We start from the raw sequence: 53,103 nt of genomic DNA, 5'->3' as shown, positions 1-53,103 counted from the left end.
AAAAAAAAGCCCCCACATCTCACAATGCAGGGGCTATTTCATTCAGCAGCTACTCAAGCAAGCTCAAGCTCCGCCGTCGCCGCAGCTGGCACGACCGCCTGACCGCTCAACGCCAGATCGTTCAGCTCACGGTTGGCCACCGCGTACATGGCGTAGTCCGAACCGCTGGCGGCACGGATTTCCACCAGCATGGCGCGCCAGCGCTGGATCATCGCGTCGTTCTGCTTCATCCACAGTGCCAGACGGGTTTCCACGTCCGAATCACCGCCGCCCGCTTGCAGAACGGCGATGGTGATCGCGCGTTGCTGCCAGTCGACGTCGTCGCGGAACGCTTCACGGGCCAGGGCCTGCCAGTTGTTTTCAACCGGCAAGGCGCTGATCTTCCCGTTGTACCAGGTGATGTCCAGCGCACTGCCCACGGCGAAGTACGCCTTGGCCACTTCGGCTGGATCCTGACCGGTGACGTCGGCTGCTTCGATGATCGGCAGCAGCGTGTAGAGGTGAGTCGTACCCGCCACCATGCGCGCCAGCAGTTCCGGTACACCGGCAGCCACGTAGGCCTGATAACGCTCCTGCCAGTTCTCGCGGATTTCGCCGCTCAGCAGCTCGTCCAGCTTCAGGCCCAGCTCCTTCAGGTGCGGACCGAAATGCGCGACGTCACGGGCAGCGTTCTGCTCGTTGCGACGGGCACGCAGGAACCAGCGCGTGGCGCGACGGCCCAGACGCATCAGCTCGTCCATCAGCTCCAGTTGCACGTCAGCGGAAACCTGGTAGTCCAGCGCTTCGATCTGACGGAACCAGTGCGGGAGGTGGAAGATGTCACGCACGATCACATAAGCACCCGCTACGTTCGCCGGGGTCATGCCGGTGGACTCTTTGAGCCTTTGAACGAAGGTGATGCCCATGTGGTTAACCAGATCGTTGGCGATCTGGGTGCTGACGATCTCGCGCTTCAGACGGTGACGGCGCATGGCGTCGGCGAACTTGCTGACCAGGGTCGGCGGGAACGCGGTTTCCATGTCGCGGGTCAAGTAGTCGTCGTCCGGCACCAGCGAGTCCAGCAGCTGCTGCTTGAGGTCGATCTTGCTGTACGAGATCAGTACCGACAGCTCCGGACGGGTCAGGCCCTTGCCGGTCGCGGCGCGCTCGGTGAGCTGCTCTTCGGTCGGCAGGTACTCGATGGCGCGGTCCAGCTTGCCACGGCCTTCCAGGTCGCTCATCAGGCGCTTGTACTCGGCGGCACGCTCGTAGGCACGGCGGGCAGCCAGGGACAGGGCCTGAGTCTGCTTGTAGTTGTTGCCCAGCACCAGACCACCGACTTCGTCGGTCATGCTCGCCAGCAACTGATCGCGTTGCTTGCCGGTCATGTCGCCGGCCTGAACCACTTCGTTCAGCAGGATCTTGATGTTCACTTCGTGGTCGGAGCAGTCCACACCACCGGCGTTGTCGATGAAGTCGGTGTTGGAACCGCCGCCATTGAGGCCGAACTCCACACGACCCAGCTGGTCATGCCGAGGTTACCGCCCTCGCCCACCACTTTGCAGCGCAGCTCGTTGCCGTTCACGCGCAGTGCATCGTTGGCCTTGTCGCCAACATCGGCGTGGCTTTCGCTGCTGGCCTTCACGTAAGTACCGATACCGCCGTTCCACAGCAGATCCACCGGAGCCTTGAGCAAGGCGTTCAGCAGCTCGGTCGGGGTCAGCTTGTCGGCCTGGATGTCGAAGCGCTCTTTCATCTGCGGCGAGATGGCAATGCTCTTCGCGCTGCGCGAGAAGATACCGCCGCCTTCGGACATGATGCTGGTATCGTAGTCGGACCAGGCCGAACGCGGCAGGTCGAACATGCGCTTGCGCTCGACGAAGCTGGTGGCCGGGTCCGGGTTCGGGTCGATGAAGATGTGCATGTGGTTGAACGCGGCAACCAGTTGCAGCTTGTCGGACATCAACAGGCCGTTACCGAATACGTCGCCGGCCATGTCGCCGATGCCGACCACGGTCACGCTGTCTTCCTGAACGTTGATGCCGCGCTCACGGAAGTGGCGCTGCACGCCAACCCACGCGCCCTTGGCGGTGATGCCCATTTTCTTGTGGTCGTAACCGGCCGAACCACCGGACGCAAACGCGTCACCCAGCCAGAAGCCGTAGTCGATGGCGATGCCGTTGGCGATGTCGGAAAAGGTTGCAGTGCCCTTGTCCGCCGCGACCACCAGGTACGGGTCATCGTCGTCATGACGCACGACGTTGGCCGGCGGTACCAGTTTGCCGTCCTTCAGGTTGTCGGTGATGTCCAGCAGACCCGAAATGAAGATGCGGTAGCAGGCGATGCCCTCGGCCGCGATCTCGTCACGGCTGCCGCCCAGTGGCAGGCGACGCGGCAGGAAGCCGCCCTTCGCACCCACCGGCACGATGACCGAGTTCTTCACTTGCTGGGCTTTTACCAGGCCCAGGACTTCGGTACGGAAGTCTTCTTCACGGTCGGACCAGCGCAGACCACCACGCGCAACGTTGCCGAAACGCAGGTGCACGCCTTCGACGCGAGGCGAATAAACGAAGATTTCGAACTTCGGAACCGGCTTCGGCAGCTCAGGGATCAAGTGCGGGTTGAACTTGAAGCTGAAGTACGACTTGTTCTGGCCGTTGGCGTCGGTCTGGTAGAAGTTGGTACGCAGGGTCGCTTTGATCAGGTCCAGGTAACGACGCAGGATGCGGTCTTCGTTGAGGACCTGAACGTCGTCCAGCGCAGTCAGGATGGCCTGCTCCAGACGCTGCTGCTTGTCGTCCAGATCGTCGCTGCCCAGCTTGCGGGCCAGATAGAAACGGGTCTTGAACAACCGGGTCAGTTCTCGAGCGATGTCGGTGTGGTTGTTCAGGGTGCTGGCGATGTAGCCGAGGTCGAAGCCCAGGCGGATCTGTTTCAGGTAACGGGCGTAGGCACGCAGCAGCGCGACGTCGCGCCATGGCAGGCCGGCGGTCAGCACCAGACGGTTGAACGCATCATTCTCGGCGTCGCCGCGCACGATGTGAACGAACGCGTCCTGCAGGGTGTCATTGAGCTGCTGGATGTCCAGCTCCATGCCTTCGGCTGCGGTAAACGCGAAGTCGTGGATCCAGAACTCGCGACCGTTGTTGTGGCGCAGGCGATACGGGAACTCGCCCAGCACGCGCAGGCCGAGGTTTTCCAGGATCGGCAGCACGTCGGACAGTGCCAGCGGGGTATCGGCGTGGTACAGCTTGCAGTGCAGCTCGCGTGGGCCGGCGGCCAGCGGCTGGTAGAAGCTCATCGCCAGCGGCTTCTTCTCGCTCAAGTTGAGCAGGTGCTGCATATCGACCACGGCCGAGTGCGCAGCGAAGCGCTCGCGGTAACCGGCCGGGAAGCCTTTCGGGAAATCAGCCAGTACGTCGACGCCTTTGGCTTCGCCGAGGTTTTCGACGATCAGCGCGGCGTAATCATCCTGCCAGCTGCGGCAAGCCTGGATCACTTCGTTTTCCAGTTGCAGCGGGTCGATGTCGATGCGGTTTTTCGGGTCTACGCGCAGGATCAACTGCACGCGGGCCAGCACGGACTCGGAGAAGAAGGTCCAGAACTCGCAGTCGGTCGCCTTCAGGCGCTCCATCAGCACTTGCTGAATCTTCTGGCGCACTTCGGTGGAGTAGATGTCGCGCGGCACGTAGGCCAGGCAGTAGCAGAAACGACCGTACGGGTCTTTGCGCAGGAACACGCGAATCTTGTTGCGTTCCTGGATCTGCACGATCGACATCACGGTGCTGAACAGTTCATCGACCGGGGTCTGGAACAAGTCGTCACGCGGCAGCACTTCCAGAACCTGGGCCAGTTCCTTGCCCAGGTGGGCCTTGGCCTGGAAGCCGGAACGACGCTCGATCTCTTCGACCTTGCGGCGGATGAACGGGATGACACGTACGCTTTCGCCATACACCGAAGAGGTGTACAGGCCCATGAAGCGGTGTTCCTTGATGACTTTGCCGTCGGCGTCGATTTCGCGGATCGACACGTAGTCCGGGTAGGCCGGACGGTGTACGCGGCTCGGGTGCGCAGCCTTGGCGAACGACAGCAGGGTCGGTTCGCGCAGGTAGGCGACGGCGTAGTCTTCGATGTGGCGGTCTTCGTTGGTCAGACCGGTGCGCAGCATCCGGGTCAGGCCGAGGAAGGAGTTCTGGTCGTATTCGATGTGGCCGCCATCGGCCTGATCGACAACGGTGAATTCTTCGTAGCCGAGGAAGGTGAAATGGTTGTTCACCAGCCATTCAAGGAAGCTCTTGATTTCGTTCTTTTCGTCGGCTTCGACGGCGAATGCGCTGTTATCGAGCCTGGTGAGGATTTCCTGCACCTTGGCCTTCATCGGCTCGAAATCGGCGACCGCGACGCGGACTTCACCCAGAACCTGTTCCAGTTCCTTGCTCAGCACATTCAATTCGGCCGCGTTGGCGCAGCGGTCGATTTCCAGGTACATCAGCGACTCATGCAGGATGCCTTCGCCGGTGGTGCCCTTCGGCAGAATTTCCAGCAGTTCGCCCTTGCTGCCACGACGCACGCTCAGCACGGTGGTCTGCAGGGTGTGGATGCTGTAGCCGCGGCGGTTCAGCTCGGTGCGCACCGAGTCCACCAGGAATGGCAGGTCGTGGTGCAGCACTTCGACCGCGGTGTGGGTCGACTGCCAGCCGTGACGCTCGTAATCGGGGTTGTAGACGCGCACTTGCGGTTGCGCGTGATCGAAGCGCTCAAGCAGGCGCCACGCAGAAAGAGTACAGCCAGCGAGGTCGGAGAGGCGACGCTGGGTCAGCTCGTCCAGGGAAATGATGCCGAAGAATTGTTCAGCGAACAGCGCCACTTGTGGCAGTGCCTGTTCACTGATGTGCTGCGCCAGTGCCGCTTGCAGTTGGTGCTGGAAGTCGGCTTTGCTGGCTGCGGTGAAGAACGCCATCTGTGGTACTCCGCTTGGGCTTGTTATTGATGGAAAGCGTCGCGTACAAAACCCCTTTCGGGGCGTTCCGTCGCCCTGTTCCTGAATCTCGGGCAGAGGAAACAGGGTGACAGGTGGGTGAAGCTGGACGAGACACTCAGGTCACATTCACCTTCCATGAATGGGCATCTGCAAAAACGACTGCCGGGGGCCGCCACGGGGCCTGCCGCAATGCCTTTACGGGTGCTCATCCGTTGCGCAGCTTAATGGCTGCGACAATGTGTCTGCTTGCAGTGCTGCGACATATTCGGTCATTGGCACGTAAACGAAGGCCTGCGCATCGGTAAACACTAGCATTCATGAGGCAGAACGCCGGTCTGAATGTCCGCTTTTACGGTACATCCGCGCCCGGAATGACCATTGACCTGTGTCGCGTTCACGACACATCCTCTGACACTCTCACATGCAGAAATTCCCCGGGGCTGGCAGAATCGCGCCCAATTGCGACCAACAAGCCCGCCGAGGCAGGAATTCCTCATGCAAATGACCACCGCCCTACTCATCGTCAACCCGTGCGACGACGAAGAAGACAACATGGCCATGCTCTGCTGCCACAGCGACAAGGGCGAAATGTTTCTTATGAGCCGCTATCCGGACGAGGATGAGCTGGAAATCACGCTGGAAGGCGAGCCGTCCACCCTGGATGGTGTAAAGGTCACCCTGACCAGAACCCTGCTGAAGATCGAAATCGCCGCCGCGGATGCCGATGCGCTGAACGGGGATGATGTGCTGGAAATCACCTACAACCCGGACATGGTCGATCTGGCCGAGGTCGAGGAAACCCTGAAGAACATTCTTGACGGTACTGGCACCTTTATCAGCCAGATTTGATGTCGGCTTGACGGCCCTTTCGCGAGCAGGCTCGCTCCCACACAGAGCGGTGTACGCCGCTCAAATGTGGAAGCGAGCTCTCGCGAAGAGGCCCCGAAGAACACTCCACCTCCCCGGCCCTACAAATTTCCAACAATTGCCCCGGTCATTACCCGCACTTTGCGCAAAATGCCGTTAGTCGCCACCCCCTGCGATGGATTAAAGTAACGCCCCCAGCCCCGGCGTTATCCGAACGCCTGTGGCCACCCTTTCCAGGAACAGTCATCGATGGAACATCGTGAAGCGCTGCTGGCGCTGCGAACCTTTCTTTCAACGCAGATTCTCGGCCAGGAAAAACTCATCGAGCGCTTGCTCATCGCCCTGCTCGCCGACGGCCACATGCTGGTCGAGGGTGCTCCGGGCCTGGCCAAGACCAAAGCGATCAAAGAACTCGCCGAGGGCATCGAAGCCCAGTTCCATCGCATCCAGTTCACTCCGGACCTGCTGCCGGCCGACATCACCGGCACCGAGATCTATCGCCCGGAAACCGGCAGTTTCGTGTTCCAGCAAGGCCCGATCTTCCACAACCTGGTGCTGGCGGACGAAATCAACCGTGCTCCGGCCAAGGTGCAATCGGCCCTGCTTGAAGCCATGGCCGAGCGTCAGGTCAGCGTCGGGCGCAGCACTTATGAACTGTCGCCGCTGTTTCTGGTGATGGCCACGCAGAACCCGATCGAGCAGGAAGGCACCTACCCGCTGCCCGAAGCGCAGCTCGACCGCTTCCTGCTGCACGTGAAAATCGGTTTCCCGGACGCCGCCGTCGAACGACGGATCCTGCAACAGGCCCGTGGCGAAGCCCTGAACGGTGAAACCAAGCCCGAGCGCCGGGTCAGTCAGCAGGCAATCTTCGCCGCACGCAAGGAAATCCTCGGTCTGTACATGGCCGACGCCGTGGAGGAATACCTCGTGCAACTGGTCATGGCCACGCGCAACCCGGCCAAGTTCGATCCGGAAATGGCCGAATGGATTGCCTACGGCGCCAGCCCCCGTGGCTCCATCGCCCTCGACCGCTGCGCCCGCGCCCACGCCTGGCTGGCCGGTCGCGACTTCGTCAGCCCGGAAGACATCCAGGCCGTACTGTTCGACGTATTGCGTCATCGCATCATTCTGTCGTTCGAGGCTGAAGCCGCCGGCATCGACCAGGATCGGGTGGTGCAACGGATTCTCGACGTCGTCGCCGTCGCTTGACCCCCATGAACGCCTCCCTGCCGTCCGAACCGGGCATTCGCCTCACCCTCGCCGAATTGATCGAGATGCGTCATCGCGTGCGGGAAGTGCAGCTGTTTTCCACGCCGAGCCAGCGCAGCCCGCTGATCGGCCTGCACCATTCGAAGTTCCGTGGCCGTGGCGTGGACTTCGATCAGGTGCGGGTCTACCAGGCCGGCGACGACGTACGCACCATCGACTGGCGCGTGACTGCCCGTACTCAGGAGCCGCACACCAAGCTGTTCCACGAAGAGCGCGAGCGGCCGATCTTCATCATGGTCGAGCAAAGCACACGGCTGTTCTTCGGTTCCGGGCTGATGTTCAAATCGGTGCTGGCGGCGCAGGCCGCGGCTTTGATCGGTTGGGCCGCGCTGGGCCACAACGACCGGGTCGGCGGGCTGGTGTTCGGCGACAACGAGCATTACGAGATCAAGCCACGTCGCAGCAAGCAAAGCCTGTTGCAATTGCTCAACCGTCTGGTTAAGGCCAATCAGTCGCTGCACACCGAGCGCGAGCCGGATCGCGATGCGTTCGGTGTCGCCCTGCGCCGGGCCCGGGAAGTATTGCGCCCGGGCAGTCTGGTGGTGGTGATCTGTGACGAACGGGCCCTGAGCGACAGCGCGGAGCAGCAATTGAGCCTGCTGTCGCGCCATTGCGACCTGCTGATGCTGCCGCTGTCCGATCCGCTGGATCACGCCCTGCCCGCCGCCGGGCTGCTGAAGTTCGCCGAACGCGGTGCGCAACTGGAGCTCGACACACTGAATTTTGATCTGCGCCAAACCTACCGCGCCCAGGCCGAAGCACGCATTGCCCGCTGGGAATTGCTCGCGCAAAAACTGCGGGTATTGCTGATGCCCTTGAGCACCCAGAGTGAAATGGTCGAGCAGATGCGCGAGTTCCTCAACCCGCAACGTCCGGGGAGCGTTCGATGAACGGCCTCGAACAACTGCAACCGCTGATGTCTCCGCCACCGATTGCCTTCTGGCCGCCGGCGCCGGGCTGGTGGCTGCTGCTTTTGTTGCTGCCGCTGCTCGGTTTCGCCCTGTGGCGCTTGCGCCGGTTCATTCCGGTCAAGAAGAAACCCGTCGTGCGCGCCGAAATCCCGCTCGATCCTGTGCGCATCGCTGCGCTCGCCGAGCTGGCACAAATGGTCAAGCCCTACGACGGCGCGCCGGCCGGTGCCTGGCTGCAGCAGCTCAACGGCCTGCTCAAACGCCTGTGCCGCAACCATTATCCCTACAGCCAGAGCCACACCCTCAACGGCCGCAAATGGCTGGCGTTTCTCGACAACCGCTGCCCCGCCGCCGGCCTGACCCGCTGGATGGTGCTGGTGGAAGGCGCCTACAAGCCCGAGTGCAAACTCGACGACAAGGCCATCGCCGGCCTGACGCAAGCTGTCGATACGTGGATCCGCAAGCATGTTTGAGTTCGCCTGGCCGTGGATCTTTGCGCTGTTGCCGCTACCGTGGCTGATGCGCCTTGTGCTGCCGGTGGCGGACAGCGGCGAACCGGCGTTGAAAGTGAGCTTCCTCGGTGATCTGGAAGGCCTCGCCCGTCGCCGTGCCCGGGCCAATCTGCCGGCCTGGCGTCAGCAGGCGCCGTTCATGTTGCTGTGGCTGTTGCTGCTGATCGCCGCCGCCCGCCCGCAATGGCTCGGCGAACCGCTGCCGATTGCCGCCAGTGGCCGCGATCTGCTGGTGGCGGTGGACGTGTCCGGCTCCATGGACTTTCCCGACATGCAATGGAACGACGAAGACGTCAGTCGCCTGTCGCTCGTGCAGCATCTGCTCGGTGATTTTCTGGAAAGTCGCGACGGCGACCGGGTCGGTCTGATCCTGTTCGGCAGTCAGGCCTATCTGCAGGCGCCGTTGACTTTTGACCGACACACCGTTCGGGTCTGGCTCGATGAAGCGCGAATCGGCATTGCCGGCAAAAACACCGCCATCGGCGACGCCATCGGCCTGGCCCTGAAACGCCTGCGCATGCGCCCGGCGCAAAGTCGGGTGCTGATTCTGGTCACCGACGGTGCCAACAACGGCGGCGAAATCGAGCCGCTGATCGCCGCAAAACTGGCCGCCAATGAAGGTGTGAAAATCTACCCCATCGGCATCGGTGCCGATCCCGAGGAAAGCGGCGCCACGGCACTGCTCGGCGGCAACCCGACCCTGGACCTCGACGAGCCGGCACTCAAGGCAATTGCCGACGCTACCGGTGGCCGTTATTTCCGTGCCCGCGACGGCAAGGAACTGCAAGCGATCAAGGACACCCTCGACCGACTCGAGCCGGTAGCCCAGCAACCGACCGAGGCTCGCCCGGCACAAGCCTTGTATCACTGGCCGCTGGCGCTGGCCTTGTTGCTGAGCATTCTGCTGGTGGCTCGCGAACTGTGGCCGGACAACCCGTTGCAACGCCTGTTCACCAAGGAGCTGTATCTGCAAAGCCCCCTGCCTGACTGGCGCGAACGCCTCAAGCGTCTGCGTCTGCGGAGGCGCCGATGATTGCGCTCTGGCCGCACTGGTTCCGTCCGTGGTGGCTGCTGTTGCTGCCACTGCTCGGCTGGCTGATCTGGCAACTCTGGCATCGGCAGAAGCGCGCCGGGCGCTGGCAAATGATTCTGCCGCCGGCGTTCCATGCCGCACTGCTCAGCGGTGGCAACGGTCGCGACAGCAAATTGCCTTGGGTTGCGCTGGCCGTCGCTTGGCTGCTGACGGTTGTGGCGCTGCTCGGACCGAGCTGGGAGCGGGTCGAACAGACCAGTCAGAAACCGGCCGATCCGCTGGTGGTGGCGCTGGAGTTGACTCCGGAAATGCTCGCCACCGATTCGCCCCCCACGCGCCTGGAGCAAGCCCGACGCAAGCTGTTCGATCTGCTCAAAGCACGCAGCGATGCGCAGACCGCCATCGTCGTTTACGCCGGCAGCGCCCATACGCTGGTGCCGCTGTCGGATGATCTGGCGACCAGCCGCAACCTGCTCGACGCCCTGAAGCCATCGCTGATGCCGGAGAGCGGCCATCGCGCCGATCTTGCCGTGCGCAAGGCACTTGCCTTGCTGGAACAAGGAGCGCTGGGTCAGGGCCGTATTCTGCTGATCGGTTCTTCGCTGTCCGATGAGGAACGCCAGGGCATTCGCCACGCGTTGAGCGGGCAATCGGCGCAGTTGCTGATGCTTGGCGTCGGCACTGCCGAAGGAGCGCCGATTGCTCAGGAGGACGGCAGCTTCCTCAAGGACGCCCAGGGTGCGATCCGCGTGCCGCAACTCGACAGTCCCGGCCTCGGTGCCTTCTTGAACGCCATGGGTGGTGAATACCACAGCGCACGACTGGACGAATCGGACCTGCGCAGCCTCGGTCTGCTCGACGGCCCACGCAGCCTGCGCAACGATGGCCAGACCCTGCGCCTCGATACCTGGGCTGATCAGGGTTACTGGCTGCTGTTGCCACTGTTGCTGCTCGCCGCCTGCGCCGGTCGCCGTGGCTGGTTGTTCTGTCTGCCGCTGCTCTTCTGTCTGCCGCAACCGAGCTACGCTTTCAATTTCGAAGACCTGTGGTTGCGTCCCGACCAGCAGGGCCTGCATCTGCTGAAACAGAAGCGTCCGGCCGAGGCTGCGCAACACTTCGAAGACCACCAGTGGCAAGGCCTGGCGTTGTACGAGGCCGGCGATTACAGTGGCGCCGCCGAGCGTTTCGCCGAAGGCAGCGATGCCCGCGCCCACTACAATCGTGGCAACGCCCTGGCGAAAAGCGGTGAACTGGAAGCGGCGATCGACGCCTATGAACAGGCGCTGGAGCTGCAACCGGATCTGCGTCCGGCGCTGACCAACAAGACGCTGGTGGAAAACCTGCTCAAGCAGAAAAACACCCCGCCGCCGACCGAGCCCGATAAGCAACCGACGCAGCAAAACGTGCCGGGCGACGAACCACCGCCCGCCACTGCGCCGCCACCAGCGATCAAAAATGACGCGCAAACTGAGGCCCACCCTGCGGAGTCAGCGAGCGAACCACCGCCGACCACCCCGCCACAGCCGGGCCCCAACGAATTGCCGGACAGCGCGCCGGACACGGAACAGAACACGGCTCCGACGCTGAACCCCGGCGAGGACAACCTCGAAGGCGAGCAGCGTCAGGCACTGGAGCAATGGCTGGGCAAGATCCCGGACGATCCGGGAGAACTGCTGCGGCGCAAATTCTGGTACGAACAGCAACAACATCAGGATCAGGAAAACACTCGATGACCCGTTTCACCGCCCTCTTGCTGCCCCTGCTGATCTGCACGGCCACCGCTCAGGCGGCCGAGCTGACGGCCAGTGTGGATCGCAGTCGCCTGAACTCCGGCGAGACGGTGGAACTCACCCTCGAATCCAACGATGTCACGCAGTTCGGCAAACCGGACCTGACCCCGCTGGAGCCGCTGTTCGAAGTGCGCGGCACGCGTCAGGTCAACCAGCTGAACACGCTCAACAACGAGAACCGCGCCACCACCCGCTGGATCATCACCCTGCTGCCGAAACAGAACGGCAGCGTTGAGATTCCGTCATTGAAACTGGGTGAAACCCAGAGCCAGCCGATCACCGTGCAGGTGGTGGAAAGCGACGTAACCGAAGAAAAGAATGTGCTCGACCCGGTGTTCATCGAGTCCAGCCTCGACCAGAGCAGCGTCTACGTGCAGGCCCAGGCCGTCCTGACCCTGCGCATTTACCATTCGGTGTCGCTGTACGACGACAGCAGCGTCACCCCGTTGCAGATCACCGATGCACGGGTTGAACAGCTGGGCGATACACGCACCTACGAGAAAGACATCAACGGCGTGCGGCATGGCGTGATCGAAATGCGCTATGCAATCTTCCCGCAACACAGCGGTTTGCTGACCATCACCCCGCAAACCTTCAGCGCCACACAGGTGGACACCCAGCCTGCCAAGGACGCCAACGCACAGGGTCCGAAACCGGGCAAGGTGTTGCGAGTGACCTCTACGGAAATCCCGCTGACGGTCAAACCCAAACCGATCACTTACCCGGCCGATGCGCCGTGGCTGCCGGCCCGCAGCCTGAGCCTCAGCGAGAGCTGGAACCCGGAACCTGATCACTCTCAGGTCGGCGACTCCCTGACCCGCAGCCTGACCCTCAAGGTCGAAGGCCTGGCCAGCTCACAACTGCCCGCCCTGCCGGCCACCGAGGCCAACGGCCTGCGTCGCTACCCGGACCAACCGGTGCTCAATAACCAGAGCAGCGAGCGTGGCCTGATCGGCAGCCGCGAAGAACGCGAAGCCCTGGTGCCGAGCCGCAGCGGTTCGATCGAACTGCCGACCGTGGACGTGGTGTGGTGGAACACCTTCGAAGATCACCTGGAACACACCAGCCTGCCGGCCCGCACCCTGCAAGTGGTGAACAACCCGAGCCTGCAGGTCGACACCCCGGCCGGCAGCGCGCAATCCTTCAACACCGCCGACAGCGAAGCGCTGTGGTGGTGGAAACTCAGCACACTGATCCTGGCCTGCACCACCCTCCTCGGCTTCGGCCTGTGGTGGCGCGCCCGCTGGCAACCGGCAATCCTGCGCGCCACACAAACCGGCCCGAGCCCGCGCACCCTGCTCGACGACATCAAACGCGCCAGCCAGGCCAACGACCCCCACGCCACCCGCCAGGCCCTCGACGCCTGGGCTCGCCAACAACCGGAAACCCTCGCAGAAATGGCAGCGCGCTTTGTGCCGCTGTCGGATGCGCTCGACGGGCTGAACGGCGCGCTGTATAGCGAGACCGGGCAGCATTGGCAGGGTGAGGATCTGTGGCGGGCGATCCGCACGATTCCGACGGCGGAGCGGGTGCAGGATCCGGCTGGGGACAGTGGGTTGCCGCCGCTTTATCCTAAGTAAGCGAAAGAACACCGGCAAACGACATCAAACGATGCCGCACGTCGCGCTCGAATTCGTTTCCGGGGCTGGAAAAAAGGGGACACCCATTAGCCGGTCTCAAGTCAAGGTTAAAAGCCACCACGCCCTGCAGATTTCAACTGCAGGGTTTGCTCCGCAATTCAACATGATCGGTTGAACCCGTCGAACCCGTTTCCTCTTCATTGGCTACGACCGAGTCGCCACTCAGATTTAGTGGTTCGAGCCCGGTCCCTTTTTGGTTGGCCGACCATCACCTGATTCACGCTTGAGGCAAAACAGCGTCTGGCATCAAAAGCTGCCCCTTCTTCAGAACTAGACAGTCATCCAACAGATCGTCAGGCGCTCCGACTGACATCACTCATAAACGCTTGCCGCCGACAGAATCTTGGCAAAGGTCTTCCAGCTAGGTTGCAGAACCTCTGAGTCCCCAGAGTTAAGGACATATCCCTCAATAGAATTAACCCAGGCTTCCATTGCATCCAAGTAACTTTCCAGCGTCGGGTTCTCCCATTCATCAGGCTGTTGCAACAATGTTTCACGAAACACATGGAGAAATTTTGCAAAATCTTCTCTGCTTTTTATTTCGTCTACTCGGTCGTCGAGGTCCATAGGTGTCCTACTTACAAATATCACGAAAAAAAAAAATGATCACACCTTCATTCAGCATTGAGAAGGGGAAAAATTCATTAATCAAATAAATGCGCCCCCTTCACTCCAGCCACCTCGCCTCTCTTATATAAGAATTAAACTTCCCACCACCTTGATCAAGATTTAATCGACCGCAGCTCTTACAACGATAAACCGTCACCGCACCCTGCCCGATCAGATCATAAAACTCTTCTTCCGGCAACCAACGCTCTGAGAGCGCCTCCCCAACTTCATCTATTTTCCGTTCAGAAACCAACGAAAACTCGGACTCAGATGTTCCATGAGACATGGTTGATGACATTACCGCAGACACAAGCAAATTTCGGCATAATCATTTACTTCCTTGAGGTCTACTATAGCGGGTTACGGTGCCGTCGGCTTTCTGGAAGAAAATTGTCTTTATGCTCTGAGCGTTCGGCTTGCCCCACCTACGACTTGCGATCAAAGACATATCAGTAATCGAGGGGTCACCTGTACATATACACCACTTGTCTGATTGGACTTCTTTTCAATATTTCTAAGTATTTTCTAAAAGGTGACAGATTTATTTAATCAAATAAATCTGTCACCTTTTTTGTCACCTTTTTTTCTGGTCGTTTTGCCTTGAATCCCGTAGCGCTCCTGAGCCTCCTTATAACTCAGCTCGCCTCTTTCGACCTGGTCGACGACCGACAATTTAAAAGTCAGCGTGTAGTCTCGCTGGCTAAGCCTTTTTGCTGATTCCATTACTTCCTCCTGAAAACAGATCAGAAGGTGTAAATCTAATTCAGGACGGGATAGTCAAATCAACCTGATAAAAAACGCTTACGCAAAAACACCCTGTAATTCATAGGGGCTGCCTCAATCAATTTTCCAACATTTCCTCCAAGAGCTAAAAAATTATCGACTATGGACTCGACAAAGTAATAATTGAGTTCCGGATCCTCACCGAGCTCAATTTCAAAACCACTAAAAAACGAAAGAATATTTTCAAGTGTATTCTCGCGCGCCAACGATCCACCTAAAGCTTCGTACGCCGAGATGTAGTACGAGCTAGCGATTACACCTTCTGCGCCACCAAATTCAAGTAGCGAGTTCTCTAACGATTCCTTCGAGAGCATTTCTGAAGTTTTCAGAAACCCCAAAAATTCTTTAAACCGGTCATCGACCAAGCGCATTCTCGATATCCTTCACAAGTTCTTTAGCAAAATCTACATCTCGTTGACTGTAGGGATATTTCCCAGGAGGTTGATTATCCGCATTCCGAATAAAATCATTTAATCGAAGTTTAACTTCAACTGCCTTCTGTTCGTGACCGGCGGGAGACAAAAGCTCACCGGTTGCTTTTTCATAACGGACGGCGTCCGCCAAACCACCATTCCCAACCCTGCTGCCAGTTTTATCCGCTCCGTAATAGGAGGTCAAAATCTTTTCCAACTGCTCACTGTCCGCCGCACGATAGGTCGGCCCGAATCCACCTTTGGGAGGATTGACGTTGGGTTTTGGGCTACCCGGTCCTTCAGAGTTGGTGCCGCTGTCAGCCGATCCCAACGTCCCGCCTTTGCTTGTTTCCTTCCCACCTCCAGGCGTTTTGATCGTCGGCGCTATGGCAGACACGCTCTGCGCTAAACCTTGGACAGCCGCCATCGCCAATTCATGACTGATACCGAGTGTCTGGACAAGCGTGTCGGCAAGAGCTGCAACCGTATGCCCGGCGGTAATGCCCGCCAGCATGTTCTGGAAGCCATAGTTCTCGGTGATCAGCAGATCAAAGAGGTGAGCGGCTTCAGGTGATGCAGAAGCGGCCAGGTCTTTGAGTTTCTGGGCTTTGCTCTCCGCGTCGGCAACCAGACTGGAGAAGGGACCGCATCGATCCGGATTGGATGCACACTGTGCGACCGCCTCAATATCCTGTTTCTGGCTCAGCTCATGGTATTCGCCATAAGCCTTGTTTGCGCAGGTCGAGTCGTTTCCGCAGTTGATCATCTCCTTCGCAGCGCGCTCAAGATCCGAGTGCGACAGGTAGTTGTACTGCGTAGCCGTGGCCGCAATGTTCGCAGCGATATTGGGGTCGGTCCCGGCAAGCACAGCAGAAAGCACGGCCATCAACTGTGACATCGCCAACAGGTTGGCTTTGGACTGACCGGCCCCCGGCATATTCGGATCGTAATCGGCAGGCAGTATCAAATCCGCCAGGTATTGAACCATGGCCTCGTTGGCGCCACCCGCCAGCGCTCCGGTCTTGAAATCTCCGCCCATGGCCATGGATTTCAGACCACCCACGAGCGCGTGCGCCGCAATCTTGGTCGGGCTTCCATCCACCAGATTCAGGTTGCCGATTTTGTTGGCCGCCAGGAAAAAAGGGGACAGAATTATTTAATTAAATAAATCCGTCCCCTTTTGATTCTTTGATTCCAACAGCTAATCAAACAATCCTGTCTCCCTTTCTTTCATTACGGTAGCTGAATCAGTACAACTTCCTCAGAATCTTTGGGTAACTCCAAGAGATGTTTCCATCCCTCAAGAATTTTTTGCCATTCCTGCAAGGTAAACTTGCTTTCTGGCTGACCCATCCAGTCGTCGTTCATCGAAATATCAACCTGTACACCAGTTGAGTCAATATTCAAAACAACGTCGTTCCCCCCGGCACAAATTGATTGCTCTGTTCCATCCAGTACCGACGCCAGATACCCAAGCAGCCGATCACAGCTTGCGGGGGTTTGTGCAACAGCACCTAGCGTGCTGCAGACATAAAGCTCATAGCGTTGAGCCCCCTCCTGCCCGGGGCTCACCTGCGCCATGTCATAAAAGACCTCACCCAAAACAGGGTGAGGTCCGGCCCAATGATGAAAAAATTTTAGTTCCATGAGTGCACCCAAATTTTGCGCCACCTCCGTGAGGTGGGGAGGCCGGCCAGATGATTCTCAGATTTATTAATCAAAGAAATGCGCCCCCTTCACTCCAGCTACCTCGCCTCTCTTATATAAGAATTAAACTTCCCACCACCTTGATCAAGATGTAATCGACCGCAACTATTACAACGATAAACCGTCATCGCACCCTGCCCGATCAGATCATAAAACTCTTCTTCCGGCAACCAACGTCCTGAGAGCGCCTCCCCAACTTCATCTATCTTCCGTTCAGAAACCAACGAAAACTCGGAATCAGACGTTCCATGAGACAGATTGATGACATTACCGCAGACACAAGCAAATTTCGGCATAATTATTTACCTCCTTGAGGTCTATTATAGCGGGTTACGGTGCCGTCGGCTTTCTGGAAGAAAATTGTCTTTACAATCAAAAGGGGACAAATTTATTAATCAAATAAATCTGTCCCCTTTTTTTTGTCCGCCAGAAAAAGTTTCAGCAATGCTATCGGTCAATGGCCCAGGCTTAATCACCACAATAAGGACAGAGTTATTTAATCAAATAGATCTGTCCCTTTTTGATTCTAAATAAATCTATCCCCTTCCACTCTGCATTCTTTTCCTGGCCCTCTTTACCTCATTATGGCAAAGTTAATAGATCCACCTGCCCGGAATCTTCAGGGCGTTCAAGAAGGCTTTTCCATTTTTCAATAACCATCCGCCACTCCATTAATGAAAAATGACTTTCCGGCTGTCCCATCCAGTCATCATTAACCAAAATATCCACTTGTACACCTGAGGCATCCATATTAAGCAGCACATCATTACCACCTTCAATGATAGTGGTTTCCGAACCTTTTTCAATTGCGTCGATGGCGTCTAGAATTCGGTCACAACTCTCGGGGGTTTGTGCTATCGCAATTAATACTCCGCACACGTACCTGTCATATCGTTTCGCTCCTGCTTGCCCCGGCAAGGTCTCCGCGGCAGCGTAATACACATGGCCCACTACAGGGTGGGTTCCGCCGTATCTGTAGAAAAATTTTAATTTCACTTTCTGATCCATTTTTTGAATCAAAAGGTGACAGATTTATTTAATCAAATAAATCTGTCACCTTTTTTTAGAGAGTTCAAGCTCCGAGCAAATATATTCAGTGAGCGCAACCAAATCTTCGTACGCTGCTGGACCTAGTGAAGGTTCGTGAATAGACAGATAGGCAGCAGCAGTCATATTTGACTTCAACGCACACTCACTTACCTCCCATAGCCTGGAGGGGGCTATCATCCAATTAGTTCCGGGAAGACCTTCGCGCTGTCTTCCCACCATCGACCATGGCAACGCGCCCTTATAATTTTCAACAACACGCTTTAGCTTTTCAACATCGTTTTCTCTAACTTTTTTGAACCTGAAAGCGATGAATGGGAGAAATGCAGAATGATCTTGACGCTGCATCTTGTTCCCGACCATAACCTCAGGAAAACGCTGCTGATACTTTCGCCACTCCAAGACACCAATCTCGGCAATAACATTCAAAAGACGACCTTCATCATTTTCAATCTTCATAACTTAAGGACCTTTCAACACATCAGAAATCTTAGCGCCGTCTAGGTTAAGCCTCTTGATGTGTTGTTTCCAATCGTCTTTTGGAATCGGAGTCGCGGACAGACGTGGGTCGTAAACGTAACGGCCATCTGCATAAAACGGAATGATGGTCGGAATCCACAGGCACCGTCTTTCGGTGTCAGTCCCTGCCCCCCGCTTTTCACACCAAAACTTGATCGACCACCACTTCAGAACACATTGTTATAGTCATACATATACTGCTCATACTCATCGATACTCCAAACATGGCCGTCCAAACGATCAACCATAACAACCCCATCGGTTTTTTCCTCCTCCGACCCAATAACTGCCAAACTAAAAGACCAAACCAAGGGAGGTTTTTTCGCTTGATCCTCTATACCGATAACCCCACTCTCCCCTATGTATTTTTTTGCTATTTCCAGTGCCGCTTTATGGGAGACAACACTAGCTCGATACTCAACCGGCACGCTAAAGCACAAAATCTTACGCTGCCGCAAATCGGAAACCACCGAAACCAGCTTCACCCTATTGACATTTACACGCAAATAACCCGAATACCTTTTACCATTTTCACAAACAAAGCTTTTATCAAATAGACGAATAACCTTAAGCTGTGACGCCTCAACATCATCACACAAATATAAATCACATTCTCTTTTCATAAAATCCATTCACCCATGGATGGATAATTACACCACCGTTGAGCAAAAAAAATGGACAAAAAAAAGAGACAGATTTATTAAATCAAATAAACCCACCCCTTTTTCAATCCCCTTACGACCCCCTTTACGATTTTCTAAATCGAGGATCACGCTGCATCAAATTCAAAACTTCGCCCCAATTCCAGAGAATGCCTTCCACGTGATCACTTGGAATTTCTTGAACAGCATCGCTATGTGGAAATTCCAACATCGCCTTCTCGCAACAAAAGTAAAATCTATTGAAGCACTCTTCTCCGACATCCCTGAGCACTATAAAACTTTGAGCTTGCTCATCCAGCGATTCATATATTCTTCCAAGACAAGCCTTATCCAAGCTTTCAAGATAGATTCTCGTCCCCTCAACGATGCAATCAAAAACACCTCTGGAGGTAGCCCAACCAACTCCATCAGCAATAGCGATATACATACCCACAATATCACCTCAAGATCAGGATTTTATGTTTAGACGCAGCCGGTAAATTATCGATCCAGGTTTTCACTAGGCTCTGATTCTCCACAGTCAAGTTCCTGAAATCAAGCGGAACGATATCTGCCTTGTCGATGTGCTTTATAAGCTATTCATCAAAAGGTGACAGATTTATTAAATCAAATAAACCCATCCCTTTTTTTTCACTCTCCCTTTGCACTCCTTGCACTACTTTTCATCTCTGGTACAAGATTCAAACCACATCCGTCCAGATATCTATAAATTCCCGATTATTGCGCTTTTTTGTTAGCCATATATAAAAATCATCAAACTCTTCTTCCGACCAAGGATCCAGTGGATCGAGCTCCACTACTGAGTATTCAAACGCAAGATCGCCCTTGGTCAACCCGGCAAAAAAAACTTCATTAACATCCATTTTCTTGTGAACAGAAACTCTCCACGCCGGGTCACTAAAAAGCATCTTGTGATCATTCACAAAAAACACAGGACCTTCGGGTGAAGAGTAAACCCCCATAAAGCCACCAGGAAATCGTACATAAAAAGCTTTATTTCGGGGAACTCCTTGACCCGACCGTTCTTCCGAGATCGGATTGTATTTCTCATCACACAACAACAAAAATCGTCTGTCACTTTTGTGCCGCAACAAGATCGTATCCATTCTCATTATTGCCTTATCAAATGCTGATATTTCTTAATATACGAATCCGGTTGATTATTCAACCACTTTCCAAAACCTCGTAGCAGTGCATCAACATTCGAATTCGACCGAGACGCCGACTCAATAATTTCAGTATAAGTACGACCCGAATTTATCAGATAGTCAACAGTAGGGCCTAGCGGATCATTGTAACGCTCAATATTCACTTCATATATATAGTCTTTAAGAGGCCCTGGCGTTAAGTCCTTATATTCTACACCAAGTTGCCGCCTAGCCTGGTTGGCCTCCTCAGCAAGCTTTCGAAGCTCATCCTGCGTCATGTTTGGCTGTATTCTTTCTGCATAAGAAGAAAGCTCTGATACTTTTTGTTCATACTCCATCCGCAAAGGATGCGACTTGATATCTGAGCCTAAAGATTCAAGCAGTTTTTCCTCAATAAATTTTCGATCAAAAAACACCACCCCACCCGTTACAGGAGCAACGACGTCAGTCGAAGATGGCTCTGTGTTTTTTGGAGTAACATCCGTCTTGGGCGGAACACTATCCACTTTTGGGGGAGTAACAGGCGGATCAACGCGCGGCACATCCGTATCCGGCAGCTTCTCCGAAAACTTCGTGATCTGCGTCTTGAGATTATCGATCTTGACCGTCGAGCCCACTTCTTTGATGGTCTTGACCGAGACGTCGATGCCCATGCGCGAAAGCTGCAGCGCTGAATTTGCGGAGCTGGTGCCGCCGCCGGCCATCAGCTGGACGATGAGTGCGACGGCCTGACCCATTTGCCGGCCAACAATCTCCGCGTTCTCATCGCCGCCCACGGTGGCCGCTTCAAGGATTTGCGAAAGTTGCGATTTGAACGCATCAGCGACGCTTTTGCCGAGAATCTCCACCGCTTCATCGGAGGCAAGGAACTCGTTCATGGCGTGGAAACTTTCCACCGGATCACGCAACAGATTCACTGCACTGTCCAGCGCGCCAAGTCCCGCCCCCGCCATGCCGTCCGTGAAGCCTTTCATGACTCCGGAAGCTGTCAGCAGATCCTGTCGGGCAGAAGTGAGTCCCCACTTGGCGATGATTGCCAACTTCTTCGCCAGATTGGGCTCCGCATCGATTTCCTTTTTGGCCTGGACGTACTGCTGCGTCGCCAGCCAGTTGTTATCGACGTTAGCCGCAGCAGCGTTGTTCGCGGTAGCCGCGCCGTTTGGCGAACTCATGGCCGCAATGCCGGTCACCAGGCTAGTGATGATGTTGCGTTTGGCTTCGCGCTCTACTGCGGTTTCGTTCGGGTCGCTATCGGCGAACAATCCGGCCAACAGGCTTGCGGCAGAACCACCCAAAGCACCTGCCGAACAACTTTGACTGCTGGCGGCAGCGCCCGCGCAACCAAGAATCGCGTGTAACGCGGCATGTTCAGGGCTGCCTTCCTTCAGGCCCTCTTTCACCAGTTTGCCGATATACGCCGAGCCTTGCTGCTGGACGTAGTTGACCACCATGTTTTGCGCGAACTGGGCACTGCTGCCGGCTACGTTGCCACTGATACCCGCGACCAGCGCTGTTGCGATTTGCCGGTAAGTGCCGCCGGCGCCCCAGTTATCACCGATTTCCTTTATTTGCTGATTGAGCTGCACATAATTTTCGTGGTGCGCTATTCGATCCTTGAGCGGCAAGCTTTGGTCATCAGCAGCAGCCTTTTCAAGGTTGGCCTGCTCCTTCTTCTGATCGATTTCCCGCGCACGACTATTAATGTACTGGGAAACGTTCTGCACGAACTTGCCGACGATCTCGAAGTCCACTCCGATTTCCTGAGCATCGAAAATCGGCTTCAGCTTGTTGCTGCCGTCACGCTCACTGGAAACATCGGTATTGATGGCGGCAATTGCCTGCTCCACCGTCTGACCAGTCATTTCCTGTTGCTTGGCACCATTGGTGATGGTTACGGCCGCACCGCTGATGCCGCTGTGAGTAGTGCTGCTGGAACTGTCGCCGGCGTACAGCGCCACCGGGGTCGAAACACTCACACCACCTTTGTTGGGAACATTGGGGCCGTTAGGGTTGGCCGTAGCACTGGCGTTGCCCTTGCCATCGCGGCCGATATTGCCTCCGAAACCACCACTCAGATTGATGCTGGTTGCGTCGTAATCAGCCTTGTTCTTGATGTCGGAAGTGGTCAGCGTCCCGGTACTGAGGGTGTTCTTGCCATCCGCTACCGCCTTGTCGGTACTGGCAATGATCGCCCCGACGAGGTCGGTGTTGCCCTTTACCTCGACCTGGAAACCACCATTGCCAGCCTTGATGCCCGACTGCTCGGAGACGCTGGCGTACTCGCTATGCATGTGTTGCTGGGAAACGCCGCCGCTGACGCTGCTGTTGCCGACGCAGAACGGTGGCACGCAGACACTCAGGCCGACGTTGGCGCTTGACTGCTTGGAGGTGTAGGTACTGGTGTCTTGCAGGCTCTCGATATTGAGATCACCGCCCACGTTGACCTTGACCGTTTCGCCGCTGGCGGTGGCGCCCTTGATGTTGGTGTCGCCACCACTCTTCAGGTTCAGCGTGCCGCCAGATTTGACCGAGGTATTGGTGTGCGTGACGTCGTCACCGTCACTGCTGCCACGGCCCTTGTTAGCGGCCAGCTCAAGGGTAAAGCCGTTTTGTTCGCCGAAGCCGAAACCGATCCCGGCACTCCAGCCGCTATTGCTGTTGGTGCTCTCCTGATGCGCAGTGTTTTGTGCAGACAGAAGATTGATCGCACCATCGGCGTTCAGCGAAACATCGCCACCGCCCTCGATGCGACTACCGACCACATTGATGTTGCTGTCGGCACCGGCGCCCTTGGCGACGATGTTGATGTTGCCACCCGCAATCACGCCGCTGCCGACGACATTGCTGCCGCTCTGGCTGCTGTTCATCTTGCTTTGGCTATTGCTCAGGTTGACGCTGACCTTCACTCCGACCCGAGGGTCTTCCTTCAACGCCTTGGCCGCGTCTACCGCTTGATCGGCACTCATGGCCGCATTCACGGCAGCGAGTGCAAGCATTCGTCCGTCGGTGGTTTTCCCGGCGGCTTCGCCCATTTGCTGAATGCCGCGCAGCGCATCAACCAGCGGAATACTCACCGTGCCACCGACGGCAGTGCGATTGGTGCTGGCGGTCTTGGTGGAGCTCAGTGTGTCGTAGCCCTCACCGATATCCACGTGCTTGGCCGTAATACCGATGTCACCCACCGGCGCGACCAGTTGGCTGGCCGTCTGGGTGTAATGATCCCCGGCCGTCAGCAGGATGTTGCCGCCAAGCGAAGCAATCTGGCTGCCCGACTGGCGAGTCGTGGTGCTCTGATCCGACTCTTTGGTCTTGACGATCCCGGTCGCGCCCTGCCACCAGGAACCGATCTCGCCCACCTTCTTGCTGCCTGAAGAGGAACTGGCGGTCGTGGTGTTTTCAGCGCTGATGACTTCCAGGTTGCGCCCGGCGTTGATACCGATGTTCTTGTCGGCCACCAGCGTGCTGCCTTCAACCACCGTGTCCCGGCCGCTCTTGATCTGCAGGCTGCCGGCGCTGATATCGCTGCCGATGCTTTCGGTGGACGACTGTTGCCCCTGTTGCGACTTCTGCGTGTTGGACAGCAGCCCGGTAATCGTCGCCCCTGTCTTGCTGGAGCTCTGCGACTGGCTGGAGGTTTGTGTTTCCTGAGCGGCGCCGATGAACACATCATTGGCGGCAGTCAGCGTGATGTCATCCGTTGCACGCAACGAAGCAGCTTTCAACGCAATGTCATTGTCGGCCTTGAGTTCCATGCTCTTGGCAACCCACTCGGTGCTGTTCAAGCGGGTTTGAGTGGCCTCGCCACTATTGGATTTGCTGGATTTCCAGTTCTTCTTCGAAGAGGCACTGGCCTGGCTGGCATAGTCTTCGGCCGCGTCGAGGTTGATGTCATGACCGGCAGTCGCCAGCAACGATCCATCGGATTTGACTTTTGCCCCTTGTGCATTGATGTCCTGACCTGCGGACATCACCAGCTTGCTTCCTGAATCGATACTCGAGCTGACCGACGCGATACGTTCGCTTTCGGTCATCACGGATTTTTTCTTGCCGAAGCTGCCCTTCGTTGTCTTGGTGTAAAACGAGTGATCGAGGTTATCAGCGGTCAGCAGGTTCAGGTCGTCGCCAGCATAGACAAAAGCCTCGCCACCCGATTTGACATGGCTGGCGATCAGGTTGAGATCCTTGTCGGCATTGAGCGTCAGGCTTCCACCAGCCTTGATCACGCTCGATTGCTGGGCGACGTGATCCTCCTCCGCACGGAACTTCTTGTTCCAGCCGGTGGCATGGGATTCGTCAGCCGCAGAGCTGATCATCAGGTCACCTTTGGCATTGATGTCAACATTGCCTTTGGCCTCGACATTACTCGCCACAACGCTGACGTCACGCTGGGCCGTAACCTTTAGTGTGCCGCCGGTGTTGACGTCCGAGCCATGCTGCTTGACCGTCGAATACTGATAGTTGGTATTGCTGCGGTCAGTGGTCTGTTCGGTCGAGTCGATGTGTACATCGCGGCTGGCCGTCAGCGTGGTATCGCCACCACTCTTCAACACGCTGCCACTGTTGTTGATGTCGCGACCGGCGCCGATAACCAGTGCATTCGCCGCTTCGATACGCGCCGCGTTGTCGACGAAGTCGGTGTCTTCGCTAAGGCGGCCGTCACTGCTGCGATGGGTGGTCATGGTGCGTTCGTTGATCACGTCGCCGTGTTCGGCGGTGAGCGTGACGTCGCGACCGGAAATGATCCCGCCTGCCTTGTTCGTCAGGTTGTCGGTCGCCGTCAACTTCAGGAGATTGCCGGCCTCGACCAGTCCGCTGCTCACCAGATCCTTCTTGGCTGTTGCATCGAGATTTTGGCTGGCGCGCAACGTGCCGGAGTTCTCCAGGTTTTCGCCGGCAATCAGCGTGACGTCCTTGCCCTGAATCAACGCGCCTGTTGACGCAAGGCGGTTGTTGGCATTGGCCAGGTACAGCACCGGCACCAAGACCTTTTCGCCGTTCACTTCACGCTCTTCGAGCCAGACGATGTCGTGGGTCAGCGCCGCGACCTGCTCTGCACTGAGGGTGACGCCTACGCTCAGATTCAACGCGTTCTTGCTTGCGATGGCGTTGTCCATCAGGTACTTGTAGACCGCCTCGTCGGAGGTCTGCCCATCGATGAAACGCTGCCCCGTGCGGGCCACGACGGCCTGCTGAACCAGTTTCTGTTCGAACAGACCGTCGCCCAGACGCTTGGCGCTCTGGTCGGCGTCGTAACCCAGCCCCTTGAGCAGATAATCCGAGCTCATGAATTGCTTGAGGTCGGTGAGTACCGGGTTGGTTTCGATCAGGTATTTGTGCGGCTGGGATTTCCCAGTGTTGGCTGGCAGGCCTTGTACCCGATTGATGGTTATCGGGGTTGCCGATGGATCGGTGGTGACTTTGCCACTGCTTAGCGTCCAGCTTTGCGGGCCAGTGACGGTCGGATTACTGCTGCCTTCGGAGCTCAGGCGGAACAGGCCGTTCTGGCCCGTCGGCAAGCTGAAACCTGGCAGGTCGATCGGGCTGACCTGCTGCTGGGCCAGATCCGGCGGCAGTTGCGGATTGATCTTGACCACCGTGGAGTAGCCACTGCCGACGCCCGTATCGGTGTTGGTTTTGCCCGCCGCGACGTAACTGTAGTAAGGACGCACGACGCTGTTGTCGATGGTCTGGGTCGCGTTCAGTTCGATGTTGCCACCGGCCTGGATCACGGAGTCATAGGAATTGCCGGATCCGGGGACGGTGACGATGCTTTCGGTGAGCTTGCCACCGCCCAACATGCTGATGAAACGACTCAGGTCCGCCTCGACAGTGGCCGAAGGGGTGCCGCCATTTTTGGCATTGAAAGCCTCGGCTGCCGGTACCGTAGCGAATATCTGGTCGACGTAGTTCCAGTAGGTACGCTTGGTGATGATTTCCTGTTCTTGCACGCCCTTGTTGGTGATGGTGTCGGCGTGGACAGCGATATCACCGGTGGCGGCTATGGTACTGCTGCTATTGTTCAGAGCCTGGGCGTTGATCGACATGTCGCCACCGCTGGTCAGGCTCGCTGCGGCACTGCTGTTGTCGACTTTCAGGCGATCGGTCTCGGCGATCTCCCAATGTCCGTTGCGTCGACCGCCACTGCGGAAGTCACACCCGGCAATCGGAATCAGGTTGCAATCCAGTTGAGTGATGACCACCGAGCTTTTTTCATGCGCGGTGTATTCGAGGATGTCCCTGACGTTATTCACGGTCAGGGCATTAATGGTCAGGTCCTGCGCGCTGTAGATCTCGCCTGAACGGTTGTCCAGCAAATCGGCTTTGCCACTGTCACGATCCCGGCCGATGTGTACGTTATTCAGCCCATACACATTGCCGTAAGCATTGGTGAAACTGGCCAGCAACAGACGCATGTCGCCGCGACTGGTGATCAGCCCCCCGCTGTTCAGGAGGGTATTGGTGGTCAGAGTAAGTTCTTTGCCGGAACCGATGGTGCCGTAGTTATTGATGTTGGCGGCGCCCAGGGTCAGATCACCGGCGGATGTCAGACGCCCCTGGTTGTTCAATAAGCCATTGATATTGATGGTGGTGTTGCCGCCACCGGCAATGCTGGTCCCGGCGTTGAGATCCAGCTGATTGGCCTTGAGCACCAAGTCACCAAGACTGCTGGTGCGACCATTCCCGGAATAGCTGCCCCACAATGTCAGATCCAGAGCGCCGTCACTGGCAATCAACCCGTCGTTATTCCAGTTACCACCATTCCCGGTCAGTTTGCTGACGGCCAGCAACTGCCCGCCCGCCGTCTGGTTGAGGTTGTTGATGTTGACCGTCAGACGATCGGCCTGGATCAGACTGCTGTTGGTCCAGCCATCGGCTGTCAGCGTCAGTCCACCGCGTGTGACGAAGCTGCCGCCGGCACTGCCGAGCTGGCCGGTGGCGATGTCGAAGATTCCGGTACCGACATGCAACACGTTACCGCCACCGTTCAACAATCCATCCGCGCCGAGGCTGAGGTCATTGTTGGCACTTTCTACGGTGCCGTTGCGGTTATCGAACAGGCCGCCGAGGGTGAACGCCGTTTTGCCGCTGCTGCCCAATGCGCGCAATTGACCGGTCTGGTTATCGATACTGGCCGCGCCTATGCTCAGAGTGCTGGCGCTTTCGACGATGCCTTTGCGGTTGTACAGAGCGCCGCCCAAGCTGAAGTCGATCTGCTGACCGGCAACCTGGCCACCCGTGTTGCCACTGTTATCAAAATCTTTGCCGGTAACGCTGACGTGTTGCCTGGCGACCAGTATGCCGTTGCGGTTATTGAAACTTCCGGTGCTGCCCAGATCGATAGTCGCGTCACCACTCTGTGCCACGATCCGTCCAGCCTCGTTGTCGAGACCGGCCAAGGCCTTGAGCGTCAGTTGCTGAGCCTGAATCACCCCGCCCTGCCCATTACGCAACAAACCACCGATCTGCGCGGTAAAAGCGCTTTTGAGGCTGGAGAGCACACCGCCACGGCTGCCGAGGCTGGCAGCGGTGATGTTGAGATCGCCGGTTTTGGCAACGAAACGACCGCTCTGGTTATCGATGGCGCCGCCGACGTTCGCAGTGAGTGCGCCTTCGCTTTGCAGGGTTCCCTTGACGTTTTCGAGGCTGGCAGCGGTCAGTTGCAGATCAGCGGCGTCGCTGTAGATCAGGCCGCCACTGTTTTGCACTGCACCGCTGGCGGTGATCGCAAGGTTATCGTTAGCAGCGACGGTGCCGCCATTGCGGTTGTCGAGGTCGCCGGTCGACAGGCTGAGCAATTTCTGGCTGACCAGTTTGCCACCCTGGTTATTGATTTGCGTCGCCCGGGCAATCACTAGCGGGCCAACACCGACCAATTGGCCCTTGGTATTGGTCAGCGTGCTGAGCAAGTCCAGGTTGACAGCCGCTTCACTGGCCAGAACCCCTTCTGTGTTATCCAGGTCTGTGCCGGTGAAACGGATGTCCTGCTTGGCGTTGATGGTTGCATGGGTGTTGTCGAGACGTTTGGCGGTGATATCCAGAACCGCGCCACTGTCGATCTGACCACCCTGTCCGTTGTTCAACGTACCGGTGACAGTCAGGGTCTGCGCGCCCTCACTCGAGAGCGCACCTTTGTCCGAGTTATCGATGTTGGCCGCAGCGATCTTCAAAATGCCTTTGCTGGCCAGTGCGCCGGTATTGCTGTTGCGGATATCACCAGTGAGATCGACCAATAGATCGCCATCCCGACTGGACAACGTACCGTGATTGCGATTGTCGAGACTGCCACCGAGCAGGCTCAGGTTTTGCCAGCCGGAAATCAGGCCATTCAGATTGCGCGTGTTGTCAGCGCTCAGATCCAGTCGCTGACGACTGAAAAGCTTGCCGTCACTGTTGTCCAGATTTCGCGCGACAAGGGTGTAACTCAGGTCGCTGGAGAGTTCACCGCCCTGGTTGTCCAGATCCCGCAGATGATTGATGCTCAACTGGCCCTTGGTTGTAATCAGGCCTTTGCTGTTATTGAGGTCGCCCACCGCACCGCTGAAATCGATGGCGATGGCGCTACCGAGCAGCGAGCCGCCATTCTGGTTGTTCACATTGGCGGCGGTGATGGTGAGATTTTGCGTGGCGTTGATCAGTCCTTTGTCCTGATTGTCGAGCTGACCGTCAGCGCGCAGATCCAGGTCGGCGCGACTGGTGAAAGTACCGCCATTGTTGTTCAGGCTACCCACTCGGGCATCGATGCGGCTCGCGCCGATGAGTCCCTTGATATTGGTCAGTGCGTGCTGCACCAGCAGGGTCAACGCCTGATTGCTCAACAGTTTGCCGTTGCTGTTGTCGAGGCTGTCGGCAGCCAGAGTGAACGCCTGGGCACTGGAGATTTCACCGCTACGGTTATCGACCTGTTGCAGGTTTTTCAGAACCAGCAACGGTGCATTGATCAGACCCTTCTGGTTGTTCAAGGCGCCGTTGTTGAGATCCAGCGCCAGTGACGTATCGCTTGTGAGTTGCCCGCCATCGTGTTGATCCAGGCTTGCAGCATTGACCGACAAGGCTCCGTTGCTGGCGATCCGGCCCTTGTCGCTGTTGACGATGTGGCCAGCCTTGAGCGTCAGGTTGTCAAGGGAGGTCAACTTGCCACTCTGGTTGTTGATCTGGCCGGTAGCGGTAATGCTCAAGGTTTTTCCGGCATTTACCAACCCTGCAACGTTGTCTAGCGTTGCCATGCGCAACGTCGCACTTTGCAGGCTCGACAGTTCGCCACTGCGGTTATTCAAGTGACCGATGTCGGCATCCAGACGCCCAGAACTCTTAATCAGACCGCTGGTGTTGAGTACCTGGCTGGCGTTGAGACTCAGAGCCCCCGTGCTCAGTACGCGACCTTTGTTCTGGTTATCAAGAGTGCCTGCGGTCACGCGCGTGTTTTGCGAGCTCAAGGTACCGCCCTGATTGTTCAGGGTCTGTGCCGCCGCGACCGTCAAATCGCGGCTCGCGACCACGCTTTTGCCATTGTTATCGATGCTGCTCGCCCTGATGGCGACGTTGCCTGCCGTGTTACGGCTGTTGTCCGCATTGACCCCGGCTTCGATGATGCCACTGTTGGTCAACTGGCCGCCGGCGGTCAGGCTGATGTTGTCCCGCGCAGCGAGGGTCTGGCGGTTGGTCAGATTGCCCTGAGTCTGCACATTGACGTTCACACCGGCATACACCGGCCCTTGAGCGTCGAGGCTGGCCGCCGTGATGTTCACGTTGTTCGCGGCGGAGGTCTGCGCCAGGGTCAGTTGGCCGTTGGCATCGATCTGGATATCACCGCCGCTGGCCGCCACATTGCCGGCCAGTTTCACCCCGACCCCGGCCTCGGTCCCAACCAGTTTGATCGCCCCGGCGTACATACCGCCGAGGGCCGAAGAGTCGATCGCCAGTTGCGGTTTGGCAGTGCCGTCATCGATTCGCGCGGTGGCGTTAAGCGTTTCGGCGTTAACATCGTTGCGACCGGCAACAATGGTCAGGTTCTGTGCCTGGATCTCGGCATTGATCTTCGCGCTGCGGGTGATGATCTCGAAACGGTCGACGTTGGTGGCATTAAGGCCGGCGCCTTCGATGGCGACGGAGCCCTGATCGACCTGAAAACGATCCAGCCGGCCCGCGCCATCGAGTACCGGTTTACCGGTGGTCAAGGTCACACGCGGCGAGTTGATGAAGCCGCAGCCGCTGCAAGTGATGCCGTACGGGTTGGCGACGATCACCCGCGCCGACTGCCCCGCTACCTCGGTGTAGCCACGTAACTGGCTCGGGTTGCCGCTGATGACTTCGTTGAGGATCGCCTGGGCCGCGGCCCGGTTGCTCAGGTTGGGGTTGCCGACGATGATCCCGCCCAGTTGCGTCTGCCCGGTCTGCGCCGCCACGTTGTTGAGGATGACGCCCTGCGCTCCGACGTTGTAATCGTGGAACTGGTTGTGCGACAGCCCCGCGCCGTTGGGTGTGGCAATGTTGACGATCGGCACGCCGTTGCCAGCGCGATCAAGGGTGGTGCCCGGATTCGCCACCACAATCCCGTCCGCCTGCGCCCACATCGGTTGCCAGAACATGACGTTGGCCAGCAGGAACGCCAGCCCGCGCTTGGGCATGCCCCAAAAGGTATCGCGATTTTTTACGGCCGCAGAAGGCTGGCCAGCCATGAAGGTCAGGAGGCGAATATCCATTTCAGAATCTCGGGAGCAGGCATGAACCGGAAGCAAAATCCGGGCGTCAGCAGGACCAGGTATTGCACCGGGCGAACACACCCGATCACTCCACCAGAAAAGTGACATCAAAATAGTGGCGCGATATTAGATAGCCATCATTTTGACGTCAATTAATGATTTCGCCAAAACAGTGTTATCGATCAACGACATGGAGAAAATCGTCCCGATCCGGTGGATATGCAGGAGATTTCGCAGATCACGCAGTGAAATCCGGAAAACATGCAGGCGACGCTTCCCTAAAGAGAAATGCCTGACAGGCAATGACGCAGGAACTCTCAGCCAACAGGAATCCGTACCCATCCGCACAAGCCTGCATGTCGCAATAATCTGTAAACTTCCCCTCTTTCGCCGCTTTCACATCCTCGCGGCCATCACCTTTTTATATTGCGGAGTCAGCCTTGCGTCTGTTTCACACCTCCGACTGGCACCTTGGGCAGAACCTGCACGGCCAGGAGCGCGATTTCGAGCACGCCTGTTTTCTCGAGTGGCTGTTGCGTCAAATGAAGCTGGCGCAGCCGGACGTGCTGCTGATTGCCGGTGACATCTTCGACACGGTCAATCCACCGGTCAAAGCCCAGGAACGCCTTTACGATTTCATCGTCAGCGCCCACGAGCAGCAGCCGTTGCTGACTATCGTGATGATTGCCGGCAACCACGATTCCGGCTCGCGAATCGAGCTGCCCGCGCCGTTGATGCGGCGTTTGCGTACCCATGCGCTGGGTCGGGTGTTGTGGCTGGACGACGGCCAGCTCGATGCGGAACGCCTGCTGCTGCCGCTGCCGGCTGCATCCGGCGAGATCGCCGCTTGGTGCCTGGCGTTGCCGTTTTTGCGGCCTGCCGAGGTGACCGGCGCACATCTGGGCGACAACTATTTGCGCGGCATCGGCCTGGTGCATGAATGGCTGATCGACGCGGCCAACGCCAGGCGCCAGCCGGGCCAGGCGCTGATCGCCATCAGTCACGCGCACATGGCCGGCGGCTCGGTCTCGGAAGACTCCGAGCGCAGCCTGATCATCGGCAACGCCGAAGCCCTGCCGGCCAGCCTGTTCGGGCCGAGCATCAGCTATGTCGCCCTCGGCCATTTGCACAAGCCGCAGAAGGTCAACGGCGAAGAGCGGATTCGCTACAGCGGCTCGCCGATCCCGTTGTCGTTCTCGGAAATCAGCTATCAACACCAGATTCTCGACGTCGTGCTGGACGGCGAAACCCTGGTCAGCGTCGAGCCGATACTGATCCCCCGTTCCGTCAACCTGCAACGCCTGGGCCCTGCGCCGCTGGCGGAAATCCTGCTGCAACTGGCGGATCTGCCGAACATCGATCTGCTGGCCGAACCCCAGCGCCAGCCGTGGCTGGAAGTGCGAGTGACTCTCGACGAACCGCAACCGGATCTGCGCCATCAGGTCGAAAGTGCCCTGCAAGGCAAGGCCGTGCGACTGGTGCGAATCGCCGCCGAATACGCCGGCAATCGTGGCGCTGACGGCGCCGAGGACGGCAGTGCGCTGATCGATCTGGACCAGCTCACACCGCAGGAACTGTTCAGCCGCGCCTGGCTCGACAATTACGGTAACGAGGTCGATGAGCAAACCCTCAAGGACTTCGCAGAACTGCTGCAAGACGTACAAATGGAGGGCGAGCAGCCATGAAGATTCTCGCCATTCGTTTGAAGAACCTTGCTTCGCTGGCCGGCCCGTTCGAGATCGACTTCACCGCCGAACCGCTGGCCAGTGCCGGCCTGTTCGCCATCACCGGCCCGACCGGCGCCGGTAAAAGTACCCTGCTCGATGCCTTGTGCCTGGCGCTGTTCGGCGCCGTGCCACGTCTGAACAACACCGGACGCGACGCCAAGGTGCCGGATGCCGACGGTGAAATCGCCACCGGCGACCCACGTACCCTGCTGCGTCGCGGCACCGGCGAAGGTTTTGCCGAAGTGGATTTCGTCGGCGTCGATGGCCGCCGCTATCGCGCGCGCTGGGAAGCCAACCGCGCCCGGGAAAAGGCCGGCGGCAAGTTGCAGGCCAGCCGTCAGAGCCTGCGCGACATCGATCAGGACCAACTGCTCGCCAGCCAGAAAGGCGAGTACAAGGTTCAGCTCGAAGCCGCACTGGGCCTGAATTTCGAGCAGTTCACCCGCGCCGTGCTGCTGGCCCAGAGCGAGTTCAGCGCGTTCCTCAAGGCCGACGACAACGACCGCAGCGAACTGCTGGAAAAACTCACCGACACCGCGCTTTATACCCGCCTTGGCCGTCGCGCCTTCGACAAGACCAAAGAGGCACGCGAAGCCCACAAGCAATTGCAGGATCAGGCCAGCGGCGTGACACCGCTGCCGCCCGAGGCTCGCGCCGAACTCGACGCACGATTCGACGCCGCCCAGCAAGAACTGAAGTTGCAGCAGGCCCGGCTCAAACAGCTTGAGCAGCAGCACACCTGGCTCAAGGATCTGCACGTTCTGCAGGACGCACAACAAGCGGCGGCCGAGCAATTGCAAAGCGCCGAACACGAGCGCGACACGCTGGCCGGCGAACGCCTGCGATTGACGCGCCTTGAACAACTCGCCCCGCAACGGCACCAGTTCGCGCGCAAGGCCGAACTCGATGCGCTGCTGACGCCATTGGCTGCACAGATCAGTGCGAACACCCACAAACAACGCGAGCTGACTGAGCGCCAGACTCAACTTGAACAAGACCTGAGCGCTGCACAGATCGCTCTGGCCGAAGCGCAGAAGCAACAGACTGAAAGTGCGCCACTGTTGCGTGAAGCATTCGACGAGCAAAGCGCCCTCGCCCGCCTTGCCAGGGATGTCGCCTCCGGCACCGAAGCAAAGCATTCAGCCGAACAGGCCTGCACTCAAGGCCAGAGTGCAATCCAGACCCTGCTCGATCAGCAAAAACAGGTCGCCGAACGCTTGCAGCGCATCGCCGCCGATCTGCAGCAAAGTATTCATCTGGCACCGTTGAGTGAAGCCTGGAATGCCTACCGCGACCGCTTGCAGCAACTGATGCTGATCGGCAACCGGCTGAACAAGGGCCAAAGCGAACTGGCAAATCTCGAACAGAACGCAGCCCGTGCAACCGAAGAACTCGCGACACAAAAGCAGCAGCTGGAAGTCCTGTTCAAAGAGGCCGGTGCCGAGCCGGACGCCGTCGCCGAGCAGATCGGCATCCTTGGCACTCTGTTGCAGGACAACCGCAAACAACTGCGCGCCATCGAAGAGCTGAAACGTCTTTGGGCCAGCCAACAGGAACTGGACAAGCGCGGCAGCGAACTGCAACAGCGTCAGTTCGATGCGCAGCAGGAGCGCGATCGCCTGACTCAGGACGGGGTGAAAACCAAGGCCGAGCTTACCCTTGCCGAACAGACCCTCAGCGTCACCCGCGAATTGCTCGAACGTCAGCGGCTGGCCCGCAGTGCCAGCGTCGAAGAACTGCGTGCGCAGTTGCAGGACGATCAGCCGTGTCCGGTCTGCGGCAGCAACGAGCACCCCTATCACCAGCCGGAAGCACTGCTGCAAAGCCTCGGCCGCCACGATGAAGGCGAGCAGGCTGCCGCCCAGCAAGCGGTCGATCAACTCAAGGAAAAACTCACGGAACTGCGCGCCGAGGTCGGTGGTGTGATTGCGCGGCAAAAGGAGCTGCTGCAACAGCAGGAGCAACTGGCGACGCAACAGCAAGCGCTGACGCCGAGTATCGACGCACATCCGCTGGGCGCTTCGTTGCTGAATCAGGACAGCGACAAACGCACTGCCTGGCTGGCCCGCCAGAACGATCAACTGAACCAGAGCATCACCCAGGACGAACAACGCCAGACCGCCCTGCTCACCTTGCAACAGGACGCGGTGCGTCTGACCCGGCAATTGCGTCAGGCCGAAACTGAGCAGCAGCAAGCGGCGCAACATCTGAGCAATCAACAGCGCGAGTTGAGCGCTGACCGGCAGCGTCTGGACGAAGAACTCGCCGCCTTCGCCACACTGCTGCCGAGCGACACCCTTGAAGCCTTGCGCGCCGAACCGGCGGCGACCTTCATGCAGCTTGACCGGCAGATCGCCGAGCGCCTGGCGCAGATCGATCAGCAAAAGGAAGAGCTGGCCGAACAGCAACAACGCCAACAGACGCTTGAGAAAGAACAGGACCGCCAGCAGAGCCGCGTGCAGCAGCTGCAAAATGTCGAGCAACAACTGAGCGCATTGACCGGCCAACAACAGGCCAGCCAGGCAAAACTCGCGCAGTTGCTGGGAGCTCACAACTGCGCCGAACATTGGCAGCAGCAACTTGAGCAGGCAGTGGAAATGGCGCGCAATGCCGAATTCGCCACGACTCAGACTCTGCAGGACGTGCGCACGGAACATGTGCAAATCGCTGCCGAACTCAAGGCGCAACAAGAGCGTTTGCAGGCGCTGGAAACCGAAGACCACGAGCTGGCCGGCAAGATTGCCGAATGGCGCGCCCGCCATCCGGAACTGGATGACGGTGGCCTCGAAGATTTGTTGCGGGTCGATGAGGCACAGGTCGGCGAACTGCGCGAGCGTTTGCAGCGCAACGAAAAAGCCCTGGAGCACGCCACTGTGCTGTTGCAGGAGCGCCAGCGCCAGTTGCTGGAGCATCAGGCGCAGCACAACGGCAACCTTGACCCTGAACAACTCAACACGGCCCTCGCCGAGGTGCAGCATCAATGCAGCGCCAGCGAACAGCTCTGCGCCGAACTGCGGGCCGAGCAAGTCGAAGATCAGCGCCGGCAGAACGCCAACTCTGCGCTGGCGCAGCAGATCGCCGACGCCTATGCCGAGTATCAGCGCTGGGCGCGGCTCAATGCCCTGATCGGCTCGGCCACCGGCGACACGTTCCGCAAGATCGCCCAGGCCTACAACCTCGATCTGCTGGTGCATCACGCCAACGCGCAACTGCGCCAACTGGTCAAACGCTATCGTCTCAAGCGCGGCGGCAGCATGCTCGGCCTGCTGGTGATGGACACGGAAATGGGCGATGAACTGCGTTCGGTGCATTCGCTGTCCGGTGGCGAAACCTTCCTCGTCTCGCTGGCGCTGGCGCTGGGCCTCGCCTCGATGGCGTCGAGCACGCTGAAGATCGAATCGCTGTTCATCGATGAAGGTTTCGGCAGCCTCGATCCGGAATCCCTGCAACTGGCCATGGACGCTCTCGACGGTTTGCAGGCGCAGGGTCGCAAGGTCGCGGTGATTTCCCATGTGCAGGAAATGCACGAGCGGATTCCGGTGCAGATTCAGGTACAGCGCCAGGGCAATGGCTTGAGCACACTGGAGGTGAAATGAACACGCTGTATTCGTTCCGCCGCTGCCCGTACGCGATGCGGGCGCGGATGGCCCTGCGTTATTCGGGCGTACCGGTGGACATCATCGAAGTCAGCCTCAAGGCCAAACCGGCCGAGATGCTGGCGATCTCGCCCAAGGGCACGGTGCCGGTACTGGATGCCGATGGTCAGGTGATCGAAGAGAGCCTGGAAATCATGCGCTGGGCGCTGGCACAGAATGATCCGGAAAACTGGCTGCTGGGCGGCGATGCCAGGATTGGCGAACTGATCGAAGCCAATGATCAAGAGTTCAAGGTACACCTCAATCGCTACAAGTACGCCGAACGTTATCCGAAACAGCCGATGGAGGTTTATCGCGCGGAAGGTGCGCTGTTCTTGCAGAAGCTCGATGAGTTACTTGCGAACCGCGACTACTTGCTGACCGATCATCCTTGCCTGGCCGATATCGCGCTGCTGCCCTTCGTCCGCCAGTTCGCCCATGTCGATCGCGAGTGGTTTGCGACGACGCCTTATGTGCGGTTGCAGGCCTGGTTGCAGCGGTTTCTGGAATCTGACCTGTTCACCGGCATCATGAAAAAGTAAGCGCCTTACGCCAGCACCTGGCACATGCCGATGGCCGAGCAATCGACCTGGAACGGGCCGAGAAAACCCGCTTCGGTTTTTACCGGTGGATTGCCGGCCAGCAGCCCCAGCGCATTGGCCCGTTCGATGTTGTGCGCGATGCTGTGGTTGGCCTCTATGGCGCGGGCCAGCCCGCCGACCGAGCCCTGACCGAATCCCAACAGGGACGCGCCGTTGGTCATGATCGCCAGACCGGCGATGACCCAGAATCTGTAGCCTTTCATGCTCCGACGGCTCCCGCGAGTTCTGTTGAACTCATCGCTGCATTCTGCGAGCGGAGTTCGAACTGGACGCCGGGATGCGCGACCTGGATCGGCGCATCAAAGCTGTGTTGCGATTGGGACGAGAGGCTGACGAACAGCACCATGACCAGGTACAGACCGATGGCCAGGTAGGCGCCGCGTTTGGCGGAAGTGAGGATTGAACTGGCCATGATGTGTGCTCCGTGGACAATGTTTCGAGGTCCACAGAATCGATCAAAAAAGCCGAGGTAACCACTCAGGGTTTGACATAGTAACCATCAGCTTCGTTGATTATTTAGCCGGCCTATCCTGCCGTTTGAAAATACCTATTACCTGTCGATGCAAACGTGAAAAAACTGCCGAAGGCTGGGTTCTGTTGATTTTGCTTTTTCAAACAAGATCAACAGAACCCAGCCTTTGGCAGTTCCTGGACGTGACGGAAATTTCAGTGTTGAGCTTTGTGATCCAGCGCGGCGTAGAAGTTGGCGCTTTGTTGCAGGTATTTCTGGGTATAGCTCTGGGTGTGGGATTTTTTGTCGCTGATTTCAACGTTGGCGCTGGCTGGCAGGGCAACGGTGGCGGAGATGGCAGAAGCGGCGATAACGGAGAAGAGATTGAAGTTCATGGCGGTAACCCTCGTGTTCAGTTGGCTGGCTTGCCCGGTCGGGCCGTGAAGCAAACTTAACGCTCGAGGGTTGCGCGCTTGAAATGCTTTGCACCATTACCTGTTATCAGCAGGATTAATACAAAGCTTCAGGCCCCGTAAACCGGGGCCTGCGGCTTATTGACGCACGATAAACTTGAGGTCGCTCGGGGCGTCCATCGGCAGTTTTTGCACGGTTTTGCCGAGCAGACCGGTCTTGCCGTCGCGTTCGACCACGACAATCTGGTTGCTCTTCTGGTTGGCGATCAGCAGAAATTTGCCGCTCGGGTCGAGGCTGAACTCACGGGGGTGATCACCCTCCACCGAACGCCGCTGCAGTTCCTTGAGCTGGCCACTGGCCGGGTCGATGGTGAACACCAGCAACTGATTGGCCGTGCCGCGGTTGCTGACGTAGAGGAATTTGCCATCGGCGGACGCATGCAGCGCCGCAGCGGCTTTGTCCGACGTCGGCTGGCCGGCCGCCAGATCGACCATTTGCGTCTGGGTCAGCACGCCGTCCTTGTAATCGAACACGGCAACCTGAGCGCTCATTTCCATGGTCAGCCAGGCATGCTTGCCGTCGGCGCTGAACAGCAGATGACGCGGCCCGCTGCCTGCCGGCAGTTGCACCGAAGCGGTTTTCGCCGGAGTCAGCGGCAGGTCCGGGTTGGCTTTCGGGTCGAACTGGTAGATGAAGATTTTGTCGGCGCCCAGGTCATTGGAGAACACATAACGGCCGTCCGGCGAGGAGATCGTCGAGTGCACATGGTTCGAGGCCTGACGCTCGGGATTGACCCGACTCGCCGGGTGCGCGCTCATCTGCACCACCGGTTTGAGCTTGCCGTCGCTGCCCACCGGCAACACCGCGAGGGTGCCGCCCGGATCTTCGACCACCGAATAGTTGCTGACGAACAGATGGCTGGCGTCGCCGCTGAGGCTCGAATGGGTTGGCTCGTTGCCCAGACTCTGCACCTGATTGATCAGGGTCAGTGCGTGGCTCTTGGGGTCGATCGAAAAACTGCTGACGCGACCGACCGGGTCTTTCTGGCCGGGACCGTTTTCGTTGACCACGAACAGGTGGTGCTGATCCTTGGAAAGCGTCAGCCACGAAGGGTTTTCGCTCTTGATCACTTGCAGCGGCTTGGCGTCGATCTGGCCAGTGGCGCTGTCGAAGTTCATCCGGTAGATGCCCTGGCTGGTGCCGGCGGTGTAGGAGCCGACCAGCAGCTGGTAGCTCTCGGCGGACGCGCTGGAAAGGCCCATTGCACCCACACTGCCGGCCATCAGCAGCGGCCAGAATTTACGCATGTTCATTCGGTTTCATCCTCGTCGTCGCCGCTGCCGAGTACGTCGCCGAGGCAGACCAGACGGTGTTCACCAACGGTTTTGGTGTCGCTGGCGTAGCCGACGATCAACCAGCTCTGCAGATCCTGGTCAAACGTCGCCGCTGCCACCTGAGCCGGTGTGAACTCCCAATGTTTGGCCGTTCGGCCATCGATGCACTCGATATGCAGGTTGTCGTTTTCATCGAGGGCGAATTCGAAGGCGTGCAGGCCATCGATTTCGACCATACCGCAATGTTCGAGGGCGTGGAGAAGGGTGTCGGGTACGGCAGTCATGGTGCTCATGTCTTTCAGGGGGGAAAGTGGCAATGATAGCTCAAAGCAGCCGCTGAGCCCTTGTGGGAGCGAGCTTGCTCGCGAATACGGAGTGTCAGGCAATTAACTAGTGACTGGACAGCCGCCTTCGCGAGCAGGCTCGCTCCCACAGGGATCTCGGTGTGGATTAGAGCGCCTCGCGTGAAGGCTTGCCGTCGACCAGCCGCTGAATCCGCAACGGGTTGGCATTTTTCAGCGGGTCCGGCAGCAGGCTGTCGGGGTAGTTCTGGAAGCATACCGGACGCAGGAAACGATCGATCGCCAGGGTACCGACCGACGTGCCGCGGGCATCGGAGGTCGCCGGATACGGCCCGCCGTGAACCATCGAATCACAGACCTCGACACCGGTCGGGTAACCGTTGAGCAGGATCCGACCGACCTTCTGTTCAAGCAACGGTGTCAACTCCGGGAAGCGTTCGAAGTCGGCCTGTTCACCAATGATGGTTGCCGTGAGTTGTCCATGCAGTCCATGCAGCGCTGCACTGAGTTGCGCCTTGTCGGTCACCTCGACGATCACCGTGGTCGGGCCGAACACTTCCTCCTGCAGCACTTCATCGCCATTGATCAACAGGCTGACATCTGCCTTGAACAATTGCGGCTGCGCCTGATTGCCCTGCTGCGGGTTGCCGGCCAGGTGCTCGATGCCGGCGTGCGCCGACAGTTTTTCCAGGCCCTTGCCGTAGCTGCCGAGCGTCCCGGCGTTGAGCATGGTTTGCGCCGGTTGATCGCCGATCAACGCGGCGACCTGCTCGACGAACGCCGTGAACTGCGGCGAGCGGATGCCGATCACCAGGCCCGGGTTGGTACAGAACTGACCGCAACCCTGCACCACTGAAGCCGTAAGATCGCGAGCAACGGTTTCCGAACGCACGGTCAGGGCCTGGGGCAGCACGATCACCGGGTTGATGCTCGACATCTCGGCGAACACCGGAATTGGCTGCGCACGCGCGGCGGCCATGTCGCACAGTGCGCGCCCCCCTTTCAGTGAACCCGTGAAACCCACGGCCTGAATCGCCGGATGCTTGACCAGCCACTCACCCACTCCACCGCCATAGACCATGTTGAATACGCCGTTCGGCATCGCGGTTTTCTCCGCCGCCCGAATCACCGCATCAGCCACGAGTTCAGCCGTGGCCATATGGCCGCTATGGGCCTTGAACACCACCGGGCAACCGGCGGCCAGCGCTGATGCGGTGTCGCCGCCGGCAGTGGAGAATGCGAGCGGAAAGTTGCTCGCACCGAACACCGCCACCGGGCCGAGGCCGATGCGGTACTGGCGCAGATCGGGACGCGGCAACGGTTGACGATCCGGCAGCGGCAGATCGATTCGCGCCCCATAGAAGTCACCACGCCGCAGGACTTTGGCGAACAGCCGCATCTGGCCGCTGGTGCGACCGCGCTCACCCTGAATCCGTGCGGCAGGCAGCGCGGTTTCGCGGCAAACCACGGCAACGAAATCATCGCCCAGCGCATCCAGTTCATCGGCGATGGCATCAAGAAACTGCGCACGTCGTTCGGCGCTCAAGCTGCGATAGGCCGGGTAGGCAGAAGCGGCGGCTTTGGCAGCGGCGTCCACTTCCTCCTGCGTCGCCTGAATGAAATCGTGAGGCAAGGATTCGCCCGTCGTCGCGTCGATGCTGTGCAACTTGACGCTGCCCGCCGCGCTGCGACGACCGCCGATGTAGTTGTGACCGAGAATCTGAGTCATGGGATCTCCTTAAAGGGTGCCGATGCTGTCCGGTTGAAAAACGGCTCCAACCGGGGCGATGCCATTGACCAGCGGCGCGCCGAATTCGGCCTGGCTGATCTCGAACACATCGCCCGGCTGAGTGCGGATGCCATCGGCGAACGACAGTGTCGCGGTGCCGAAAAAGTGAATATGCACGTCACCCGGACGCAGGAACTGGCTGTACTTGAAGTGGTGGTATTCAAGGTTCGCCAGGCTGTGGCACATGTTGGCCTCACCGCTGAGAAACTCGTTCTGCCACAGCACTTCACCGTTACGCAGGATGCGGCTGGTGCCGGCCAGATGTTGCGGCAATTCGCCGACGCGCAGTTCCGGGCCGTAACTGCAACTGCGCAGTTTTGAGTGAGCGAGGTACAGGTAATTCTTGCGCTCCATGACGTGATCGGAGAACTCGTTGCCCACCGCGAACCCGAGGCGATACGGCTTGCCGTCGTGGCCGATAACGTAGAGGCCGGCCATCTCCGGCTCTTCGCCGGCGTCTTCGGCAAACGGCGGCAGCGGGAACGACTGACCGGGGCGCACGACGATGCTGCCGTCGCCCTTGTAGAACCACTCCGGCTGCACCCCGGCCTGTCCCACCGCCGGCTTGCCGCCCTCTACGCCCCACTTGAAGATGCGCATGGTATCGGTCATCGCCGCTTCGTCGCCGGCCTGCTGATGCATCTTGTCCCGGGCCGAGGCGCTGCCGAGGTGCGTGAGGCCGGTGCCGCTGACCAGCAGGTGCGCAGGGTCCGGGTGGTCCAGCGGCGGCAGGATGCGCAGGTCTTTGAGCAACTGCGGGTAATCGTGACTGATGCCGAGGCCCAGGGTCTGCACTTGCTGCGCGAGGGTGCTGCCGGCTTCAATCGCGGCCAGTGCGAGATCACGAACCGTGCGCGCATCCTGCACCTCGCGCACCAGACCACCCTCGACCACCCCGACACGGCGCTCGCCGCTACTCAATTCGAATTGAACCAGATGCATAAATCCTCTCCTCTTTCCTCAAAAACACCGCCAATCCCTGTGGGAGCGAGCCTGCTCGCGAAAGCGGCATGTCAGCCACCCACGATGTTGCATGTGACGGCCTCTTCGCGAGCAGGCTCGCTCCCACAGGGGCCGGTGTCAGCCATTCAAGTTCGCGTTGCGCCCCTTGCACTCGCCGCAAACTGCTCGACCGGCAGCACATGCCTGCGCTCCAGCAAGCCATAGACGACGCCCGTCAGAAGCAGCCCGAACACCATCACGGCGGACAGGAAGTACAGACCGGAACCGAGATTGCCGGTGTACTCCTTCAACGCGCCGATCACGAACGGGCCGAGGTAACCGCCGAGGTTGCCCACCGAGTTGATCAAGGCGATGCCCGCCGCCGCACTGGCGCCGGCGAAGAATCGCCCCGGCAAGGTCCAGAACACCGCCGTGCAGGAGAACAGCGCAAATGCCACCAGGCACAGTGCTGCCAGTTGCGCCACGGGCAACGACAGCCAGGCGCTGAGGAACAGGCCGATGGCACCCAGCACATAGAGCACCGCCAGATGCCCGTAGCGGTCATTCATGCGGTCGGAGCTGCGCGGCACGATCAGCAGACCGACGATGCCGAAGATGTAAGGCACTGACGAGACAAAACCGGTCACCAGATCGCTGCCACCAAACTGTTTGATCAGGGTCGGCAGCCACAGTCCCAGGCCATAGATACTCAGGGTCACCGGCAGATAGAACAGCGCCAGCAGCAACACACGTTTGTCTTTCAGTGCATGCAGCGGATTGCCGTGACGGGTCTGACCGTATTCCTGCAGATCCTTCTTCAGCTCGCCGGTCAGCCAGTCCTTCTCGGCCTGGTCCATCCAGTTCACTTGCTGCGGGCCGTCCGGCAACCAGCGCAATACCGGCCAGGTCAGCAGGATCGCCGGGGTGCCGATGACGATGAACAGCCACTGCCAGCCATGCAGACCGAGGATGCCGTCCATGCCCAACAGGCCACCGGACACGGGGCCGGTGATCATCATCGCGATGGGTTGGGAAAGGATGAACAGCCCGAGAATCCGGCCGCGATGGCGCACCGGAAACCATTGGGTGATGTAGTACAGAACGCCGGGAAAGAACCCCGCCTCCGCCGCGCCGAGCAGAAAGCGCATCACGTAAAAACTGTGCGGTCCCTGGACGAACGCCATGCCGATGGTGATCGCACCCCAGGTGATCATGATTCGCGCGAACCAGCGCCTGGCGCCGAAGCGTTCGAGCATCAGGTTGCTGGGAATCTCCAGCAGAAAGTAGCCGATGAAAAACAGCCCGGCACCGAGGCCGTAGGCGGCATCGCCGATACCGATGTCGGCACCCATGTGCAGCTTGGCGAAGCCGACGGCGGAGCGATCCACATAGGCGATGAGGTACAGCAGGATCAGGAAGGGAATCAGTTTCAGCGTGATGCGCCGGACAAGCCGCAGCTCCTGGCTCATGGGGTCGGTCTCCGTTTGTTGTTTTTATGGAACCTCCGGGGACGCCTCTCGCAGAAAATTGCCAGGGTCATCCCTCAGTTGAAAGTGACTATATAGTAATACTTATTACCCAACAACACTTCCAAATGTCGGTTTTTGAGCTTATGTTTAGCTGAGACTCGCAACCAATAGTCTTACAATAAGAGAATCGATCATGTCTGAAAAGAAACCCACCCTGCGCTCCGCCCAATGGTTTGGCACCGCCGACAAGAACGGCTTCATGTACCGCAGCTGGATGAAAAATCAGGGCATCGCCGACCATCAGTTTCATGGCAAGCCGATCATCGGCATCTGCAACACCTGGTCGGAGCTGACGCCGTGCAACGCGCACTTCCGCCAGATTGCGGAGCACGTCAAACGCGGGGTGATCGAGGCCGGCGGGTTTCCGGTGGAGTTCCCGGTGTTCTCCAACGGCGAGTCGAACCTGCGCCCGACCGCCATGCTTACCCGCAACCTGGCGAGCATGGATGTCGAGGAAGCGATTCGCGGCAACCCGATCGACGGCGTGGTGCTGCTGACCGGTTGCGACAAGACCACCCCGGCGCTGCTGATGGGGGCAGCCAGTTGCGACGTGCCGGCGATCGTCGTCACCGGCGGGCCGATGCTCAACGGCAAGCACAAGGGCAAGGACATCGGTTCCGGCACCGTGGTCTGGCAGCTCAGCGAGCAGGTCAAGGCCGGCACCATCACGATTGACGACTTCCTCGCGGCCGAGGGTGGCATGTCCCGCTCGGCCGGCACTTGCAACACCATGGGCACCGCCTCGACCATGGCCTGCATGGCCGAAGCGCTGGGCACGTCCCTGCCCCACAACGCAGCGATTCCGGCGGTGGATGCGCGGCGTTATGTGCTGGCGCACATGTCCGGCATGCGTGCAGTCGAGATGGTGCGCGAAGACTTGAAGCTGTCGAAGATCCTGACCAAAGAGGCTTTCGAAAACGCGATCCGGGTCAACGCGGCGATTGGCGGTTCGACCAACGCGGTGATCCACCTCAAAGCCATTGCCGGGCGCATCGGCGTGGAGCTGGATCTGGACGACTGGACGCGCATCGGTCGCGGCATGCCGACCATCGTCGACCTGCAACCCTCCGGGCGTTTCCTGATGGAAGAGTTTTACTACGCGGGCGGCTTGCCGGCTGTATTGCGCCGCCTCGGCGAAGCCAATCTGATTCCGAATCCGGACGCGCTGACCGTCAATGGCAAATCCATCGGCGAGAACACCAGGGACGCACCGATCTACGGCGAAGACCAAGTGATCCGCACCCTCGACAACCCGATCCGCGCTGACGGCGGGATCTGCGTGTTGCGCGGCAACCTGGCGCCACTGGGTGCGGTACTCAAGCCATCAGCCGCCACACCGGAACTGATGCAACACCGTGGCCGCGCCGTGGTGTTCGAGAACTTCGATGTGTACAAGGCACGGATCAACGACCCGGAACTGGACGTCGATGCCGACTCGATCCTGGTGATGAAGAACTGCGGGCCGAAGGGTTATCCGGGCATGGCCGAAGTCGGCAACATGGGCTTGCCGGCCAAACTGCTGGCCCAGGGCGTGACCGACATGGTGCGCATCTCCGACGCACGCATGAGTGGCACGGCGTACGGCACCGTCGTGTTGCACGTCGCCCCGGAAGCGGCGGCCGGCGGGCCTTTGGCGGTGGTGAAGGAAGGTGACTGGATCGAGCTGGACTGCGCCAACGGCCGTCTGCACCTGGACATTCCGGACGCCGAACTGGCGGCGCGCATGGCGGATCTGCAACCACCGCAGCAATTGCTCGTGGGGGGTTATCGTCAGCTGTATATCGATCACGTGCTACAGGCGGATCAGGGTTGCGACTTTGATTTCCTTGTCGGTTGCCGAGGTGCCGAGGTACCGCGCCATTCCCACTGACACCGCCGCCCCTGTGGGAGCGAGCTTGCTCGCGATTGCGATTTATCATTCAACATCCAGGTTGGCTGACACTCCGCTATCGCGAGCAAGCTCGCTCCCACATTTGCTTTGTGTATCCACCTCAAGATTATGTCGTGCCTGCTATGATGCGCGGCATCTCCATCGCTCAGGATCGCGCCGCTCCCCATGGATTACCGCAAACCTTCCGACCGCAAAAGCATGCATTCGCGCATTGTTCAGGAACTGGGCATGCAGATCGTTTCCGGCCGTTTTCTGCCCGACGACAAACTGCCCGCCGAAGCCTTGCTCTGTGAGGAATACGCGGTCAGTCGGCCGGTGTTGCGCGAGGCCACGCGAGTGTTGGTCGCCAAGGGCCTGGTGTACTCGAAGCCTCGCGTCGGCACCGTGGTCAAGCCGCGCCGCGAATGGCACATGCTCGACCCGGACGTGCTGCACTGGCTGATGCAAAGCAGCCCGCAAAATGAATTCTTCAATGTGCTGACCAGCGTGCGCAGCATCATCGAACCGGCCGCCGCCGCCCTCGCCGCCCAGCACGCCACCGAAGCCGACATCGCCGCGATTGGCGAAGCCTACCGGCGCATGGAAGCCGCACCGACCCCGGAAGCCCTGCTGCAACCGGATCTGGACTTCCACAGCCGCATTGCCGACGCGACCCACAACGATTTGCTGGCGAATCTGTGCAACATGTTGTCGGTGGCGATTGCCGAGGCGTTGAAGCATTCGAACCAGCGACCGAATCTGCACGAACTGGCACTGCCTCGGCACAAGGCGATTCTGACTGCCATCGAGAACCGGGATGCGTTGGGGGCTCGGCATGCGACGCTGGTGCAGCTGGATGATGCGCGGAGTGCGCTTAGTGTCGTGCTTGGCACGGAACTCTCTTAAGCCTTTAGACCGCTTGCCCTCACCCTGGCCCTCCCGAAACGTCGGACCGCCCGGAGGGAGAGGGAACCGATCCGGGAATATTGACGATCTACACCGACGTGAACGATCTGCTTTGAATCCATTATCGACCCGGTTTTTCAGGTCGATGTATGACGCGAGACATTGCGGTCGGTCCCCTCTCCCTCGGGGAGAGGGCTAGGGTGAGGGGCTTTTGATCTTGCCTCACAAAAAAAGCCGCAACCCTTGGGTTGCGGCTTTGTCGTTTCAGACTCGCCGATCAGTGAGCAAACAGAGAATTGCCCTTCTGCCCCGCCAGCTTCTCAGGCTTGATCAGGAACTTGGCCAGCGCCGGCAACAGCCACAGCGCACCGAACATGTTCCACAAGAGCATGAAGGTCAGCATCAGGCCCATGTCGGCCTGGAACTTGATCGCCGAGAAGATCCAGGTGCACACACCGATGGCCAGACACAGACCGGTGAACAGTACCGCCTTACCGGTGGATTTCAGGGTCTGGTAATAGGCTTCCTGCAACGGCAGACCGGCACGCAGGAAACTTTCCAGACGGCTGTAGATGTAGATGCCGTAGTCCACGCCGATCCCCACGCCCAGCGCAACCACCGGCAGGGTTGCGACCTTGACGCCGATGCCCATGAACGCCATCAGCGCGTTGCCCAGCACCGAGGTCAGTACCAGTGGCAGCACGATGCACAGGGTCGCCGCCCAGGAACGGAAGGTGATCATGCACATCACCGCCACGCAGATGTACACCAGAATCAGGATGGTCAGCTCGGCCTGTTTGATGACTTCGTTGGTGGCCGCTTCGATCCCGGCGTTACCGGCCGCGAGGATGAACTCCAGACCGTCCTTGTTGTTGTCCCTGGCGAATTCCTGCACGGCTTTCACCGCACGATCCAGGGTCTCGGCCTTGTGATCGTTGAGGAACACCAGCAACGGCGCCAGCGAGCAACTGTTGTTGTACAGGCCGTCGGCACGGGCGATGGAGTTGTTCAACACATCCGGGTTGCGCGACAGGGTTTCCCATTTCAGGTTGCCCTCGTTCATGCCCTTGATCATCTGCTTGGACACGGTCACCAGCGAGATCGCCGACTGCACGCCCTCGGTGTTCTGCATCTTCCACATCAGCTCGTCGATCGGCGCCATGGCTTCATAGCGCGAGCAGCCTTCTGCCTTGGTCTTGACCATCACCACCAGTACGTCGGAGCTGGTGGAATAGTTGTTGATGATGAAGTTGTTGTCCTTGTTGTAGCGCGAGTCCGGACGCAGTTCCGGCGCGCCCTGGTCGAGGTCGCCGATCTTCAGGTTCTGGCTGTACCAGAGGCCGCCACCGAAGGCGATGAGCGCCAGCGCGACGGACACCGGTGCGACTTTCGCACTGGCGAAGTTCGACAGCAGGCGCCAGAACGGGTGCTCGCGGTTCGCGTCCTTCTTGCTCTTGGCGATGGCCCGCTTGCTGATGCCGACATAGGAAATCGCCACCGGCAGCAGGATCAGGTTGGTGAACACGATCACCGCCACGCCGATGGACGCGCCGATGGCCAGCTCACGGATCACGCCGATGTCGATGATCAGCAATGTGATGAAGCCCACCGCATCGGCGAGAATCGCGATCATCCCCGGCAGGAACAGTTGCCGGAACGTGCGCCGTGCGGCAGTCAGGGCGTTATCCGCTTCGCTTGATTGCAGGGCGATACCGTTGATCTTCTGCACGCCGTGGGAAATGCCGATGGCGAAGATCAGGAACGGCACCAGCATCGAATACGGATCGAGGCCGAAACCGAAGAAGTGCATCAACCCCAGCTGCCAGACCACCGCCACCAGCGTGGTGCTCAACACGGCCACGGTACTGCGCAGGCAGTGGGTGAACCACAGCAGCAGGATCAGAGTGATGACGAACGCCACGCCGAAGAACATCACCACCATCACCAGGCCGTCGATCAGATCACCGACCTTCTTGGCGAAACCGACGATGTGGATCTTGACGTTGGGGTTCTGGGCTTCGAACTTGTTGCGGATCTTGTCTTCCAGTTCATGGGAGAACTGGCGGTAGTCCAGCGCCAGCAGCTTGCCCTGGTCCTGCGGGTCCGGGTAGGACTCCAGCAGCGGGATGTCGACGATGCTCGATTTGAAGTCGTTGGCCACCAGACGCCCGACCTGACCCGACTTGAGCACGTTGTTGCGCAGCATGTCGAGGCTGTCCTGGGAGCCGTCGTAGCTCTGCGGGATCACCTCACCGCCGGCGAAACCTTCCTCTGTCACTTCGGTCCAGCGCACGCTCGGGCTCCACAGCGACTTCAGGCCGGAACGGTCGACGCCGGAGATGTAGAACACCTCGTCGTTGATCTGGCGCAGGGTCTCCATGTACTCCTTGGTGAAGATGTCGCCATCCTTCGCTTCCACCGAAATGCGCACGGTGTTGCCCAGGTTCGTCAGATCGTTGCGGTGCTCCATCATCTTCTCGATGAACGGATGCTTGAGCGGGATCATTTTTTCGAAGCTGGTGGACGGCCGGATCAGTGTGGCCTGCCAGAACAGGAAGATGCTGACCAGCAGGCAGATCACGATCACTGCCGGGCGGTTGTTGAAGATCAGGCGTTCGAGGAACGTCGCCTTGTCCTGATGATGAGTGCTCAAGGAAGTCATAGCCCCGCCTTCTTATTATGGATTCGGCTCATTTGCCCAGCTCGGTGCCGTCTGGAGTGGTGGTGTGGACGCCACCCTGCCCGCTCAGGATCAGGTTGCCGTTGCCGGCGGCGGTGACCGACGACAGCGAGATGCGATCCGGGCGGTTGAACACGCTGAAGGTTTCACCGTTGTCGCTGCTGCTGATCACCGTGCCGCCGTTGCCGACGATGATGATGGAGCCATCGTCGAGCCGTGTGGCGCCGGACAGGCCGAACTCCAGCGCACCGCGCGCCGCCTTGAGTTCGATCTGCTGCCAGGTGCTGCCGAAGTCGGTGGAGCGATAGAGGTTGCCGCGCAGCCCGTAGGCCAGCAGCGTGGAAGGCTGGGCAGTGCCGATCACACCGAACAGCGAGCCCTGATACGGGCCTTCGATTTTTTCCCAGCTCTGGCCCCAGTCGGCGGAACGGAACATCGCGCCCTGCTCGCCCACGATGAACAGCCCGGCGTCCTTGACGGCAGCAATGGCGTTGAGGTGGAACTGGTCCTGGTTGTCGAGGCGGTCGCTCACATCTTGCCAGTTCTTGCCGCCGTCGGTGGTTTCCAGCAAGGCGCCGTAGGCACCCACGGCAAGACCGTTGTCGAGGTCCTTGAACCAGAGGTCGAGCAACGGCGATTCGCGCTTGAGGTCTTCGAACTGTTTGGTCCAGGTCTGGCCGCCGTTTTCACTGGCGAGAATCTGCGCGTCATGGCCGACGGCCCAGCCATGCTTGTCATCAACGAAATACACGGCCGTCAGCAACTGACGGCTCGGCACCTTGGCCTGGGTCCAGATCTTGCCCTGGTCGTCGGAGTAGAGAATGTGCCCGCGATCCCCGACCGCCACCAGCCGTGCGCCGGCGTGAACGACATCGAGCATCAGGCTTTTCGGGGCCTTGGCCGATTCGATGGCGTAGACCACATCGGCGGGCGCTTCGGCAGCCAGGACAGGCGCCGACAGGCTGGCAAAGCCCAGCAGAGAGAGTGCTGTGGCCAGCAACGCGGTGTTGCGTAACGCCGGCGGGCGGCAACGACTCATAGACCTTCCCCTATTTATTATTGTTAGGCCGTTCGGCCTTCAAGGGCGCCGCAAGCGTGCTCCAGCGACGGTTGGTCAGAAGCATAGTCCTGAAACCCGCAACCCAGAGCCACTTCGGAAGCTGGCTCATCCTATCGGGCATTCGAAACGTCTGACAATCGGCGCAACGTTATCTTTTGTTAACCGCGCAAGCTGGTGTTGCGAATGAATTCCAGTGAGGGAGCGAGCCTGCTCGCGAAGGCGGCGCTGCAGTCAGCATCATCACTGGCTGAGCCACCGCTTTCGCGAGCCTGCTCGCTCCCACAGGGGAATGCTGGTGTGTTCGTGGTTGCGCTAGAGGCTGAATGCGCGGGCATTCGTCCGACTGATGGAAGGGAATCTTGTGTAGGGGACTTGCGCGATCGGTATTATGGTATACCATCAGACGCACAGACACTCTTTATCCCCTACGGAGCAGCGCATGAGTTTCGAAATTCGCAAGATCGTCAGCTATGTCGAAGAGACCTTCATTGAAGGCGGCAAGACGTCCGACACCCCGGTGACCATGGCTGGCCTGGCCGTCGTGATGAAGAACCCGTGGGTCGGCAACGGCTTTGTCGAAGACCTCAAGCCGCAGATCCGCGCCAACTGCTCTGACCTGGGCGCAATGATGGTAGAGCGACTGGTGGGCATCATTGGCGGCGCCGAGAAGATCGAGGCCTATGGCAAAGCGGCAGTGGTCGGCGCCGATGGCGAAATCGAGCACGCCTCGGCGGTAATCCACACCCTGCGCTTCGGCAACCACTACCGCGAAGCGGTCAAGGCCAAGAGTTACCTGAGCTTCACCAACAAGCGCGGCGGTCCCGGTACTTCGATCCAGATACCGATGATGCACAAGGACGACGAAGGCCTGCGCTCGCACTACATCACCCTGGAAATGCAGATCGAAGACGCCCCCCGTGCCGATGAAATCGTCGTTGTGCTGGGTTGCGCCGACGGTGGTCGTCTGCACCCGCGCATCGGCAACCGCTACATCGATCTGGAAGAACTGGCCGCCGAAAAAGCCCGGTCAGCACAATAAAAAGGCATTGCAGGAGCGCTCCATGATTCGGCATACCGCTGAACTCACCCCGGCCGGCACCAGTTATCTGGCGACCGGCCAGGGCCACCCCGTGGTGTTGATCCACGGCGTGGGCCTGAACAAAGAAATGTGGGGCGGCCAGATCGTTGGCCTGGCCGCGCAATACCGGGTGATCGCCTATGACATGCTCGGGCACGGCGCCAGTCCGCGACCGGCCAGCGGCACCACCCTGCTCGGTTATGCCGATCAGTTGCTGGAACTGCTCGACCACCTGCAATTGCCGCTGGCATCGGTGATCGGTTTTTCCATGGGCGGTCTGGTGGCGCGGGCGTTTGCCCTGCATTTTCCGCAGCGCCTGAAAAGCCTGGTAGTGCTCAACAGCGTGTTCAACCGCAGCGAAGAACAGCGCGCCGGGGTCATTGCCCGCACCGCGCAAGCGGCCGAACACGGGCCGGACGCAAATGCCGAAGCGGCGCTGTCGCGCTGGTTCAGCCGTGAATATCAGGCGGCCAACCCGGCGCAGATCGCCGCGATCCGCCAGACCCTCGCCGGCAATGACCCGCAGGGTTACCTGACCACTTATGAATTGTTCGCCACCCAGGACATGTACCGCGCCGACGATCTGGGCAGCATTCAGGCGCCGACGCTGATCGCCACCGGCGAGCTGGACCCCGGATCGACCCCGGAAATGGCCGCGCAGCTGGCGGCACGCATTCCCGGGGCGAAGGTTGCCGTGCTGCCCGAACAACGGCATATGATGCCGGTAGAGTCGCCGCGACTGGTCAATCAACTGCTGCTGGAATTTCTCGAAACCGCACACGCCCGACAAAATCATATAAAGGGGATCGTTGCATGACACTCGCACGCTTCCAGATGTGCATCGGCGGAGAATGGGTCGACGCCCTCTCCGGCAAGACCTTCGAAAGCCTTAACCCGGCGCTGGCCGAGCCTTGGGCCGAACTGCCAGACGCCGATGAGGCCGACGTCGAACGCGCCGTGCAAGCCGCGCAGACCGCCTTCGACAGCCCGGCATGGCGCGGCCTGACCGCCACCGCGCGCGGCAAACTGTTGCGTCGTCTCGGTGACCTGATCGCCGAAAACAAGGAACAACTGGCGCAACTGGAAAGCCGCGACAACGGCAAACTGATTCGTGAGACCCGTGGTCAGGTCGGTTATCTGCCGGAGTTTTTCCACTACACCGCCGGCCTTGCCGACAAGCTCGAAGGCGGCACCCTGCCGCTGGACAAGCCCGATCTGTTTGCCTACACCGTGCACGAAGCCATGGGTGTGGTGGCGGCGATCATTCCGTGGAACAGCCCGCTTTATCTGACCGCGATCAAACTGGCGCCAGCGCTGGCAGCGGGCAACACCATCGTGATCAAACCCTCCGAACACGCCTCGGCGACCATTCTGGAGCTGGCGCGCCTGGCCCTAGAAGCCGGGATTCCGCCGGGGGTGGTCAACGTCGTCACCGGCTACGGTCCGAGCACCGGTGCCGCCCTCACCTGTCACCCGCTTGTCCGCAAGATCGCCTTTACCGGCGGCGCCGCCACGGCCCGGCATGTGGTGCGCAGCAGCGCCGAGAATTTCGCCAAGCTGTCGCTGGAACTGGGTGGCAAGTCGCCGAACATCATCTTTGCCGATGCGGATCTCGACAGCGCAATCAATGGCGCCATCGCCGGGATCTACGCGGCGTCCGGGCAGAGCTGCGTGTCCGGTTCGCGACTGCTGGTGCAGGACGACATCTACGACGAATTCGTCAGCCGACTGGTGGAACGCGCCCAACGCATCCGCATCGGCAACCCGCAGGACGACAACAGCGAAATGGGCCCGATGGCCACCGCGCAGCAACTGGCGGTAGTCGAAGGTCTGGTGGCCGATGCCATTGCTGAAGGTGCACGCCTGCGTCTGGGCGGCAAGCGTCCGAGCGGCGTGGGCGACGGTTGGTTTTACGAGCCGACGCTGTTCGAATGCGACCGTAATTCGATGAAGATCATGCAGGAAGAAGTCTTCGGCCCTGTGGCCTCGGTGATCCGGTTCAAGGACGAAGCCGAGGCCCTGGCGATTGCCAACGACTCGCAATTCGGCCTCGCCGCCGGCATCTGGACCCGCGACCTGGGCCGCGCCCACCGTCTGGCCCGGGACGTGCGCTCGGGGATCATCTGGGTCAATACCTACCGCGCAGTGTCGGCAATGGCGCCGATCGGCGGCTTCAAGAACAGTGGCTATGGACGCGAAAGCGGCATCGATTCG

The 53,103-nt window shown here is 59.1% G+C and carries 37 protein-coding genes and 2 pseudogenes (1 of these 39 only partly in view); 15 read left to right on the top strand and 24 right to left on the bottom strand.

From position 1 onward, the window contains the following. Window positions 1–53: 53 nt before the first annotated feature. Window positions 54–4,939 (bottom strand): annotated as a pseudogene (locus BBF94_RS15560) (NAD-glutamate dehydrogenase). Window positions 4,940–5,455: 516 nt separating this feature from the next. On the opposite strand from BBF94_RS15560, the gene BBF94_RS15555 reads away from it, so the two are divergent. The 7 genes from BBF94_RS15555 to BBF94_RS15525 all read left to right on the top strand — a co-directional run bounded on the left by BBF94_RS15555 (window position 5,456) and on the right by BBF94_RS15525 (window position 12,922). Then, window positions 5,456–5,809, top strand: a complete 354-nt coding sequence (locus BBF94_RS15555; RefSeq protein ID WP_065259872.1) for a hypothetical protein — start codon at window positions 5,456–5,458, stop codon at window positions 5,807–5,809. A gap of 267 nt (window positions 5,810–6,076) precedes the next feature. Beyond that, window positions 6,077–7,036 carry an AAA family ATPase gene (locus BBF94_RS15550; protein ID WP_065259871.1) on the top strand — a complete coding sequence of 320 codons (960 nt, stop codon included), beginning with the start codon at window positions 6,077–6,079 and terminating at the stop codon, window positions 7,034–7,036. Window positions 7,037–7,041: 5 nt separating this feature from the next. Beyond that, a complete protein-coding gene (locus BBF94_RS15545) occupies window positions 7,042–7,986 on the top strand; it encodes a DUF58 domain-containing protein (RefSeq protein ID WP_065259870.1) in 945 nt (314 codons plus the stop codon). Beyond that, complete coding sequence (locus tag BBF94_RS15540; protein WP_065259869.1) at window positions 7,983–8,480, top strand: DUF4381 domain-containing protein; 498 nt, start codon at window positions 7,983–7,985, stop codon at window positions 8,478–8,480. Before BBF94_RS15545 ends, BBF94_RS15540 begins: the two co-directional genes overlap by 4 nt. After that, on the top strand, window positions 8,473–9,552 hold the full coding sequence (locus tag BBF94_RS15535; protein ID WP_065259868.1) for a vWA domain-containing protein: 1,080 nt from the start codon (window positions 8,473–8,475) through the stop codon (window positions 9,550–9,552). The genes BBF94_RS15540 and BBF94_RS15535 overlap by 8 nt, the downstream gene beginning before the upstream one ends. After that, window positions 9,549–11,285 (top strand): vWA domain-containing protein, encoded by a 1,737-nt coding sequence (locus BBF94_RS15530; protein ID WP_065259867.1) that lies wholly within the window; start codon window positions 9,549–9,551, stop codon window positions 11,283–11,285. Before BBF94_RS15535 ends, BBF94_RS15530 begins: the two co-directional genes overlap by 4 nt. Beyond that, on the top strand, window positions 11,282–12,922 hold the full coding sequence (locus BBF94_RS15525; RefSeq protein ID WP_065259866.1) for a BatD family protein: 1,641 nt from the start codon (window positions 11,282–11,284) through the stop codon (window positions 12,920–12,922). Before BBF94_RS15530 ends, BBF94_RS15525 begins: the two co-directional genes overlap by 4 nt. A 372-nt stretch (window positions 12,923–13,294) precedes the next feature. Here BBF94_RS15525 and BBF94_RS15520 read toward each other — a convergent pair whose 3' ends face one another. The 13 genes and pseudogenes from BBF94_RS15520 to BBF94_RS28080 all read right to left on the bottom strand — a co-directional run bounded on the left by BBF94_RS15520 (window position 13,295) and on the right by BBF94_RS28080 (window position 30,570). Then, on the bottom strand, window positions 13,295–13,549 hold the full coding sequence (locus BBF94_RS15520) for a DUF7660 family protein (RefSeq protein ID WP_065259865.1): 255 nt from the start codon (window positions 13,547–13,549) through the stop codon (window positions 13,295–13,297). A gap of 630 nt (window positions 13,550–14,179) precedes the next feature. Continuing rightward, a pseudogene (locus tag BBF94_RS27635) lies at window positions 14,180–14,314 on the bottom strand (IS3 family transposase); the annotation flags it as partial. A 59-nt stretch (window positions 14,315–14,373) separates the two neighbouring features. Next, complete coding sequence (locus tag BBF94_RS15515; protein ID WP_065259864.1) at window positions 14,374–14,745, bottom strand: hypothetical protein; 372 nt, start codon at window positions 14,743–14,745, stop codon at window positions 14,374–14,376. Beyond that, the gene (locus BBF94_RS28180; protein WP_225875062.1) at window positions 14,729–15,907 is read right to left on the bottom strand and encodes a DUF637 domain-containing protein; all 1,179 of its coding nucleotides are present in this window, start codon (window positions 15,905–15,907) and stop codon (window positions 14,729–14,731) included. Before BBF94_RS28180 ends, BBF94_RS15515 begins: the two co-directional genes overlap by 17 nt. 113 nt (window positions 15,908–16,020) lie before the next feature. Beyond that, window positions 16,021–16,434: a hypothetical protein gene (locus BBF94_RS15505; protein ID WP_065259862.1), complete on the bottom strand. Its 414-nt coding sequence runs from the start codon at window positions 16,432–16,434 to the stop codon at window positions 16,021–16,023. A 98-nt stretch (window positions 16,435–16,532) separates the two neighbouring features. Beyond that, window positions 16,533–16,790 carry a hypothetical protein gene (locus BBF94_RS27205; RefSeq protein WP_225875060.1) on the bottom strand — a complete coding sequence of 86 codons (258 nt, stop codon included), beginning with the start codon at window positions 16,788–16,790 and terminating at the stop codon, window positions 16,533–16,535. 286 nt (window positions 16,791–17,076) lie between these two features. After that, window positions 17,077–17,502 carry a hypothetical protein gene (locus BBF94_RS15500; protein ID WP_225875059.1) on the bottom strand — a complete coding sequence of 142 codons (426 nt, stop codon included), beginning with the start codon at window positions 17,500–17,502 and terminating at the stop codon, window positions 17,077–17,079. Window positions 17,503–17,547: 45 nt separating this feature from the next. Next, window positions 17,548–18,000: a hypothetical protein gene (locus tag BBF94_RS15495; protein ID WP_065259861.1), complete on the bottom strand. Its 453-nt coding sequence runs from the start codon at window positions 17,998–18,000 to the stop codon at window positions 17,548–17,550. Between the two features lie 227 nt (window positions 18,001–18,227). After that, the gene (locus BBF94_RS15490; protein ID WP_141676588.1) at window positions 18,228–18,692 is read right to left on the bottom strand and encodes a hypothetical protein; all 465 of its coding nucleotides are present in this window, start codon (window positions 18,690–18,692) and stop codon (window positions 18,228–18,230) included. A 115-nt stretch (window positions 18,693–18,807) separates the two neighbouring features. Beyond that, on the bottom strand, window positions 18,808–19,149 hold the full coding sequence (locus BBF94_RS27625; protein ID WP_141676587.1) for a hypothetical protein: 342 nt from the start codon (window positions 19,147–19,149) through the stop codon (window positions 18,808–18,810). Between the two features lie 10 nt (window positions 19,150–19,159). Next, entirely contained in the window at window positions 19,160–19,285 is a 126-nt protein-coding gene (locus tag BBF94_RS28435; protein ID WP_225875061.1) for a hypothetical protein, read from the bottom strand. A 117-nt stretch (window positions 19,286–19,402) separates the two neighbouring features. Beyond that, window positions 19,403–19,828 carry a hypothetical protein gene (locus tag BBF94_RS27620; RefSeq protein ID WP_141676586.1) on the bottom strand — a complete coding sequence of 142 codons (426 nt, stop codon included), beginning with the start codon at window positions 19,826–19,828 and terminating at the stop codon, window positions 19,403–19,405. 5 nt (window positions 19,829–19,833) lie between these two features. Beyond that, window positions 19,834–30,570 carry a hemagglutinin repeat-containing protein gene (locus BBF94_RS28080; protein WP_082302412.1) on the bottom strand — a complete coding sequence of 3,579 codons (10,737 nt, stop codon included), beginning with the start codon at window positions 30,568–30,570 and terminating at the stop codon, window positions 19,834–19,836. 440 nt (window positions 30,571–31,010) lie between these two features. Between BBF94_RS28080 and BBF94_RS15475 the strand changes: the two genes are divergently transcribed. Genes BBF94_RS15475 through BBF94_RS15465 form a run of 3 tightly spaced genes read left to right on the top strand, consistent with a single transcriptional unit; the run spans window position 31,011 to window position 36,474 of the window. Beyond that, the gene (locus BBF94_RS15475) at window positions 31,011–32,255 is read left to right on the top strand and encodes an exonuclease SbcCD subunit D C-terminal domain-containing protein (protein WP_065259858.1); all 1,245 of its coding nucleotides are present in this window, start codon (window positions 31,011–31,013) and stop codon (window positions 32,253–32,255) included. Beyond that, window positions 32,252–35,893, top strand: coding sequence for an AAA family ATPase (locus BBF94_RS15470; protein ID WP_065259857.1), 3,642 nt, complete (start codon window positions 32,252–32,254; stop codon window positions 35,891–35,893). The genes BBF94_RS15475 and BBF94_RS15470 overlap by 4 nt, the downstream gene beginning before the upstream one ends. Then, window positions 35,890–36,474, top strand: coding sequence for a glutathione S-transferase (locus tag BBF94_RS15465; protein ID WP_065259856.1), 585 nt, complete (start codon window positions 35,890–35,892; stop codon window positions 36,472–36,474). The genes BBF94_RS15470 and BBF94_RS15465 overlap by 4 nt, the downstream gene beginning before the upstream one ends. Window positions 36,475–36,479: 5 nt before the next feature. Here the strand turns inward: BBF94_RS15465 and BBF94_RS15460 are convergent, their stop codons facing one another. The 8 genes from BBF94_RS15460 to BBF94_RS15425 all read right to left on the bottom strand — a co-directional run bounded on the left by BBF94_RS15460 (window position 36,480) and on the right by BBF94_RS15425 (window position 43,235). After that, window positions 36,480–36,737 carry a hypothetical protein gene (locus BBF94_RS15460; RefSeq protein WP_065259855.1) on the bottom strand — a complete coding sequence of 86 codons (258 nt, stop codon included), beginning with the start codon at window positions 36,735–36,737 and terminating at the stop codon, window positions 36,480–36,482. Next, window positions 36,734–36,946 (bottom strand): hypothetical protein, encoded by a 213-nt coding sequence (locus tag BBF94_RS15455; protein ID WP_065259854.1) that lies wholly within the window; start codon window positions 36,944–36,946, stop codon window positions 36,734–36,736. Before BBF94_RS15455 ends, BBF94_RS15460 begins: the two co-directional genes overlap by 4 nt. A gap of 254 nt (window positions 36,947–37,200) precedes the next feature. Further along, the gene (locus tag BBF94_RS15450; RefSeq protein WP_007941320.1) at window positions 37,201–37,380 is read right to left on the bottom strand and encodes a hypothetical protein; all 180 of its coding nucleotides are present in this window, start codon (window positions 37,378–37,380) and stop codon (window positions 37,201–37,203) included. A 156-nt stretch (window positions 37,381–37,536) separates the two neighbouring features. Continuing rightward, window positions 37,537–38,712 carry a lactonase family protein gene (locus BBF94_RS15445; protein WP_065259853.1) on the bottom strand — a complete coding sequence of 392 codons (1,176 nt, stop codon included), beginning with the start codon at window positions 38,710–38,712 and terminating at the stop codon, window positions 37,537–37,539. Beyond that, window positions 38,709–39,017, bottom strand: coding sequence for a DUF5629 family protein (locus tag BBF94_RS15440; protein ID WP_065259879.1), 309 nt, complete (start codon window positions 39,015–39,017; stop codon window positions 38,709–38,711). Before BBF94_RS15440 ends, BBF94_RS15445 begins: the two co-directional genes overlap by 4 nt. 166 nt (window positions 39,018–39,183) lie before the next feature. Then, complete coding sequence (locus BBF94_RS15435) at window positions 39,184–40,764, bottom strand: aldehyde dehydrogenase (NADP(+)) (protein WP_065259852.1); 1,581 nt, start codon at window positions 40,762–40,764, stop codon at window positions 39,184–39,186. A gap of 9 nt (window positions 40,765–40,773) precedes the next feature. Next, the gene (gene araD1, locus BBF94_RS15430) at window positions 40,774–41,766 is read right to left on the bottom strand and encodes an AraD1 family protein (RefSeq protein ID WP_065259851.1); all 993 of its coding nucleotides are present in this window, start codon (window positions 41,764–41,766) and stop codon (window positions 40,774–40,776) included. A 146-nt stretch (window positions 41,767–41,912) separates the two neighbouring features. Beyond that, on the bottom strand, window positions 41,913–43,235 hold the full coding sequence (locus tag BBF94_RS15425; RefSeq protein ID WP_065259850.1) for an MFS transporter: 1,323 nt from the start codon (window positions 43,233–43,235) through the stop codon (window positions 41,913–41,915). Window positions 43,236–43,428: 193 nt separating this feature from the next. On the opposite strand from BBF94_RS15425, the gene BBF94_RS15420 reads away from it, so the two are divergent. Next, on the top strand, window positions 43,429–45,165 hold the full coding sequence (locus BBF94_RS15420; RefSeq protein WP_065259849.1) for an IlvD/Edd family dehydratase: 1,737 nt from the start codon (window positions 43,429–43,431) through the stop codon (window positions 45,163–45,165). A gap of 186 nt (window positions 45,166–45,351) precedes the next feature. Beyond that, window positions 45,352–46,071, top strand: coding sequence for a FadR/GntR family transcriptional regulator (locus BBF94_RS15415; protein WP_065259848.1), 720 nt, complete (start codon window positions 45,352–45,354; stop codon window positions 46,069–46,071). A gap of 277 nt (window positions 46,072–46,348) precedes the next feature. On the opposite strand, the gene BBF94_RS15410 is transcribed toward BBF94_RS15415, so the two are convergent. Next, window positions 46,349–48,733, bottom strand: a complete 2,385-nt coding sequence (locus BBF94_RS15410) for an efflux RND transporter permease subunit (RefSeq protein WP_065259847.1) — start codon at window positions 48,731–48,733, stop codon at window positions 46,349–46,351. A 28-nt stretch (window positions 48,734–48,761) separates the two neighbouring features. Continuing rightward, on the bottom strand, window positions 48,762–49,790 hold the full coding sequence (locus BBF94_RS15405; RefSeq protein ID WP_065259846.1) for a WD40/YVTN/BNR-like repeat-containing protein: 1,029 nt from the start codon (window positions 49,788–49,790) through the stop codon (window positions 48,762–48,764). A 460-nt stretch (window positions 49,791–50,250) separates the two neighbouring features. Between BBF94_RS15405 and BBF94_RS15400 the strand changes: the two genes are divergently transcribed. The 3 genes in view from BBF94_RS15400 to BBF94_RS15390 are tightly spaced (at most 22 nt apart) and all read left to right on the top strand, a layout consistent with a single transcriptional unit that may run on beyond the window. Next, a complete protein-coding gene (locus BBF94_RS15400; protein WP_065259845.1) occupies window positions 50,251–50,850 on the top strand; it encodes an amino acid synthesis family protein in 600 nt (199 codons plus the stop codon). A gap of 22 nt (window positions 50,851–50,872) precedes the next feature. Next, window positions 50,873–51,706 carry an alpha/beta fold hydrolase gene (locus tag BBF94_RS15395; protein ID WP_065259844.1) on the top strand — a complete coding sequence of 278 codons (834 nt, stop codon included), beginning with the start codon at window positions 50,873–50,875 and terminating at the stop codon, window positions 51,704–51,706. Beyond that, window positions 51,703–53,103: the 5' portion of an aldehyde dehydrogenase gene (locus BBF94_RS15390; protein ID WP_065259843.1), read on the top strand. It continues 81 nt past the right edge of the window; 1,401 of the gene's 1,482 nt are visible here — the first part of the coding sequence; the start codon lies at window positions 51,703–51,705; its stop codon lies off the right edge, out of view. The genes BBF94_RS15395 and BBF94_RS15390 overlap by 4 nt, the downstream gene beginning before the upstream one ends.

Origin of the sequence: Pseudomonas bananamidigenes, from assembly GCF_001679645.1 — a bacterium.
Classification (GTDB): Bacteria; Pseudomonadota; Gammaproteobacteria; order Pseudomonadales; family Pseudomonadaceae; genus Aquipseudomonas; species Aquipseudomonas bananamidigenes.
The sequence above is the reverse complement of the archived record's forward strand: the minus strand, read 5'-3'. Positions and strand labels throughout refer to the sequence as shown.

Coding starts and splice junctions, on each gene's coding strand:
- BBF94_RS15555 (WP_065259872.1), top strand. CDS start 5,456: ATGCAAATGACCACCGCCCTACTCATCGTCAACCCGTGCGACGACGAA.
- BBF94_RS15550 (WP_065259871.1), top strand. CDS start 6,077: ATGGAACATCGTGAAGCGCTGCTGGCGCTGCGAACCTTTCTTTCAACG.
- BBF94_RS15545 (WP_065259870.1), top strand. CDS start 7,042: ATGAACGCCTCCCTGCCGTCCGAACCGGGCATTCGCCTCACCCTCGCC.
- BBF94_RS15540 (WP_065259869.1), top strand. CDS start 7,983: ATGAACGGCCTCGAACAACTGCAACCGCTGATGTCTCCGCCACCGATT.
- BBF94_RS15535 (WP_065259868.1), top strand. CDS start 8,473: ATGTTTGAGTTCGCCTGGCCGTGGATCTTTGCGCTGTTGCCGCTACCG.
- BBF94_RS15530 (WP_065259867.1), top strand. CDS start 9,549: ATGATTGCGCTCTGGCCGCACTGGTTCCGTCCGTGGTGGCTGCTGTTG.
- BBF94_RS15525 (WP_065259866.1), top strand. CDS start 11,282: ATGACCCGTTTCACCGCCCTCTTGCTGCCCCTGCTGATCTGCACGGCC.
- BBF94_RS15520 (WP_065259865.1), bottom strand. CDS start 13,549: ATGGACCTCGACGACCGAGTAGACGAAATAAAAAGCAGAGAAGATTTT.
- BBF94_RS15515 (WP_065259864.1), bottom strand. CDS start 14,745: ATGCGCTTGGTCGATGACCGGTTTAAAGAATTTTTGGGGTTTCTGAAA.
- BBF94_RS15505 (WP_065259862.1), bottom strand. CDS start 16,434: ATGGAACTAAAATTTTTTCATCATTGGGCCGGACCTCACCCTGTTTTG.
- BBF94_RS27205 (WP_225875060.1), bottom strand. CDS start 16,790: ATGCCGAAATTTGCTTGTGTCTGCGGTAATGTCATCAATCTGTCTCAT.
- BBF94_RS15500 (WP_225875059.1), bottom strand. CDS start 17,502: ATGGATCAGAAAGTGAAATTAAAATTTTTCTACAGATACGGCGGAACC.
- BBF94_RS15495 (WP_065259861.1), bottom strand. CDS start 18,000: ATGAAGATTGAAAATGATGAAGGTCGTCTTTTGAATGTTATTGCCGAG.
- BBF94_RS15490 (WP_141676588.1), bottom strand. CDS start 18,692: ATGGATTTTATGAAAAGAGAATGTGATTTATATTTGTGTGATGATGTT.
- BBF94_RS27625 (WP_141676587.1), bottom strand. CDS start 19,149: ATGTATATCGCTATTGCTGATGGAGTTGGTTGGGCTACCTCCAGAGGT.
- BBF94_RS27620 (WP_141676586.1), bottom strand. CDS start 19,828: ATGGATACGATCTTGTTGCGGCACAAAAGTGACAGACGATTTTTGTTG.
- BBF94_RS28080 (WP_082302412.1), bottom strand. CDS start 30,570: ATGGATATTCGCCTCCTGACCTTCATGGCTGGCCAGCCTTCTGCGGCC.
- BBF94_RS15470 (WP_065259857.1), top strand. CDS start 32,252: ATGAAGATTCTCGCCATTCGTTTGAAGAACCTTGCTTCGCTGGCCGGC.
- BBF94_RS15465 (WP_065259856.1), top strand. CDS start 35,890: ATGAACACGCTGTATTCGTTCCGCCGCTGCCCGTACGCGATGCGGGCG.
- BBF94_RS15460 (WP_065259855.1), bottom strand. CDS start 36,737: ATGAAAGGCTACAGATTCTGGGTCATCGCCGGTCTGGCGATCATGACC.
- BBF94_RS15455 (WP_065259854.1), bottom strand. CDS start 36,946: ATGGCCAGTTCAATCCTCACTTCCGCCAAACGCGGCGCCTACCTGGCC.
- BBF94_RS15450 (WP_007941320.1), bottom strand. CDS start 37,380: ATGAACTTCAATCTCTTCTCCGTTATCGCCGCTTCTGCCATCTCCGCC.
- BBF94_RS15445 (WP_065259853.1), bottom strand. CDS start 38,712: ATGAACATGCGTAAATTCTGGCCGCTGCTGATGGCCGGCAGTGTGGGT.
- BBF94_RS15440 (WP_065259879.1), bottom strand. CDS start 39,017: ATGACTGCCGTACCCGACACCCTTCTCCACGCCCTCGAACATTGCGGT.
- BBF94_RS15435 (WP_065259852.1), bottom strand. CDS start 40,764: ATGACTCAGATTCTCGGTCACAACTACATCGGCGGTCGTCGCAGCGCG.
- araD1 (WP_065259851.1), bottom strand. CDS start 41,766: ATGCATCTGGTTCAATTCGAATTGAGTAGCGGCGAGCGCCGTGTCGGG.
- BBF94_RS15425 (WP_065259850.1), bottom strand. CDS start 43,235: ATGAGCCAGGAGCTGCGGCTTGTCCGGCGCATCACGCTGAAACTGATT.
- BBF94_RS15420 (WP_065259849.1), top strand. CDS start 43,429: ATGTCTGAAAAGAAACCCACCCTGCGCTCCGCCCAATGGTTTGGCACC.
- BBF94_RS15415 (WP_065259848.1), top strand. CDS start 45,352: ATGGATTACCGCAAACCTTCCGACCGCAAAAGCATGCATTCGCGCATT.
- BBF94_RS15410 (WP_065259847.1), bottom strand. CDS start 48,733: ATGACTTCCTTGAGCACTCATCATCAGGACAAGGCGACGTTCCTCGAA.
- BBF94_RS15405 (WP_065259846.1), bottom strand. CDS start 49,790: ATGAGTCGTTGCCGCCCGCCGGCGTTACGCAACACCGCGTTGCTGGCC.
- BBF94_RS15400 (WP_065259845.1), top strand. CDS start 50,251: ATGAGTTTCGAAATTCGCAAGATCGTCAGCTATGTCGAAGAGACCTTC.
- BBF94_RS15395 (WP_065259844.1), top strand. CDS start 50,873: ATGATTCGGCATACCGCTGAACTCACCCCGGCCGGCACCAGTTATCTG.